Annotated in this window: 56 protein-coding genes (1 of these 56 cut by a window edge); 31 read left to right on the top strand and 25 right to left on the bottom strand. The window is 58.5% G+C overall.

Features of this window, described 5'->3' with window-relative positions:
- The 7 genes from QO005_RS09675 to QO005_RS09645 form a co-directional block, all read left to right on the top strand.
- On the top strand, positions 1–241 hold the final stretch of the coding sequence (locus QO005_RS09675) for a BMP family protein (RefSeq protein WP_307157812.1). 779 nt of this gene lie to the left of the window's left edge; 241 of the gene's 1,020 nt are visible here — the last part of the coding sequence; its start codon lies off the left edge, out of view; the stop codon is at positions 239–241.
- A gap of 171 nt (positions 242–412) precedes the next feature.
- A complete protein-coding gene (locus tag QO005_RS09670; protein WP_307157811.1) occupies positions 413–1,900 on the top strand; it encodes an ABC transporter ATP-binding protein in 1,488 nt (495 codons plus the stop codon).
- Positions 1,897–2,952, top strand: a complete 1,056-nt coding sequence (locus QO005_RS09665; protein WP_307157810.1) for an ABC transporter permease — start codon at positions 1,897–1,899, stop codon at positions 2,950–2,952. The genes QO005_RS09670 and QO005_RS09665 overlap by 4 nt, the downstream gene beginning before the upstream one ends.
- Positions 2,949–3,851, top strand: coding sequence for an ABC transporter permease (locus QO005_RS09660; protein WP_307157809.1), 903 nt, complete (start codon positions 2,949–2,951; stop codon positions 3,849–3,851). The genes QO005_RS09665 and QO005_RS09660 overlap by 4 nt, the downstream gene beginning before the upstream one ends.
- A gap of 22 nt (positions 3,852–3,873) precedes the next feature.
- A complete protein-coding gene (locus QO005_RS09655; RefSeq protein WP_307157808.1) occupies positions 3,874–5,223 on the top strand; it encodes an amidase in 1,350 nt (449 codons plus the stop codon).
- A 208-nt stretch (positions 5,224–5,431) separates the two neighbouring features.
- On the top strand, positions 5,432–6,475 hold the full coding sequence (locus QO005_RS09650; RefSeq protein WP_307157807.1) for a four-carbon acid sugar kinase family protein: 1,044 nt from the start codon (positions 5,432–5,434) through the stop codon (positions 6,473–6,475).
- Entirely contained in the window at positions 6,469–7,197 is a 729-nt protein-coding gene (locus tag QO005_RS09645) for a FadR/GntR family transcriptional regulator (RefSeq protein ID WP_307157806.1), read from the top strand. The genes QO005_RS09650 and QO005_RS09645 overlap by 7 nt, the downstream gene beginning before the upstream one ends.
- Positions 7,198–7,326: 129 nt before the next feature.
- On the opposite strand, the gene QO005_RS09640 is transcribed toward QO005_RS09645, so the two are convergent.
- Genes QO005_RS09640 through QO005_RS09630 form a run of 3 tightly spaced genes read right to left on the bottom strand, consistent with a single transcriptional unit; the run spans position 7,327 to position 10,594 of the window.
- On the bottom strand, positions 7,327–8,445 hold the full coding sequence (locus tag QO005_RS09640) for an iron-containing alcohol dehydrogenase (protein ID WP_370878039.1): 1,119 nt from the start codon (positions 8,443–8,445) through the stop codon (positions 7,327–7,329).
- Positions 8,446–8,450: 5 nt separating this feature from the next.
- Positions 8,451–9,401: a 4-hydroxythreonine-4-phosphate dehydrogenase PdxA gene (gene pdxA, locus QO005_RS09635; protein WP_307157804.1), complete on the bottom strand. Its 951-nt coding sequence runs from the start codon at positions 9,399–9,401 to the stop codon at positions 8,451–8,453.
- Positions 9,398–10,594 (bottom strand): sialidase family protein, encoded by a 1,197-nt coding sequence (locus tag QO005_RS09630; RefSeq protein WP_307157803.1) that lies wholly within the window; start codon positions 10,592–10,594, stop codon positions 9,398–9,400. Before QO005_RS09630 ends, pdxA begins: the two co-directional genes overlap by 4 nt.
- A gap of 317 nt (positions 10,595–10,911) precedes the next feature.
- Here QO005_RS09630 and QO005_RS09625 point away from each other — a divergent pair, with 317 nt between their 5' ends.
- From QO005_RS09625 to QO005_RS09605, 5 genes are read left to right on the top strand one after another with little or no spacing between them, the layout of a single operon-like run.
- On the top strand, positions 10,912–12,420 hold the full coding sequence (locus tag QO005_RS09625) for an ABC transporter substrate-binding protein (RefSeq protein WP_307157802.1): 1,509 nt from the start codon (positions 10,912–10,914) through the stop codon (positions 12,418–12,420).
- A 59-nt stretch (positions 12,421–12,479) separates the two neighbouring features.
- On the top strand, positions 12,480–13,394 hold the full coding sequence (locus QO005_RS09620) for an ABC transporter permease (RefSeq protein WP_307157801.1): 915 nt from the start codon (positions 12,480–12,482) through the stop codon (positions 13,392–13,394).
- Positions 13,395–13,408: 14 nt separating this feature from the next.
- Positions 13,409–14,335 carry an ABC transporter permease gene (locus QO005_RS09615; protein ID WP_307157800.1) on the top strand — a complete coding sequence of 309 codons (927 nt, stop codon included), beginning with the start codon at positions 13,409–13,411 and terminating at the stop codon, positions 14,333–14,335.
- Entirely contained in the window at positions 14,328–15,944 is a 1,617-nt protein-coding gene (locus tag QO005_RS09610; protein ID WP_307157799.1) for an ABC transporter ATP-binding protein, read from the top strand. Before QO005_RS09615 ends, QO005_RS09610 begins: the two co-directional genes overlap by 8 nt.
- 14 nt (positions 15,945–15,958) lie before the next feature.
- Complete coding sequence (locus QO005_RS09605) at positions 15,959–16,840, top strand: dihydrodipicolinate synthase family protein (protein ID WP_307157798.1); 882 nt, start codon at positions 15,959–15,961, stop codon at positions 16,838–16,840.
- Between the two features lie 57 nt (positions 16,841–16,897).
- On the opposite strand, the gene QO005_RS09600 is transcribed toward QO005_RS09605, so the two are convergent.
- Entirely contained in the window at positions 16,898–17,986 is a 1,089-nt protein-coding gene (locus QO005_RS09600; protein ID WP_307157797.1) for an RHE_PE00001 family protein, read from the bottom strand.
- A gap of 227 nt (positions 17,987–18,213) precedes the next feature.
- Entirely contained in the window at positions 18,214–18,522 is a 309-nt protein-coding gene (locus tag QO005_RS09595) for a hypothetical protein (protein WP_307157796.1), read from the bottom strand.
- 339 nt (positions 18,523–18,861) lie between these two features.
- On the opposite strand from QO005_RS09595, the gene QO005_RS09590 reads away from it, so the two are divergent.
- Both QO005_RS09590 and QO005_RS09585 read left to right on the top strand, forming a co-directional pair.
- Positions 18,862–19,473, top strand: a complete 612-nt coding sequence (locus tag QO005_RS09590) for a YitT family protein (protein WP_307157795.1) — start codon at positions 18,862–18,864, stop codon at positions 19,471–19,473.
- A gap of 2 nt (positions 19,474–19,475) precedes the next feature.
- Positions 19,476–20,141, top strand: coding sequence for a GntR family transcriptional regulator (locus tag QO005_RS09585; protein WP_307157794.1), 666 nt, complete (start codon positions 19,476–19,478; stop codon positions 20,139–20,141).
- Positions 20,142–20,258: 117 nt separating this feature from the next.
- On the opposite strand, the gene QO005_RS09580 is transcribed toward QO005_RS09585, so the two are convergent.
- From QO005_RS09580 to QO005_RS09565, 4 genes are all read right to left on the bottom strand, one after another.
- A complete protein-coding gene (locus QO005_RS09580) occupies positions 20,259–21,566 on the bottom strand; it encodes an NAD(P)/FAD-dependent oxidoreductase (RefSeq protein ID WP_307157793.1) in 1,308 nt (435 codons plus the stop codon).
- A 30-nt stretch (positions 21,567–21,596) separates the two neighbouring features.
- Positions 21,597–22,022, bottom strand: coding sequence for a response regulator (locus tag QO005_RS09575; protein WP_307157792.1), 426 nt, complete (start codon positions 22,020–22,022; stop codon positions 21,597–21,599).
- A 99-nt stretch (positions 22,023–22,121) separates the two neighbouring features.
- Entirely contained in the window at positions 22,122–23,246 is a 1,125-nt protein-coding gene (locus QO005_RS09570; protein ID WP_307157791.1) for a PAS domain-containing protein, read from the bottom strand.
- A 257-nt stretch (positions 23,247–23,503) separates the two neighbouring features.
- Entirely contained in the window at positions 23,504–26,392 is a 2,889-nt protein-coding gene (locus QO005_RS09565; RefSeq protein ID WP_307157790.1) for a hybrid sensor histidine kinase/response regulator, read from the bottom strand.
- 255 nt (positions 26,393–26,647) lie between these two features.
- Between QO005_RS09565 and QO005_RS09560 the strand changes: the two genes are divergently transcribed.
- Positions 26,648–27,250, top strand: a complete 603-nt coding sequence (locus tag QO005_RS09560) for a cysteine hydrolase family protein (protein WP_307157789.1) — start codon at positions 26,648–26,650, stop codon at positions 27,248–27,250.
- Positions 27,251–27,395: 145 nt separating this feature from the next.
- Here QO005_RS09560 and QO005_RS09555 read toward each other — a convergent pair whose 3' ends face one another.
- Complete coding sequence (locus tag QO005_RS09555) at positions 27,396–27,647, bottom strand: hypothetical protein (protein WP_307157788.1); 252 nt, start codon at positions 27,645–27,647, stop codon at positions 27,396–27,398.
- A gap of 105 nt (positions 27,648–27,752) precedes the next feature.
- Positions 27,753–28,520 carry a BON domain-containing protein gene (locus tag QO005_RS09550; protein WP_370878038.1) on the bottom strand — a complete coding sequence of 256 codons (768 nt, stop codon included), beginning with the start codon at positions 28,518–28,520 and terminating at the stop codon, positions 27,753–27,755.
- 426 nt (positions 28,521–28,946) lie between these two features.
- Between QO005_RS09550 and QO005_RS09545 the strand changes: the two genes are divergently transcribed.
- Together QO005_RS09545 and QO005_RS09540 are read left to right on the top strand one after the other, a co-directional pair.
- A complete protein-coding gene (locus QO005_RS09545) occupies positions 28,947–29,504 on the top strand; it encodes a DUF4142 domain-containing protein (protein WP_307157787.1) in 558 nt (185 codons plus the stop codon).
- Between the two features lie 134 nt (positions 29,505–29,638).
- Complete coding sequence (locus QO005_RS09540) at positions 29,639–30,142, top strand: YciE/YciF ferroxidase family protein (protein WP_307157786.1); 504 nt, start codon at positions 29,639–29,641, stop codon at positions 30,140–30,142.
- Positions 30,143–30,410: 268 nt separating this feature from the next.
- Here the strand turns inward: QO005_RS09540 and QO005_RS09535 are convergent, their stop codons facing one another.
- The 3 genes from QO005_RS09535 to QO005_RS09525 all read right to left on the bottom strand — a co-directional run bounded on the left by QO005_RS09535 (position 30,411) and on the right by QO005_RS09525 (position 32,996).
- Entirely contained in the window at positions 30,411–30,626 is a 216-nt protein-coding gene (locus QO005_RS09535) for a hypothetical protein (protein ID WP_307157785.1), read from the bottom strand.
- Between the two features lie 131 nt (positions 30,627–30,757).
- Positions 30,758–31,750: a bile acid:sodium symporter family protein gene (locus tag QO005_RS09530; RefSeq protein WP_307157784.1), complete on the bottom strand. Its 993-nt coding sequence runs from the start codon at positions 31,748–31,750 to the stop codon at positions 30,758–30,760.
- A gap of 178 nt (positions 31,751–31,928) precedes the next feature.
- On the bottom strand, positions 31,929–32,996 hold the full coding sequence (locus tag QO005_RS09525; RefSeq protein ID WP_307157783.1) for a DNA topoisomerase IB: 1,068 nt from the start codon (positions 32,994–32,996) through the stop codon (positions 31,929–31,931).
- A gap of 89 nt (positions 32,997–33,085) precedes the next feature.
- Between QO005_RS09525 and QO005_RS09520 the strand changes: the two genes are divergently transcribed.
- Positions 33,086–33,694 carry a DUF4334 domain-containing protein gene (locus tag QO005_RS09520; protein ID WP_307157782.1) on the top strand — a complete coding sequence of 203 codons (609 nt, stop codon included), beginning with the start codon at positions 33,086–33,088 and terminating at the stop codon, positions 33,692–33,694.
- A 249-nt stretch (positions 33,695–33,943) separates the two neighbouring features.
- A complete protein-coding gene (locus QO005_RS09515) occupies positions 33,944–34,912 on the top strand; it encodes a Gfo/Idh/MocA family protein (protein WP_307157781.1) in 969 nt (322 codons plus the stop codon).
- Between the two features lie 264 nt (positions 34,913–35,176).
- Here QO005_RS09515 and QO005_RS09510 read toward each other — a convergent pair whose 3' ends face one another.
- Complete coding sequence (locus tag QO005_RS09510) at positions 35,177–35,668, bottom strand: sigma-70 family RNA polymerase sigma factor (protein WP_307158067.1); 492 nt, start codon at positions 35,666–35,668, stop codon at positions 35,177–35,179.
- A gap of 393 nt (positions 35,669–36,061) precedes the next feature.
- Between QO005_RS09510 and QO005_RS09505 the strand changes: the two genes are divergently transcribed.
- The 7 genes from QO005_RS09505 (at position 36,062) to QO005_RS09475 (ending at position 41,762) form a co-directional block, all read left to right on the top strand.
- Positions 36,062–36,334, top strand: a complete 273-nt coding sequence (locus QO005_RS09505) for a DUF2934 domain-containing protein (protein ID WP_307157780.1) — start codon at positions 36,062–36,064, stop codon at positions 36,332–36,334.
- Positions 36,335–36,428: 94 nt separating this feature from the next.
- Complete coding sequence (glgA, locus tag QO005_RS09500; RefSeq protein ID WP_307157779.1) at positions 36,429–37,904, top strand: glycogen synthase GlgA; 1,476 nt, start codon at positions 36,429–36,431, stop codon at positions 37,902–37,904.
- Complete coding sequence (locus tag QO005_RS09495) at positions 37,901–38,176, top strand: hypothetical protein (RefSeq protein WP_307157778.1); 276 nt, start codon at positions 37,901–37,903, stop codon at positions 38,174–38,176. The genes glgA and QO005_RS09495 overlap by 4 nt, the downstream gene beginning before the upstream one ends.
- A 237-nt stretch (positions 38,177–38,413) precedes the next feature.
- Positions 38,414–38,587: a hypothetical protein gene (locus QO005_RS09490; protein WP_307157777.1), complete on the top strand. Its 174-nt coding sequence runs from the start codon at positions 38,414–38,416 to the stop codon at positions 38,585–38,587.
- Between the two features lie 704 nt (positions 38,588–39,291).
- Positions 39,292–39,696, top strand: a complete 405-nt coding sequence (locus QO005_RS09485; protein ID WP_307157776.1) for a BON domain-containing protein — start codon at positions 39,292–39,294, stop codon at positions 39,694–39,696.
- A gap of 282 nt (positions 39,697–39,978) precedes the next feature.
- Positions 39,979–40,137, top strand: a complete 159-nt coding sequence (locus tag QO005_RS09480; protein ID WP_307157775.1) for a hypothetical protein — start codon at positions 39,979–39,981, stop codon at positions 40,135–40,137.
- 179 nt (positions 40,138–40,316) lie between these two features.
- A complete protein-coding gene (locus QO005_RS09475; RefSeq protein ID WP_307157774.1) occupies positions 40,317–41,762 on the top strand; it encodes an amidohydrolase in 1,446 nt (481 codons plus the stop codon).
- 9 nt (positions 41,763–41,771) lie between these two features.
- Here QO005_RS09475 and QO005_RS09470 read toward each other — a convergent pair whose 3' ends face one another.
- From QO005_RS09470 to QO005_RS09450, 5 genes are all read right to left on the bottom strand, one after another.
- On the bottom strand, positions 41,772–42,683 hold the full coding sequence (locus QO005_RS09470; protein ID WP_307157773.1) for a homocysteine S-methyltransferase family protein: 912 nt from the start codon (positions 42,681–42,683) through the stop codon (positions 41,772–41,774).
- Between the two features lie 85 nt (positions 42,684–42,768).
- Complete coding sequence (locus QO005_RS09465) at positions 42,769–43,458, bottom strand: ABC transporter permease (protein WP_307157772.1); 690 nt, start codon at positions 43,456–43,458, stop codon at positions 42,769–42,771.
- A gap of 10 nt (positions 43,459–43,468) precedes the next feature.
- Complete coding sequence (locus QO005_RS09460; RefSeq protein WP_307157771.1) at positions 43,469–44,194, bottom strand: ABC transporter permease; 726 nt, start codon at positions 44,192–44,194, stop codon at positions 43,469–43,471.
- 12 nt (positions 44,195–44,206) lie between these two features.
- Complete coding sequence (locus QO005_RS09455; RefSeq protein ID WP_307157770.1) at positions 44,207–44,980, bottom strand: transporter substrate-binding domain-containing protein; 774 nt, start codon at positions 44,978–44,980, stop codon at positions 44,207–44,209.
- A gap of 282 nt (positions 44,981–45,262) precedes the next feature.
- On the bottom strand, positions 45,263–46,039 hold the full coding sequence (locus QO005_RS09450; protein WP_307157769.1) for an ABC transporter ATP-binding protein: 777 nt from the start codon (positions 46,037–46,039) through the stop codon (positions 45,263–45,265).
- Between the two features lie 380 nt (positions 46,040–46,419).
- Here QO005_RS09450 and QO005_RS09445 point away from each other — a divergent pair, with 380 nt between their 5' ends.
- Complete coding sequence (locus QO005_RS09445; RefSeq protein ID WP_307157768.1) at positions 46,420–46,890, top strand: Lrp/AsnC family transcriptional regulator; 471 nt, start codon at positions 46,420–46,422, stop codon at positions 46,888–46,890.
- A gap of 47 nt (positions 46,891–46,937) precedes the next feature.
- Here QO005_RS09445 and QO005_RS09440 read toward each other — a convergent pair whose 3' ends face one another.
- From QO005_RS09440 to QO005_RS09430, 3 genes are read right to left on the bottom strand one after another with little or no spacing between them, the layout of a single operon-like run.
- A complete protein-coding gene (locus tag QO005_RS09440) occupies positions 46,938–47,579 on the bottom strand; it encodes an exopolysaccharide biosynthesis protein (RefSeq protein WP_307157767.1) in 642 nt (213 codons plus the stop codon).
- A gap of 2 nt (positions 47,580–47,581) precedes the next feature.
- The gene (locus QO005_RS09435) at positions 47,582–47,914 is read right to left on the bottom strand and encodes an ATPase inhibitor subunit zeta (RefSeq protein ID WP_307157766.1); all 333 of its coding nucleotides are present in this window, start codon (positions 47,912–47,914) and stop codon (positions 47,582–47,584) included.
- A 25-nt stretch (positions 47,915–47,939) separates the two neighbouring features.
- Positions 47,940–48,245: a hypothetical protein gene (locus QO005_RS09430; RefSeq protein ID WP_307157765.1), complete on the bottom strand. Its 306-nt coding sequence runs from the start codon at positions 48,243–48,245 to the stop codon at positions 47,940–47,942.
- A 430-nt stretch (positions 48,246–48,675) separates the two neighbouring features.
- Between QO005_RS09430 and QO005_RS09425 the strand changes: the two genes are divergently transcribed.
- Complete coding sequence (locus QO005_RS09425) at positions 48,676–49,497, top strand: bifunctional allantoicase/(S)-ureidoglycine aminohydrolase (RefSeq protein ID WP_307157764.1); 822 nt, start codon at positions 48,676–48,678, stop codon at positions 49,495–49,497.
- Between the two features lie 140 nt (positions 49,498–49,637).
- On the opposite strand, the gene treY is transcribed toward QO005_RS09425, so the two are convergent.
- Positions 49,638–52,283: a malto-oligosyltrehalose synthase gene (gene treY, locus QO005_RS09420; protein WP_307157763.1), complete on the bottom strand. Its 2,646-nt coding sequence runs from the start codon at positions 52,281–52,283 to the stop codon at positions 49,638–49,640.
- 169 nt (positions 52,284–52,452) lie between these two features.
- Between treY and QO005_RS09415 the strand changes: the two genes are divergently transcribed.
- Entirely contained in the window at positions 52,453–53,934 is a 1,482-nt protein-coding gene (locus QO005_RS09415) for a phospholipase D-like domain-containing protein (RefSeq protein WP_307157762.1), read from the top strand.
- Positions 53,935–54,219: 285 nt separating this feature from the next.
- Here the strand turns inward: QO005_RS09415 and QO005_RS09410 are convergent, their stop codons facing one another.
- Positions 54,220–55,191, bottom strand: a complete 972-nt coding sequence (locus QO005_RS09410) for a putative bifunctional lysylphosphatidylglycerol flippase/synthetase (protein ID WP_307157761.1) — start codon at positions 55,189–55,191, stop codon at positions 54,220–54,222.
- 62 nt (positions 55,192–55,253) lie between these two features.
- Between QO005_RS09410 and QO005_RS09405 the strand changes: the two genes are divergently transcribed.
- Both QO005_RS09405 and QO005_RS09400 read left to right on the top strand, forming a co-directional pair.
- Entirely contained in the window at positions 55,254–56,021 is a 768-nt protein-coding gene (locus QO005_RS09405; RefSeq protein WP_307157760.1) for an endonuclease/exonuclease/phosphatase family protein, read from the top strand.
- Positions 56,022–56,145: 124 nt separating this feature from the next.
- Positions 56,146–56,308, top strand: a 163-nt coding sequence (locus tag QO005_RS09400) for a helix-turn-helix domain-containing protein (protein ID WP_307158066.1), incomplete at its 3' end; no start/stop codon positions are given.

The following is a 56,308-nucleotide window of genomic DNA, read 5'->3' as shown; positions in this document are numbered from 1 at the left end:
TTCGATGATCGGCAGCACGGCGGATCAGGTCAAGGCAGGCAAGCTCTTCGGCAGCTTCGTCCAATATGGCTATGACAGCGGCAAGACCACGGGCGCCTCCCTGAAATACAGCGCAGACAAAGCCTTTGGACCGGCCGTTCCCGAAGCGGTCGCCAAGGAGGTGGACGCCATGGCCGCAGATTTCGCCTCGGGCACGTTGAAGATCACCCCCACCGAACAGGATGCCCGTAGCGGTAGCTAGTTTAGAGCATAATCCGACCGGAGCGAAGCGAGGATCGATAAGATTATGCTAAAAAAACAGGATGTTAGAGCGCCGGTCTGATTCAATCAGATCGAAAAGCGCTCTAAACCCATCGTTAGAACGGAGGCGCGAGCCTGCTTCGCGCCTCCCCCTCCTAAATTCGAGGAATGAATGGCTGCTCTCCTGGAAATGCGCGGCATGGTGAAGGTCTATGGCAGCGTGCGCGCCAATGACGGTATCGACCTCGATGTATTCGCGGGCGAAATCGTCGGCCTGTTGGGCGAGAATGGATCGGGCAAGAGCACGCTGATGAAAGTCCTGTTCGGCATGGTCGAAGCGGATGGCGGCGGCATTGTCTTCCGGGGGCGTGAACTGTCTGGCCATCGTCCGGGCGAGGCGATGGCACTCGGTATTGCGATGATCCATCAGCATTTCATGCTGGTGGAAGCGATGACCGTTCTCGACAATGTCATGCTGGGCTGGCCTGCCGCGGGCAAGCTGCTGAAACGGCGGGAGATCGCCGAGAAAATCCGTGAAACCAGCCGCAGACTGGGTCTCGATCTTGATCCCGACGCCACGGTGGCGGACCTTCCCCTGGGCCGAAGACAGCGTATCGAAATCCTGAAAGCGGTGCTGCGCGATGCCGACCTGCTTATTCTCGATGAGCCCACCTCTAACCTGGCGCCTACGGAGGTGCGCGATCTGCTCGTCATCCTCAAGCGGCTGCGCGGCGAGGGCAAAGGCATCATCTTCATCACCCACAAGATGCCGGAGGTGATCGAGGTCTGCGACAAGGTCGTGGTCCTGCGCGCCGGCAGGGTCTCCGGCAAGGCGGTGGTCGCAGGGGCCGACAAGGCGCACCTTGCCGAAATGATGGTGGGCCGCGATGTGACGACCCCTTATGTGGTGAAGGAACAGGATGGAGGTGACATTCGCCTCAGCCTGCGCCAGCTGGCGGCCAAGGGTCTCGGGCCGCTTGATCTTGAGGTGCGGGGTGGCGAAATTCTCGCCATCGCAGGCGTCGATGGAAACGGCCAGCTGGAACTGGCGGAAACCCTGGCGGGACTGCGGCGGATACATCAGGGCTCTCTCACGCTCGACGCAGATGATGTGACCCACGCCACTCCCGCCAGCCGAACTGCAAAAGGCCTTGCCTATATGCCAGCGGACCGTTCGATGACCGCGCTCGTCAAGGGCATGACGATCATGGAAAACCTGATGCTGCGGGATGTCAAACGCCAGCCTTACAGCGCGCGTGGCCTCCTGAGCATGATGCCAGGGCGCCGAAAGGCAGAAACCCTGATGCGCCAGTTCGATATTCGCGCGCCCTCGCCTCTTGCCAAGGCCGGCAGCCTTTCGGGCGGGAACCAGCAGAAGATCGTCATTGCCCGCGAACTTGCGCGGCGGCCTGCCGTGCTGGTGGCCCATCAACCGACATGGGGGCTCGATCCCGGTGCAACCCGCTTTGTGCTGGAGCAGATCATCGCCCTGCGGGATGCAGGATCCGCCGTGATCTACATTTCCTCCGAACTGGAGGAGGTTCTGGCCGTGGGGGATCGTGTCGCGGTTCTGGCCAGCGGTCGTCTGGCCGGGATTGTCGCCCGGCAGGCAGTAGACCTGCCGCAGATCGGCTTGTGGATGTCGGAGCGTGCCGCATGAACAACAGTGTCACCACCAAGGGCGAGACCTCCCAACGGCTTTCGCTGCGCTTCAGGAAAGACGGTCTTCTTCCCCGGATTTTGCTGGCGCTTGCCCTGTCGCTTGCGGTCGCGGCACTTCTTATCCTGCTTGCACAGAAGAACCCGCTCGAAGCCTTCGCCGCCATGCTGGCGGGCGCCTTCGGTTCACCGCATCAGATCGGCGTCGCGCTCAACCGCACCTCGCCCTATCTGTTCGCGGGCGCAGGTCTTGCCCTCTGCTTTCGGGCAGGCGTCATCAATATGGGCTCCGATGGCCAGATTGCCATGGGCGGGATCGGCGCAACGGCCATCATTCTCGCCTGGCCGGGAACGCCCGGCGCGATGGCCGCCATCGCAGCGCTCATCGCCGCAGCCGTAACGGGCGGCCTATGGGCCGGGCTTGCCACGGCAATCCATCTTTATCGCCGTGTTCACGAGGTTCTTGCCACATTGCTTTTGAACTTCGTGGCACTGCTTCTGGTGCAATTGCTGCTGTCTGGAGCGCTCGGCCAGCCGGGGGCTGGCTTTTTGCAATCGCCGCTGATGCCGCGATCCGTCTGGTTGCCGCGCCTGCCCTCCTTCGATTTCCACATCGGCATCATTCTTGCGGTGATCGCCGCAGTCATCGTCTCCTTCCTTCTCTGGAAAACGACTTTCGGCTTTGCGGTTCGCGTTGCCGGGCGCTCGCGGCCAGCCGCCGCCTATGCCGGGTTTTCGATTGCCGCCATCACCTGGCAACTCATGCTGGGTGCGGGCGCCATGGCAGGCCTTGGCGGTGGCGTGGAAATTCTCGGACTGCAACACCGGCTGATCGAAGGCTTTTCCAGCGGCTTCGGCTTCAAGGCGGTCACGGTTGCCCTGCTCGGCGCACTGGAACCGGCGCTCACCATTCCCGCCGCACTCTTCGTTGGATTTCTCGAAACCGGGGCTCTTGCCATGCAGAGACAGATCGGCGTGCCCTCCTCTCTCGTCACCGTCATTGAGGCCGCAACCATGCTTTTCATTCTTGCCGCAACGGTGCGCCGGTCATGATCGATTTTCTTGCCGCCGCGATCCGTATCGCCACGCCGCTGATCTTTGCGGCCCTTGGCGGAATTCTGTCCGAGCGCGCGGGCGTCTTCGCGGTCGGGCTGGAGGGCATGATGCTGACGGGGGCCTTCGCCGCCGTTATCGGAAGCTGGCTCACCGGATTTTCCCTGGCGGGCCTGATCTTCGCGGCCATTGGCGGCGGGTTGATCGCCACGCTGGTTGCGATTGTCACCGTCCGGCACCGGGCGGACAATATGGTCACCGGGCTTACCTGCAATATCCTGGCCCTCGGGCTGACGACCTACATCATGCGCATCCTGTCGGGAGGCGGCAGTCCTGTTGCCATTCATCTGGAGCCTTTTTCATCCTTCGCCATTCCGGGCCTCTCGCAAATTCCCGTTCTCGGGCCGCTGCTCTTCATCCAGCCACCGCTCACCTACCTTGCGCTGATTGGCTGCGCGGCCCTCTCCTTCCTTCTCTACCGGACCCAGGCGGGCCTGATCCTCTGCGCGACAGGGGAAAATCCCGAGGCGGTTTTTGCTGCCGGCAGCGATCCGCTGAAAGTCCGGTTGTGCGCGGTGATCGGCTGCGGAGCCATTGCCGGCCTTGGCGGCGCGGTTCTCTCGCTCCAGCAGGTCGGAACCTTCACCGATGGCATGACGGGAGGACGCGGCTATCTGGCGCTTGCCTCCCTCATCGTCGGGCGATGGAACCCATGGGGTGCGGCGGTAGCCTGCCTTGTCTTCGGCGCCACGGAAGCGTTTGAACTTCGCCTGCAATCCATGAGCGTTCCCCTAAGCTCCTATGTCATGCAGATGGCGCCCTATGTCATCGCGCTGGCCGTATTGGCCGGGCTTGGACGCTCCAGCAAATTGCCTGCCGCCATCGGCAAGCCTCTTTGACATCACGAAAGGAAACCGCCCCATGCCGGAGGATATCAGCGGGCTGGCCGAAGCCTTGCGAAGCGGCGCCCTGACGGCCCAGTCACTGCTTGAACGATGCCTGGAACGCATCGAAACCCTGGATGGCAACCTCAACAGCTTTGTCGCTCTCGACCGCGCGGGAGCAGAGCAGGCTGCCCGCGAAAGCGACAGACGCCTGGCCTGCGGTGAAGCGCGATCGGCGCTGGAGGGCATTCCGCTTTCGATCAAGGATAATCTTCTGATGAAGGGCCTTCCGGCAAGCTGGGGCAGCCGCGCCTTGAAGGATTTCGTGCCTGAGCATGATGAACTGCCCGTCGCCCGGCTGCGGGCCGCGGGCGCTGTGCTGATCGGCAAGACCAATGTGCCGGAACTGACCCTGGAGGGCTATACCGGCAATGACCTTTTCGGCATCACGCGCAACCCCATCGATCCACGCCTGACGCCCGGCGGCTCCTCGGGCGGCGCAGCGGCGGGCGTTGCGGCTGGGCTGGTGCCTGCAGCCATCGGCACGGATGGCGGCGGCTCGATCCGGCGGCCCGCCTGTCATACCGGCTTGGTCGGCTGGAAGCCGTCGACCGGGCGCATTGCCCGTGGATCAGGCTTCCCCGCCATCCTTCTCGATTTCGAAGTGATCGGAACCGTGACGCGCACCGTTACCGACGCCATCCTTCTCGATGGCGTGCTCAAGGGCGCACATCCCATGGACCGGCGCTCCTTGCTTCGGGAAGCACCCTCTCTGGATATCGAACGGCCCCGTATTCTCTATATCCCGCAGTTCAATGACAGTCCGGTCGATCCTGAAGTCGCCGCCGCCATAGACGGCTTCGCCTGCGAACTCGCGCAGCAGGGGGCGGAGATTATAAAGGACGGTCTGGTTTTCGATCTCGATCTCGTCAACCGCGTCTGGCGTGTCATATCGCGCTCGGGCGTTGCCTATCTCATGCGCACCTATCCGGATCTGGTCTCTCTCGGCGGTGCTTCGGTTCAGGCCATGGCCGAAGATGGCCACAGGATCAGCGGCGCGGATTATATCGCGGCGCTGGAGGACGTTGCGGCACTGCGCGCCGCGCTGACAAGCCTGTTCCGCGACTATGATTTCATTCTCACACCCAGCGCCGCAGCCCTGCCATGGCCAGCCGATCAAGCCTATCCGGACGTGATCGACGGCAAACCCGCAGGGCCGCGAGACCACGCGGTCTTCACCGGTTGGGTGAATATCGCGGGCCTTCCGGCCATCAGTCTTCCCGTCGCCACCTCACGGGAGGGCCTGCCCATCGGCGCGCAGCTTGTCGGCGGTTTCGGAAGAGACGACACACTTCTGAATTTCGCCCATTCAAGGCGAGAGGTCTGATTTTGGAATGCCAGAAAGCCGTCATGACCAACCAACGGATCCCCTATCCTTCAGAGCGATCCGAACCGGTGAGATAAACGGCGGCATCATGACCGGCTATCATGACGCCCAGATCCATTTCAGGAGACATCTGTTACCATAACTATCTTATCCATTGACTTAAAAGGATTTTATGAAACTATAACCTAACAACTTTTAGGATGACGCCGTGCTTGCAATTCTTGCGGACGACTTGACCGGGGCCATAGATGCAGCCGCCCCCTTTGCCGGGCGGGGGCTTACCACGGATGTGCTGCCTTCGCCGGAGGGGCTTGAGGCGGCGCTTCAGGCCGCTGGCTCTGTCATCAGCATCAATCTCGGCTGCCGTGACGGCACGCCGGAGGAAGCCCGGCAGCTGACGGCGCAGGTGCTCTCCCGGCTGCCGCCGGACATAACACTTTTCAAGAAAATCGATTCCCGGCTCAAGGGGCATATCGCGGCCGAACTGGATGCCATCCCGTTTCGCCGCGCTCTGGTGCAGCCCGCCATTCCAGATTTCGGGCGCATCGTTCGCAATGGGTGCCTGCAAGGCTTCGGCGTCGAGACGCCGATTCCTGTCGCGGATCGGCTCGGTGTTCATGCCGGAAAGTGCCGGATCGAAGACGCCGCAAGTGAAGCGGAGATGGACAGGGCTTTGGCGACCGTGCAGGCAGAGGGTGCCGATCTTCTCATCGGCGCGCGTGGTCTGGCCGAGGCTTTGGCACGGAGCATGACGGCACGGCCTGCCAAACTGGTGCCTGTTCCTGAGGGAGCGGGCGTGTTCATCATCGGCTCGCGCGATCCGATCACGCTGGCGCAGATCGAATGTCTTGAAGCCGCGGGCACGATCGTTTCCATCGCGGCTCCCAATGGGGAAGTGCCTGCCACCACCCATGCGGATGCCCCGGTGGTGCTTGTGCAGGCGATACCGGGTAAGGGTGATGTTCCGCCGCATCTCGTTTCCGAGCGGCTGGCTGCGGGCACCGTGCCGATGCTGACCGAGAAGGCCAGGACATTGCTGCTGTCCGGCGGCGCGACGGCGGAAGCCGTGATGAGAACAATGGGCGTGACGCGGCTGCGGCTGATGGGAGAATGCCTGCCGGGTCTGGGCCTTGGCTGGGCAGGCGACCATTGCATCATTGCGAAGTCGGGCGGCTTTGGGCAAGTTGATACCTTGTGGAGGATCGCCCGGCAGATGTTGGGCGACGAGCAAGCCGGGCAACAGACATGCTGAAAAAATCCGACCAGACGGCGGTCCGAAAGAGTGCGGAGCGACGCGGGCTTCCCGACCTGATTTTCGAGCGTATGCATCGCGCCATCAAATCCGGCGCCTACAAGCCGGATGAGCGCTTGCCCACCGAACATGAACTGGCCACGGAATTCGAAGTCTCGCGGCCCGTTATTCGCGAAGCGCTGCGGCGGCTGCGGGAGCAGGGCTTCATCTATTCCCGGCGCGGATCCGGCAGCTATGTGCGGGCGCTAGGGTTAAAAGAGCCGCTGGGCTTTGGCCAGCTTGAGAATGTCGCCGATCTTTTGAACTGCTATGAGTTTCGCCTGACACTGGAACCTGCCGCGGCAGCAGCCGCCGCCGAACGCCATGATGAAGAGAGGCTTGCCGCCATTCGCAAGGCGCTGGAACTGATGCGCGATGCCACGAACCGCCAGTCCCACCGCGAGGATGCCGATTACCAGTTTCACCTTGCCATTGCCCGTGCGGCCCGTAACACCTATTTCTCCACGGCCATGGAAGCCTTGAAGGACCACATCGCCGTCGGCATGAAATTTCATGGCGCATCGGTGAAGCGGGAGGCCTCGGGCCTCATGCGCGTCTTTGCCGAACATGAAGCAATTGCCAAGGCCATTGCCGACCGCGACGGGCAAGCGGCGCGGCAACTGATGCATGATCATCTGCTGGGCTCGCGGGAACGGCTTTTCCAGCCATCCCAGCAGGATTGAAGCATTGTCCCGAGAAAAGTGGAAACTGGTTTTCCGTCCGGAAATGCGTAGAAACAAAGAGCTAAAGCGTTTCAATGTTTCCGTGAAACAGTGAAACGATCTAGCAGGATGTGCCGGGCAAGCCGCCCATCAGAATGCCTTGCGGTAGATTTCCCTTACATCGTCCAGCGTCATGTCGATGGGGTTGTTGTCCATCAGCCGGCGGATGGCATGGGCATCCGTGGCATAACGATCAAGATCGGCCTCCTTGGCGCCATGGGCGGCAAGCGACATCTCGATCCCGAGCTTGGCGCAGAATTCGGTGGCGGCCTTGCTCAGATCGGCTTGCGAGAGCGTCGCCCCCAGTCCCAGCGCCTCGGCCACTTCCGCTGTCTTGGCGGCAACGGCTGGCTGGTTGAAGGCGAGTACATGCGGAAAGACCAGAGCATTGGCAAGACCATGCGGCAGATGCAGCAGCGTACCGAGCGGATAGGCAATGGCGTGACCGGCGGCGGTGTTGACCGGCCCCAGGCAGATGCCACCGTAATAGGAGGCCAGCATCAGCCCTTCCCGGGCTTGCGTGTCTTCGCCATTCTTCACCGCCCGGGCAAGATATTGGCCCACCAGCGAAAAGCCCATACGGGCAAAGCCATCGATCATCGGATGCGCCTTGCGATTGGTGAAGGCTTCCACGCAATGGGCCATGGCATCGATACCGGTGGCTGCCGTGACGGCAGAGGGGACGGAATAAGTCAGTTCCGGATCCAGCACCGCAAAATCGGCAATCAGATGAGGGCTTTCGACGGCAATCTTGCTGCCCTTGGCGGGATCGGTGATCAGGGCGCGAATGCCAGCCTCCGAACCCGTCCCCGCCGTGGTGGCCACCTGCGCCAGCCTTGAATGGCGGCCCCTCACCTTGTTGGGACCGGCGACATCCTCAAGCTTTTCATCCGTATCCCACAAGGCGGCTACCAGCTTGGCCACATCCATGACCGAGCCGCCGCCAAGCCCGACGACCAGATCAGGCCTGGCCGCCTGGGCAGCGGCAAGTGCGGCATTCAGCGTTGCGGTATCCGGCTCGCCGGGGAGATCGGAAAACACCGTGACTTTGCCGGAAAGCTGCAGCCGATCCACGAATTTTGCCGTCAGCGGGCTTGCAATCACCAGCGTTGAAGCCACCGCGCCCGCCCAGCCGCCGACCTCGGAAATCGTACCCGCGCCCACCGCCAGACGGCGCGGCTGATGAAGGAGAATGGGTGCAATTGCCATGGATTTCATCCTTTCCGGCCAGAAACCAGCTTGCGCGCATAGGCGATCGCCGCATTCATGTTGCCGTGATTGGCAATGCCTTTGCCGGCAATGTCGAAGGCGGTGCCATGGTCAACCGAAGTCCGGTCGATCGGCAACTCCACCGAAACGTTGACGGCAGTGTCGAAGGCTACGAGCTTGATCGGGATATGGCCCTGATCGTGATATTGCGCGACGACCAGATCGAAAGCCCCGGAATAGGCGCGATGAAACACCGTATCCGCCGAAATCGGGCCGGAGACATGAATGCCTTCGGCCCGCGCCGCGGCGACGGCGGGCGCAATCTGGTCGTCGTCTTCACTGCCGAAAAGGCCGTTTTCACCGCAATGCGGATTGACACCCGCCACCGCGATACGAGGCTGATCGTAACCGATGCGCTTGAGATGCGCATGGCCCGCCCGGATCGTGTTCAGCACCCGCTCGGTGGTGGCGCGGCGGATGGCCTCCTGCAGGGAAACATGGGTCGAGACATGGATGACCTTCAGCCGCTCGGAAGCCAGCAGCATATAGGCAGCACTGGAACCGGTCAGGCTGCGCAGCATGCCGGTATGGCCATCATAATGATGACCGGCGAGATTGAGCGCCTCCTTGTTGATCGGCGCGGTGACGATGCAGCCGATCTTCCCTGACTGGGCATCCCGCACCGCCTTTTCGATGAAGCGGAAGGCGGCATCGCCCGCAACGGGTGACAGCGTACCCCAGGCAAGCGGCGCACCTTCCACCGGCAGATCGACCACATACGGGGCAAGATCGATATCCAGACCGAGTGCCTTACGGGCAGCTTCGAGCGTCGGCAGGTTGCCATAGATTTTCGTGGCCTGCCGTTCGGCCTCGGCCATCTCCGCCAGGGCGCGAACGGTAATTTCCGGGCCGACGCCGCAGGGGTCGCCCATGGTGATGCCGATGATGTTGCTCATGCAAGCCTCCCGTTGGCCATCGCGCTCCAACCTGGCGCGAGGCGCACATATTTGATGGCGCGGCGATGATAGGTATAGGTGATGTGAAGCGCCCCATCCGGCCCCTCAAGCAGCCAGGGATAGGACATTTCCTTGTTGCGTCCATCCGTCGAGTCATTGGAAAGGCAGGTGCCCGGCCCGTCTTCAACGATCAGTCTCGTCGGAAAGGTCAGGCCATCATCCGCCGACAGGCAAAGGCTGACCGGCGCGCGCGGCACACCCCAGACCGGCACGCAGCCGCCGGTCGGATCGGCGTCCGGCCGCTCGTCCTCCACGCCCAGTTCATCGTAGAGCGATTGCCGCCGCTCTTGTGACTGTGCGGCATTGACCGGATTGCATATCATGGCGATCCGCCCGTCTCTCAAACGAATGGCGGCAATGGACGAATTGTTGTTGGGAACGTCTGTGGCCTGCGGTTTTGACCAGCTTGCGCCGCCATCGCTGCTCTGCGTGCGATAAACGAAATCCGCCTGACGCCTGCGGAAGAAGCCGGAGAGGCCATTTCCCTTTCCCTGAACAGGGCTGAAATGGACGCAGCCGATGGATTGCGGCAGGTCTTGCAACTGCCATGTGTTGCCGCCATCGTAAGAAAGCCCGAGGGCGGCGGTATCATGACTGCCATTCCACTTCTGCCCGGGGCGCTGGATGCAGCGAAAGATCGGCATTGCCCATGCGCCATCCTCAAGGACGAGCAGCGGCGCGCGGATGAAGGAGCCGCGCGGCAGATCGAGAAAGCGCCCCTCCTCCGTCGCGAGCCTGTGCGGCTGGGCCGGATCGCTGAGGACGCGGGCCATGCGAATGCGGCATTCATCCTGATTGCCGGAGGGTTGCACGGTGTGAAACAACCAGACTGCGCCATCGGGGGCGGTAAAAAGCACCGGGTTCTGCTCGGAATGCGCGGGATCGCGGCTCAATTGCTGCGGCGGCCCCCATTGGCTGGCTCCCGGCAAAAGCACCGAGGCAAAAATGGAAATATCGGATTTTCCTTCAAGCGTTCCACCGAACCAGACGCAGACGAGGCTGTCATCCGCCAGCCGGTGCAGAAAGCTGGCATGGTTCTGGATCATCGGCGAAGGTAGAAAGGCCTCCTGCCGGCCTTCCGAAAGCGGTTTCAGCACGCCGTCCATGGCCTGGGCAATGTCGTCAGGGGTCATCGCAGTCTCCTCTTGCCATCACGGAAATTGCAAAAAACACAAGTTGTCAAGTTTTCATTTTTAAAATTTGGGCACAAGAAGAAGGGATTTCTCGTCATAAGTTACTGATTTTGATATCGTAAATTATAATCCATCATGCGCCGAGAACAGAGAAATGAAAATTAATTTGACAAAAACACCGAGAGTGTGAATGCTTTCTTCACGGCTAAGGCGGTCGCAGCCGGGACGGGTTGCCACGCCCTCAGGAGGTTGAAGCCCTGCGCACGCGTGCGAAAGGGCCTTGAAACGCCGCGTTTCTGATCTGGGAGGAGAAGGACATGAAAAAGAGAATGATGACGGGCGCCCTGGTTTTGGGGGCGGCCCTCTCGGGCGTCATACCCGCCCATGCGGCGTCGGGGCCGATCAAGATCGTGCTGGCGGAAGAGGCAGACCTGCTGGAGCCTTGCATGGCGACGCGCTCCAATATCGGTCGCATCATCATGGAAAATGTCAGCGAAACGCTGACGGAGCTGGATGTGCGCGGCAAGAAGGGCGTGATGCCACGGCTTGCCGAAAAATGGGAGCAGCAGGCCGATGGCAGCTGGCGTTTCCACCTGCGCCACGGCGTGAAATTTTCCGACGGCACCAGCTTTGACGCCAAGGATGTGAAGCACAGCTTCGAGCGCATCATGAGCGACAAGAATGCCTGCGAATCCCGCCGCTATTTCGGCGGCATGACGATCACTCCAACGGTGGTTGACGATTACACCATCGATTTCAAATCCTCGCCCGCCCAGCCCATCCTGCCGCTGCTGATGTCTCTGGTGACCATCGTGCCGGAAGAGACGAAGATGGAGTTTGTGCGCGAACCCGTCGGCACCGGCCCTTACAAGCTCAGCAACTGGACACCGGGCCAGAAGATCGTGCTGACAGCGCGGAATGATTACTGGGGCGCCAAGCCGCAGGTGACGGAAGCCACCTATCTGTTCCGCGCCGATCCGTCCGTCCGCGCCGCCATGGTGCAGACCGGCGAGGCTGATCTTGCGCCTTCGATTTCGCAGCTCGACGCCACCAATCCCAAAACCGATTTCTCCTATCTCGACAGTGAGACGGTCTATCTGCGGCTGGATCACAATATCGCGCCGCTCAACGATGTCCGCGTGCGCCGGGCGCTGAACCTTGCCATCGATCGCAAGGCTTTCCTCGGAACGCTGGTGCCGGAAAGCGCCGTGCTGGCAACGGCACTCGTACCGCCAACCACCTTGGGCTGGAACCCGGATGTGAAAGTCTTCCCTTACGATCCGGAGGCCGCAAAGAAGCTGCTGGCAGAGGCCAAGGCAGATGGCGTGAAGGTGGAGACGCCGATCACCATTATTGCCCGGACGGCAAACTTCCCGAATGTCACGGAAATCATGGAGGCCATCCAGGCACAATTGCAGGATGTGGGCTTCAAGGTGGAGCTGAAATTCGTGGAAGTCGCGGAGCACGAAACCTATTATTCCAAGCCGTTCAAGGAAGGCCGTGGCCCGCAGATCGTGGCCGCCATGCACGACAATTCCAAGGGCGACCCCTCCTTCACCATGTTCTTCAAATATGACTCGAAGGGAACGCAATCCGGCTTTTCCGACCCCAAGGTCGATGACCTGATCACGCGGGCCTCGGCAGCCGTGGGAGATGAACGCGCCAAGCTCTGGTCTGAGCTGATTGCCTATCTGCATGACGATGTGGTGGCCGATGTGTTGCTCTTCCACATGGTGGGCTTCTCCCGCGTCTCCGAGCGTCTGGACTTCAAGCCGACCATTGCCACCAACTCCATGCTGCAACTGTCGGAAATCGGCATCAAGTAATCTTGGACATGATCGACAGGCGGACCCGCTCCGCCTGTCGGTCTTCCTGGGAGGTGACCATGTTCAGCTTCATTCGCAAACGCTCCATCGCCAGCCTGATCTCGCTGATCGGGCTTGTGGTCATGGTCTTTTTCCTGTCTCGGCTGACCGGCGATCCGGCAGCACTTTTCCTGCCGGTGGAGGCCTCGGAAGAGCTGAAACAGCAATTCCGCGCCCTGCACGGCCTGAATGATCCGCTGATGGTGCAGTTCCTGCATTATGTCGCGGATGTCGCGACCGGCAATCTCGGTGAATCGCTGCGCAAGGCGCGCCCCGCGCTGGATGTGGTGCTGGAAGCCTTTGTCTGGACCCTCTGGCTGGCGGTGATCACCATGTCGCTGGTCACCGTGGCCGCCATTGTCGTCGGTTCGCTGGCAGCCTTCCGCTCCGGCGGATTTTTCGACCGCTTCGCCTCGATGATCTCGTTGATCGGCGCCTCTGTACCCGATTTCTGGCTGGCCATCGTCGCCATCGTCGTTTTCTCCGTCCATCTCGCCTGGCTGCCGACCTCCGGGACCGGGACGCTGGCGCATTGGATTCTGCCCATTGCCGTGTTGTTCGTGCGGCCCTTTGGTATTCTGGTGCAGGTGGTGCGGGGATCAATGATCTCGTCCCTCTCCTCCGCCTATGTGAAGACCGCCCGTGCCAAGGGCGTGAAATCCGGGCCGATCATCTTCATCCACGCGCTGCGCAATGCCATGCTGCCGGTGATCACGGTGATCGGCGATCAGGCCGCCAGCCTTTTGAACGGTGCGGTGGTGGTGGAAACCATCTTCGGCTTCCCGGGCGTTGGCAAGCTGATGATCGATTCCATTCTTCAGCGCGATTTCAACGTGGTGCTGGCCGCCATTCTGATAACCGCGCTTGCGATATTCCTCATGAACCTGCTGATCGATATTGCCTATTCGCTGCTCGATCCGCGTATTCGCCATTGAGAGGCTGACATATCATGAGCCTTTCCACCACGACCGAGACCACCCTTGCGGATGAACCCTCCTTTGTCCTGCGCATGATGCGCATGCTGTGGGCGGACAAGTTTGCGCTTATCGCCGTTCTCTTCCTGCTGATCATGCTGGTTCTTGCCCTGATCGGCCCTCAGTGGCTGGGAGACCTTGCGATCAAGCAGAACTTGCGAGGGCGCAATCTCGCGCCCTTCGACTGGCAACGGGAATGGGTTTTCTGGCTTGGCGCCGATGCGCTGGGCCGTCCTTTGCTGGCGCGGATCATCGCCGCCGCCCAGCATACGCTGATGATTGCCGCTGGCGCGGTGCTTCTGTCCTCTGTCGCGGGCACGGTGCTCGGGCTGCTGGCCGGCTTTGCCGCCCCGCGCATCGGGCAGATCATCATGCGGCTGGCCGATGTCATCATGTCCTTTCCCTCGCTGCTGATTGCGGTGATCGTGCTCTATCTTCTGGGCTCCTCCATTCTCAATCTCATGCTGGTGCTGTCGATTACCCGTATTCCGGTCTATATCCGCACGACACGGGCGGAGGTGCTGGAAGTGCGCGAGCGCATGTTCGTGCAGGCTGCGCGGGTGATGGGAGCCTCCAGCACGCGCATTCTCTTCCGCCACATCCTGCCGGTCGTGCTGCCGACACTGACCACGCTCGCCACGCTGGATTTCGCCTATGTCATGCTGGCGGAAAGCGCCCTCTCCTTCCTCGGCATCGGCATCCAGCCGCCGGATATCACCTGGGGCCTGATGATCTCGCAGGGACGGCAATATCTGACCAACGCATGGTGGCTGTCCTTCTGGCCGGGCCTTGCAATCATTCTCACCACCCTGTCGCTCAACCTTCTGTCCAACTGGCTGCGCGTCGCGCTCGATCCGGTGCAGCGCTGGCGGCTGGAAATGAAAGGCCACAAACATGGCTGAGCATCTCCTGGACGTGCGCAATCTTTCCGTGGAGTTTCATACCGCCAGCGGCACCGTACAGGCGGTCCGCAACATTTCCTATCATGTCGATCGCGGCGAAACTCTCGCCATTCTGGGGGAAAGCGGCTCCGGCAAGTCGGTGTCCTCCTCGGCAATCATGAACCTCATCGACATGCCGCCAGGGCGGATCGCCAGCGGTGAAATCCTGCTGGATGGCAAGGATCTTCTCACCCTGCCCGCCGACCAGCGGCGTGAGATCAATGGCCGGCGAATAGCCATGATCTTTCAGGACCCGCTGAGCCATCTCAATCCCGTTTACACGGTGGGCTGGCAGATCCGCGAGGCCATGACCACGCATGGCATGGACAGGGAGAAAGCCGAGAGCGAGGCGCAACGGCTCCTGGGCCGGGTTGGCATTCCTGAACCCGAACGGGCAATGAAGAAATATCCGCACGAATTTTCCGGTGGCCAACGGCAACGGGTGATGATCGCCATGGCGCTGGCCTTGCGTCCTGATCTCCTGATTGCCGACGAACCGACGACAGCGCTGGACGTAACCGTTCAGGCAGAGGTTCTCGCTCTGCTCAAGGAATTGCAGCAGGAAACCGGCATGGCGGTGATGATCATCACCCATGATCTCGGCGTGGTGGCCAAGATTGCCGACCGGGTAGTGGTGATGGAAAAGGGCGTGCTGGTGGAATCGGGCAGTGTGCGCGAGGTCTATCGCAATCCCCAGCATCCCTATACCCGCAAGCTCATCAATGCCGCGCCCGGCAAGGGTGAGATGCATCAGCCACCTGCCCCCCGGGAACCGATCCTCAGCGTTCGCGATGTGCGCAAGACCTATGGAGCCTTTACGGCCCTCAAGGGTATTTCCTTCGATCTGATGCCCGGCGAAACCATTGCAGTGGTGGGCGAAAGCGGCTCCGGAAAATCGACTCTGGCTCGCATATTGCTGCGGCTCGATGAACCGGATGGCGGCAGCGCCCTGTGGAAAGGCCGCGATCTTTTCACGCTGTCATCAGCCGAACTCTATGCCTTGCGGCGCGATCTGCAGATGGTGTTTCAGGATCCGACACAATCGCTCAATCCGCGCATGACGGTGTTTCAGCTCATTTCCGAAGCCTGGGTGATCCATCCTGAGATCCTGCCCAAGGCCAAATGGCGCGCGCGCGTGGAGGAACTTCTGGAGCAGGTGGGCCTTAAGCCCGAGCATATGCGGCGCTATCCGCATCAGTTTTCCGGCGGTCAGCGGCAACGCATCGCCATTGCCCGGGCCCTGGCGCTGGAGCCGCAACTGATCATCTGCGACGAGGCGGTTTCGGCGCTCGACGTCTCCGTTCAGGCGCAGGTGATCGCGCTTCTGGACCGGCTGAGGCGGGATATGGGCCTTTCCTTCATTTTCATAGCCCACGACCTGCCAGTGGTCAGGGATTTCGCCGATCACGTCATGGTCATGCAGAAGGGTGAACTGGTGGAATTCGGCACGGTCCGGCAGGTGTTCGAGGCCCCGCGCCAGCCTTATACCCGCGACCTTCTCGCCGCCAGCCTCGACCCCGACCCGGATGTCCAGGCCGAGCGGCAGCAGGTGAAACGCAGCGCTCTTTGAAAAGAGGATTTTCCATGACCAAACAGGCTTTCGTTGCCCTCGCCACCTGCTTCAACGAGGATGAAACCATCAATTATGAAGCAACGCGCGCACAGGTTCGCCGTCAGGTGGCGGCGGGAAACAACATCATGTGCGCTGGCACCAATGGCGACTTTACGGCGCTGACCCATGAGGAAAAAATCCGCCTGACGGAAGCGGTTGTCGATGAGGTGGCCGGTCGAGCCAAGGTGATCGTCAATGCCGGCATGCCCGCCACCTTCGAGACGTTGCAGCTGGCCAAGGCTTTTGACAGGATCGGCGTCGACGGCATTGCCGTCATCACCCCCTTCTTCATTGCTTGCACGCAGGACGGGCTGATCCGGCATTTTTCAACCATAGCAGATGCCGTGCAGACACCCCTCTATCTTTACGATATTCCTGCCAGGACCCAAAACCATATCGAGCCGGAAACGGCACGGACGCTGGCACGCCATGGCAACATCGCTGGCATCAAGGATTCCGGCGGAGCGCTTGAGACGCTGGAAGCCTATCTTCAAGTGGGACGGGAGGTTCCTGACTTTCAGGTCTATTCCGGCCCTGATCATCTGGTGCTGTGGGCGATGCAGAATGGCGCGGCAGGCTGCATATCCGGTCTCGGCAATGCCATGCCGGATGTGCTTGCAGCCATTGTTGCAGCTTTCAATCGCGGGGATGAAACGCGGGCAGAGCAGCAACAGGCACTCTTCACAGCTTTTAGAACGGAGCTTTACGCGCTGGGCTATGCACCGGCCATGGTCAAGCGGGCGCTTTATCTCCAGGATGCGTCGGTGGGCGCCAGCCGCCAGCCTGCTCTTCTGCCGGATGACGCACAGGATGCGGAAATCCTGACGCTTCTGAAGAAATTCGGTCTGGCTTGAGGGCGTAATACCAAGAGCCATTTTCAATGACCCTTGGTAGAAGTCGCCCATCTCCCGCTATAAAATACCCCAGGCCCTGAAGCGTCCCCGCCCCGTCAATTCACGCAGGTTCAACGCCTTGATCAGGATGAGCGCGCCTTGCGGCGTGATGGACAATTCCCGCGCCACCATGCGTGTGCTGACCATCGGCCGCGAGAGAACGAAATCTGCAAGCTGCGGCAGGCGGGAGTTCTCACGGCTGCTTTCAAAACGGCGCTCCAGACCCGCGCGCGCCAGTATCAGCCGATCATGTTCCTTCAGGCCGAACTCGGCGGACAATTGCAGCCCCTCCAAAATGGCAAGAAGCCGCACCGTGCGGCTGCGCGCATGACGGCGCTCTCTTGGCACGGCTTTCAGGCCGGTGCAAAAGGCGGGTAGATGATGCCGGGCAGTCCCCTCCCGCACCAGATAGGCCGCCGCCAGAAGACGCCCAAGCCAGGGGCTATGCTCGCTGACCGACAGAGTTTGCCAGGCATCGAGAACGACTGCAGCCGCAAGAACGGGGGGTAGAACCCGACAGCCGTTGACGACATCCAGCCATTCGGACAGACGCTCATCCTCGTTCCAATCCAGATCGTAGACGAGAGGATCCTTTGGCAGGGGAGAGCGGGTTTCCGACCATGCCTCCTGCACCACCTTGCCGGTGCGCTCCAGCAGCGCATCAAAGGCACGCAACTCCGCCTCGAAAGCATCGTCTGGTGCAGCGGTTGGCTCAGGCTGCTGGACTGCCGTCTCCACGCGCGTCGCCTCTTCGATTTGCCCCTGTCGGCCCCTCAGCCGTCGCAGACCCGCCTCTGAAAACGGCCAATCAGGGGGCTGGGCCGCAATATCCCTGCGCGTGCGCAGGATCAGATGCGCCAAGGTCAGTTCATGGGTCGGGCTGCGCAGGTCCATACGCGCATCATGAAAGACGAGGTCCTCCATATGCACCAACTCACCATCCAGCCACAGGCTGGCCACCGCATCCGCATAATCCCCCCTCGCCTTCAGTCCGGGCGCGATGGCTGAACGCGCGAGCCTTTCGTCCAGCCGCACGATCGTCTCCGCTGCCTTAGAAGCAGGCACAACAAGCTCTGCCAGCGGAAGAGTGTGAAAGGTGTAACGCATTGTTTTATGGATACCCGATTCGCCTAATGAAAGCGAATCAAGCCGTCACTTTCATCACTCCAACTGAAGGATGAGAGCGTTTTTCGGGCTTTTTGTCTGGGAATGCGATGAATATAACTCAGTTCATCCTGGAACGAAAGGAAAATCGCGGCATTGAGCCCTTAATTCGGCCCGGGCTGCGTCTACGCTAACAGGATCAGATACGGCGGGAACCCCGCCTCTGCCCCTTAACCGTTAGAAACCTCGGATTTGGCTTCCTCGGGCGCGCTATCCCCTTCCCCTTTCATCAGACCTGCGGCAGCGCGCACAAGACGCTCTGCTTCAGCAAGCAGATCAGAAAGACGGCCACGCAACTTAGCATAGGCCGCAACTTGCTGCTGATGAACGGGGTTGCGGCGCGGATTATAAAATTCAGAGACTGCAAATCCCATGTCGACGCGCAGGACTTCGAGATGCTGACGCAGAGCCGCGGCCTCATCTCTCACGGAAAAATACTCGGTCATGATGGAAAGAAGCGCAGTCTCGATATTCGGCAAGGTGGCATTCCCAAACTGAAAAACAGGCTTGGGCGCAGACACGATTCGTGTGGCATTGTCGAGGCAAATGAAAATGCGGTCAGGAAATAAGGTGGCGCATACGCAATACCCACCGCGCCAAAACCGTTATTGCAAATATTCGTAAAGAAGGTCTGAACAGGATCGAACGCGGATCGCTAGTGCAGATAAACTGCGATTCCCTCACGCCGATCCACATGTTGACAGCTGTCAACCGTCATCCGTTGACAGCTGTCAACAGGTCTTGCATGCCCTGCCCGCGACTGGCAAAGCTTGTCCCATAGAGTCCATTTCAACCCCGTGATTTTGAAAAGCCACCTCATGAACCAAGAAGCCGTACAGCGTCACCGCCTTTATGAAGATGTCATTGCGCTGTGCCTGGGCACACTGTTTGTCTCCCTTGGCACACTCATTTATGCCAATACCACCCTGCTGGTGGGAAGCACGGCCGGGCTCGCCTTGCTGCTCAGCTATATAACGGGCCTCGGATTCGGTCCCATCTTCTTCGTGGTGAACCTGCCATTTTACATTCTAGCCTATAAACGCATGGGGGCAGCCTTTACGATCCGCACCTTTCTTGCTTCCTCACTGGTAGCAGTCATTTCCCAGCTTCTCCCGCGCTGGATCAGCTTCTCCGCGCTCGACCCACTCTATGCGACCGTCATCGGCGGCGCCTTGATCGGAAATGGCCTGTTGATGCTCTTTCGCCACCGCACCGGGCTCGGCGGCGCCAACATCCTCGCCATGTATCTGCAGGACCATTTCAAGCTCAGGGCCGGATATGTCATGCTGGCCATTGATGCCGCAATCATGATTTCAGCCTTCTTCGTCATCCCGACAGATCGTCTGTTCCTTTCGCTGTTGGGAGCGGCCATCACAAATCTGATCATCGCCATCAATCACCGGCCGGGACGCTATCTGGCCTGGAGTTGATCTTGAGAACCAAAAACCTCACCGAGCGCAGCGGCAAAACCGTCGATCAACTGGTGGAGGCCCTGAGCGATCTGATCGTCAGCGGCCACATGATGCCGGGCGAAAGATTGGATGAGTTGTCGCTTGCCGCACGGTTCCAGGTGTCGCGGACCCCGGTGCGGGAGGCTCTGCGCCACCTCACCGCCCTTCGCCTGGTGGAGCAGTCGCCCAATCGTTCTGCGGTGGTGGCAAGCATCGGCCCAACAACACTCTCCTCCATGGTCGAAACCATGGCAGAACTGGAGCAAATCGCAGCCAGGCTTGCGGCTGAGCGCATGTCTGCGGAAGAACGCCATATGCTTGAGCGTCTGCACCGACGGTCAGCCCAGCTCGTTCACGACGGCAATGACCGGGATTATGCCGAGAGCAACAGTACCTTCCATGAGCGGCTTTATGTTGGCGCGCATAATGAACATCTTCACGACCTGATCGTTCAGACCCGCCAGCGGTTGATGCCTTTCCGCCGCCAGCAACCGCGTCACAAAATTCGGATGGCGCAGTCTTATCGCGAACATGATCACATCGTGATGGCAATCTTGCGCGGCGACTGCGTCGCTGCGGGCGAGGCGGCTTACAACCATATAAAATCGAATGGCGATGGTAGTTCCCTGCTCCCTCCCGTCACATAAGAATGACGGGAAACGGATGTAGCCGACCTCTACGAGGAGTCATTGAAAATGACTCTTCGTATTCCCCCTTTCGAATATCCCTTGGCGAGGACGCGATAGCATCCTCAAGCCTTGCTGTTAACGCAACGTCTCCTGGATATCCGTCGTCGCGGGAATATTTCGGGTATTCTCATCGATCAGCCGTGCGCCAATATTGTGGGTCAAATACCGCCACATCCATTGCAGACTGACGAGGATCCGCTTTTCGAAGTTCACCAGCAGCAAGACATGTACTACCGCCCAGAGAAACCAGGCCAATCGGCCCTTCATCTGCCACCTGCCGAAGTCGAAAACAGCAGCGTGCCGCCCGATAACCGCCGTATTGCCGCGATTGTGAAACCGAAACGGCTTTACCTCGGCCTCACCCGCCATACGCTTGAGAAGGCTCCGGCCGAGGTAGCGGCCTTGCTGCTTGGCCACCTGAGCAAGTGCAGGCACGGGTTTGCCGTGTTCATCAAGAAACTGACTTGTATCGCCCAAAGCATAGACATCGGGGCAATCAACAACCGAAAGATGCATATCAACAGGAATACGCCCTCTGGCCACAGTCTCCAAACCCAGCCATTGTGCAGCAGGGGAGGGGCGAATACCCGCAGCCCAGACAATGCAGCCCGCCCGCACACTCTTCTCGCCAATCTGTACGGCATTGGGTGAGATCTGGCTGACAGAGGCTCCTAGCCGAATCTGAACCCCCATATTTTCGAGGGTATTTTTTGCATAGTCGGTCAAGGTCTCCGGAAAGGCTGCGAGAAGCTTGGGACCGGCTTCCACCAGCAAGACCCGAAATAAGGAGGCATCGATTTGACGGAAATCCTGTTTTAAAACTGCCTGACCGAGCTCTGAAATAGCACCCGCCATTTCCACCCCGGTCGGGCCGCCACCGATGACAACACTGGTTAGCAGCGCTTTCTGCTCCTCGCGGTCGGTGCTTCGCTCCGCCTTCTCGAAAGCGAGCAACAGACGCTGGCGAAGAAGCCGCGCCTCGTGAATGGTCTTCAGCCCGGGTGCCAGCGGACGCCAGTCTTCATGCCCGAAATAATTATATTCGGAGCCAGTCGCGATCACGAGATAATCATAGGAAATCCATCTGCCACCGTCAAAGCTCACCGTGCGGCTGGCAGCATCAACACCATGCACTTCACCGAGCAAAACCTTCACATTCCGATAGCGACCCAGCGTGCGGCGAATGGGCTCGGCAATATCTGCAGGAGACAAGGCAGCTGTCGCCACCTGATAGAGCAGGGGCTGGAAGAGATTGTGGTTGCGACGATCAATCAGCGTCACATCCACATCGCGGTTACCAAGCTCCCTCGCACAGGCAAGGCCTCCGAACCCGCCACCAATGATGACCACATGCGATCTGCCTTGCCGGGTCTTGCCTGTCATGCACAGCTATCCTTCCGAAGGTATCACCCCTCAGGCAGACATGCTTTCCTGCAGAGCACGGGAAAGAATGAGACTTGGCGGGGCATCCTTGGGATGAACCTCTCCACGCATGAAGCGTTCCACGAAATTAACGGCGTTTTCCAGGCCGTTCATCGTATAGGGCTTTTCGATCGCGCCAATCGCTCCAACAAAATCATCCGGTAGCCGGCGAACATTTCCAGTTACAAAAACAAAGGGAATGGACCGTTCTGCGAGATAACGACCGACATCAAGCCCGGTGACACCGTCAAGCAGATGGACATCCACAAAAGCGAATTCCGGCCTTTCCGCATCAATCTTGGTGCGAGCCTCGTGGCTGGACATGGCATGCCCGACCACCTGATGGCCAACCGATTCCAACTCGCTTTCCAGCTCAAGCGCCAGAAGGGCCTCATCTTCAACAATCAGGATATTCAACGTAGAGGTCCTTCCAGGTGAGCTCCGGCAAAAGTGTAATAGGCCTTTATCCGGACGTTATTGAAAACAAGAGATCAGCGCATGTCCGGCGAAACTGCTTCACCGGGCATGCTCGGCATCTTCGACAGGCAATGTCAGACGCGTCAGGAAAAACCCGTCCAACTGCTCGCGTGTCAGCGTCGCGCGCAATTGTTTTGCGCAGGTATTCAAGATCAACTGGCTGAAAACCGCCTCCTCGTTTTCAGGCTCCTTCCCGTCGAGATCATCGCGAATTTCGATGATGAAATGACCGTTCGGACGTTTCACAGTCACCGAAATCAGGCCACCACCATCCTTCAGCCCCCGGCGAACGGTATTCCCAATCAACTCGTTCACGATCAGCGCCAACGGCGACGCCTTGATGGCCGGAACCAGTACCGAGGAAAGGTCCAGTTCAAGGCGGATATCGTCGCGTTTCAGCGCGTTGACCATATCCACCACCAGTTCCCGCGTGAATTCGGACACATCGAAGCGGGTCACGTCATCCGTGGTGAACAACATGCGCTGAACCGTACTCAGCGCCTCCACCCGGTCCAGCACCGAATGGAGGGTTTGCCTCACGGTTTGGTCGGAGGAATTGCGGGCCTGCAATTTCAAAAGCGAAGCAATGGTGAGCAGATTGTTCTTGACCCGGTGATCCACCTCATGAACCAGCACCGTCTTGGCATGCAAGGCCTGACGAAGATCGCGCGTACGATCCGCCACTTCGCGCTCGGCGGCAATCCGTGCCTCGGCCAAGGCGGTTTCATTATCTTTCACCGCTGTGAAATCAAGTTGAGAGGCAAAGAAGTAGATGATTTCGTCTGCCTCATTGCGGACCGGACTGATGAACAAGGCGTTCCAGAAGGTTGAGCCATCCTTGCGGTAGTTCATAATGTTTTCGGATACATTGATCCCAGCCTCGATACCTGCCCGGATCCGGTCAACCGCAGCTCTGTCCGTTTCCGGCCCCTGAAGCAGGCGGCAATTACGGCCAACCAGCTCTTCCGCATCGTAACCACTCAACTCGCAGAAGGCACGATTGGCAAAGATAATCGGATTATCCTTCTGGCGGGGATTGGTGATGATCATCGGCATCCGCGTTGCCTTGAAGGCTGCGGTAAAAGGATCCTCACGCACATGTTCCGCGAGCAGGCGAGCGCCCGCCTGTTGTGCTATTTCTTTTGAACTCTCGCCAGACGCCATTCTCTTTCGACACTCTTTGACTTCACGGAACCCTGAATGCAATTGCTTCAAAATTGTTCCAGGAGCCTTTTAAAAAATTATCCCGTACTCCAATTTCTTCACAACCCCATAATACCAAGGCTCGAAGATGCTCACGCATCCTCGCCTTGAAGAGATTTCGAATATCTCAATTGCGTTAGGGGCTTGAGATATTCGAAAAGGGAATACGGAGGGTCATCTTCAATGACCGTTCGTATAAGAACTCCCGAACCATGGCGTTATGAGGGACCAGCGCAGAGCTTGCGGATCATCGCTTCAAGGGCGGCATGCGAATAGGGTTTGGCCATGATTTCCGCGCCTTCGATCTCTCCTGCAGCGGATGACCGGCTATCGCCCGTCGCGAAGATAACGGGCAGGTCAGACCGCTTCTCGCGGAGAACCCGGGCCAGATCGGATCCGGATCCATCCGGCAGATGCAGATCCGTGACCAGAATGTCAGGGGAGGCCGTCTCCACAGCCGCAAGACTTTCGGCAATCGAGCCTGCCTCCAGCACCTGCATGCCGGCTTCCTCCAGAATTTCGGTGGTGCTCAGCCGGATCAGGAAATCGTCCTCGCAAAGCAGCACACAAAGCTGCCGTTTCTGAACCAAGGGAACAACAGGTGGGGGAGGGGAGGGGAGAATGGTTTGCAGCGCCGCTTTTTCCGCATCGATAATCTGGCGAACCTTCCGTGCCAGTTGATCGCGCGTATAGGGCTTGCTGAGAAACTGGATACCGGCATCCAGCTTGCCATCATGAACAATGGAGTTTTCGGTATAGCCGGAGGTAAACAGCACGCCGATCGCCGGTAACCGCTCTTTGGCACGACGGGCAAGCTCGGTGCTTTTCAGCGGTCCGGGCATGACGACATCGGTAAAGAGAAGATCGATGGCCACCCCGCTGTCGAGAACGACAAGGCCCGCCGCCGCGTCCCGTGCCTTCAAAACGGTATAGCCAAGATCCATCAACAGCGACACCGCCGTTTCCCGCACGGCCTCATCGTCCTCCACCACCAGCACGGTTTCCGAACCGCCGACGATAGCCAGCGGCGTGTTTTGAACCACATCCTCCTGCTCCAGCGAACGCGGCAGATAGAGCTTGACCGTGGTGCCGGAGCCCACCTCGCTGTAGATCCGCACATGGCCGCCAGACTGCTTGACAAAACCATAGACCATGGAAAGGCCGAGGCCAGTGCCCTTGCCTTCCGGCTTGGTGGTGAAGAAGGGGTCGAAGACCTTTTCGATAATATCCGCTGGAATGCCAGGGCCGGTATCCGTCACCGCCAGCATCACATATTGGCCGGGCCCCACATCCGGTGTGGAGCGCACATAATCGTCATCGAGATAGGCATTGCCGATCTCGATGGTCAGCTTGCCACGGCCTTCCATGGCATCGCGGGCATTGATCGCCAGATTGAGTACCGCCGTTTCCACATTGGTCGGGTCGACCAGCGTATTCCAGAGACCACCGCCCACGATCGTCTCGATTTCGATGGCTTCCCCCAGGCTGCGGCGCACCATGTGATCCATGTCGCGCACCAGCCGTCCGAGATTGATCACCTTTGGCGCCAGCGGCTGACGGCGGCTGAAGGACAGCAGCTGCGAGGCAAGCCTCGCTCCGCGCATGGTGGCCGTCAGCGCATTTTCCAGTTGCTGATTGGCCTTCACATTGCCAGCGACATGCCGGGCCAGCAATTGCAGATTGCCCGCCACCACCTGCAGGAGATTGTTGAAATCATGGGCGATACCGCCGGCCAGATTGCCGATGGCTTCCATTTTCTGGCTCTGTCGCAGCACTTCCTGGGTCTGCTCCAGTTCCTGCGTCCGCTCCTCAATGCGGTGCTCCAGCATTTCGGCCAGATATTCGAGTTGCTCTTCGGTCCTTTTCTGAACCTCGATATCGGTATTTGTGCCCACCCAGCGCACCAACCGGCCTTCATCATCAAAGAAGGGAATGGCCCGAGTGAGATGCCAGTGATAGATGCCATCATGTCGGCGGAACCGGAGTTCCGTCTCGATCAACTGGCCGGTGCGCTGGCCGCCAGCCCAGGCCGAGGCAAGGCGCTCCATATCCTCGGGATGAACGGATTGTCCGGGCGTGCGGCCGATCACCGTTTCCGGATCAAGGCCCGAATATTCGTAGAAGCGGTCATTGCACCATTCGATCTCGCCGTTCGGCGTCATCGACCAGGCATGGTTCGGCACGGTCTGGGCGAGCGAGCGAAAGCGCTCCTCATTCTCGCGTGCTGCATCTTCCGCCAGCTTCTGCTCCGTCACATCGTGACCTTGCACGAAGATACCGAAGGGTTCACCCGTTTCGGTCAGAATCGGCTGGAAAACGAAATCCAGGTAAAGCTCACGAACGGTCCCGTCAGGATCACCTTCCAGCATCACCTTCATGGCACGGGCCTGGAAAGGCTCGCCCGTCTGGTAAACCCGATCAAGCACCTCGATGAACCCCTGAAGCGCCACCTCCGGCAGGGCATCGGCCACGCGCTTTCCAGTCAGATTCTCCCGCTTCACCAGCGAACGATAGGCCGCGTTCGTCAGGTCGAAGACATGATCCGGCCCGCGCAACACCGCTGTAAAGCTCGGGGCCTGCTCCAGAAGCGAGCGAAAATAACCACGCTCCCGGTCCAACAAAAGATTGAGGCCACTCACTTCATGGGCGCGGCGGAGAATATCCACCTCCACCTTCATGTCGTTTTCAGCCCGCTGGCGAAGGCGCTGCACCTCCGTCACATCCACCGTATGCTGCAAAATGAGCTGAACCTGCCCCGTCTCGTCCAGAAGCGGCGTGTGCGTGGCGCTCCAGTAACGCTCTTCTATGCGTCCATCGGGCAAGGCGATCGGATAGGGAATGAGCGGCAGATGATCGACCTGGCCCGTTTCCAGAACCCGGTTCAAGGAGGAACGCAGCATCCTGTCCGAGACCGAACCTGCCTCACTGGGAAATGCTTCAAAAAGTTTCCGCCCCGAAAGCTCCGCCCGATCTCGCATGGTGACAGTGAGATAAGCGATGTTCATACCAACGATCACCAGCTCGCGGTCGATAATCAGATAAGGATTTGGCGAAAGATCAAAAAGGGTCTCGAGATCGACCTTGGTCAGGTGGGCATTACGGAACATGGGTGTCGAGAACCTGCGTCTGGAGCGATGAAAGGCATGGCAGCCGGGCAGTGATTGCCCAAAGTGCGATATTATCTAGGTCAGCGAGGCTGAGATTTAACGGCAATCGGCTTACATTTTGTGAATTGCTAACATTTATGCTTACCGAAAAGGAACAGAAATTTTCGGTGCAGGTTCGAAGAGCGAGGATGACGGCGGCAAAAACCGGTTCGGCATCGACTTTCGCAACCAGCTAGAATGATAATGACGTGAGCCATGACGGAAATCCATATTGAAGGTCAATGGCGCCACCTGTGCGTGGATATGCAGAGAATGTTTGCGGAAGATACGCCCTGGAGAGTGCCCTGGATGGAGAGGGCCATTCCCATCGTGGTACGCCTTGCGAGAGCCATCCCCGCCCACACCATTTTCACGCGCTTTCAACCTCCGGTCACTCCTGACGCGGCACAAGGAGCCTGGCAGGATTACTATCGGCATTGGTGGATGATGACGCGAAGCCATCTTGAGCCGGAACTGACCGATCTGATCCCTGAACTGGCGGAATTGACGCCACCCGCACGCCTTTTCGACAAAGCCACCTATTCTCCCTGGTTCCAGGGAGGACTTGCAAATATTCTTCGGGCGGAGGGCGTCACCACGCTCGTTCTCTCTGGCGGCGAAACGGATGTCTGCGTGATGGCCACAGGCCTCGGGGCTATCGATCTCGGCTTCAAGGTGGTTGTGGTCAAGGATGCTTTGTGCAGCGCAATCGACCTGACCCATGACGCATCGCTAACCTTGATGGGCACCCGTTTTTCCGCCCAGGTCCAGCTGACAACCTCCGAGGAGTTTCTGAACATTCAGGCCTCCCTGTCCTGAGCCGTTCAAGGCGGGCCCAACAGGAAGACAAGCGTTGCCCCCACCAGAACGAAGAGACCCATATAAGCCATGAAAAGGACCGTTCCTTTCGCGGTATCACCGCCAAAGGCCCGGTCCCATATCGGATTTTGCTGCGGGTCTCGCATCAGGGCTGCTCTCGCGTTCCTGGTGCTGCTGACCGCTGATCCTCATCTTCCAGATCGGATTTTACCAGAAAGACATCGCCGTGGGCGCGTTGCGCCTCACGGAGCGCCGCAAGCTTCGCACGCTCATCAGGATCAATCTCCTCCCGCCTACCGGTCTTCAACACCTCGTCGCTGTCTGGCAAAGAGGTGGTAGGAGGCTCGGAATTTCGGCCCTCGTTCAGGTTAGGGCCGCGCTGTTTGTCGGAATGCATGGTCGTCTCCAGGCTTGTCAGGGATTGCTAGAGTTTTGTTTTTTGCAGCATAATAGTGCCGACCCTCGTTTCACTCCGGTCGGATTAGGCTCTGAACTCCAGCCCTCAGCTAAAAGAGGTCGTCGAAGAGGCATCCGACGGCGAAGCACGACGCACCCGGATATTGTTCTGGACATTGTGGACGCCGGATACCGATTCAGCCACATCTTCCGCACGGCGCTTCTCGTAGCGCGAAGACACCTCCCCGGAAAGCGTGACCTCGCCGTCCGCCACCTGCACATCGATATCGGAGGCGTCCACGGCGGGATCATCGCTCAGGCGGTCATTGACATCTTCGAGGACGCGGGCATCCGTGCGCTTATAACCACGCGGACCCTTGCCACGGTGCTGGTCCAGATCCCGGCGGCGTTCTGCCTCGCGATCTCCAAACCAGGATGCCACCTCATCACTTGCCTTTTCCATAAAGCCGCGATCGCGGTGCCAGCCGTTTCCTGCTTCCCCGCGGCCATAGCCCCCGCGGTATTCAGGATGATCGGAGGGATAATATCCTTCAGAATCATACCTCTGGCGTGGCTGACTGCGGTCGCTGCCCGAACGGCGCAGACCATCGCCATAACCAAGATCGTCCGAACTCCAGTCTTCCCGGCCCATGCGCGGGTAGCGCGATGAGCCCATCCCGCCGCCATATCCACCGCTGTAGCCGAAGTCGCGCTGATGATCGGCGCCTTGATCGCCATAGCCGCCGCGATAATCGTCATAGCCCCGCACATAACCGCTCTCATGCGGGCCGTAGTCGCTGGAGTTACGCTCATAACGTTCAGGCCTCAGGCGGCGACGGTCATCAAAATTGCGGTAACGATCTTCATAAGCCATAACAGTCTCCTCTAGAGCATTTCCAAGAAAAGTGCAGTCGCGGTTTTCTGGCCGAAAATGCGAAAAATCAAAGACTTAGAGCATGTCCGGTGAACACGTGCTCACCGGACATGCTCTAAGAAACGGGCAGATCTGGCCTCGGCTCAGGTCTGCATGTCTCATCAATTGAACCTGCCGATTGCTTCCTTTGTTCCGCCTCAACAACAATTCCAGCAAAAGCACCGGCCAGCATTGCCTATGGACCTTTGTGAAAAAGAGGCCGGTTTTCATCCGATAAACTTCGCCTTCTCGATTCCAGACCAACCACACCCAATGACAGGAACATCGTTCCAACTCCCGGGTTAGAGGCCCATGCCGTCTGTCCCGACCCATGCCGCGACGGCCACCCATAGCTTACAAATCCCGACGTTTACGGATTGGATGCTCATGACCGTCAAACCGCTTCTCATCGCACCGCTCGCCCTCCTTTATGCTGCTTCGGTTTCGGCGCAGCAGGCCCCACAGATGCCGCCGCCAGCCGTGCAGACACCGCAACCGCCAACCCCGGCGAATAATCAGGCAAAAGCCCCAACGCCGCAGGAGTTTGCAGCCCAGGCAGCTGCGGCCAATCTCTTCGAAATCAAAGCCGCCGCCATCGCAGACCAAAAAGCGCAGAGCGAGGCCGTGAAGGCCTTCGCAAGGCAGTTGGCTCAGGACCACCGGCGTGCCCAGGCCGAACTGGTGGAAGCGGCAAAGTCGGAGAACATCCAGTTGAGCGAGACCCTGCCGGAAGAACAGCAAACCCGCCTTGAGGCCTTGGAGGCCGCCCCCGATCAATTCGACGCGGCCTTCTTGTCGGCCCAGGTCAATATGCATGAACAGGCAATGCGGCTGATGTCCGCCTATGCCGATCAAGGCAAGGCAGGCCCTCTCAAGACCTATGCTGCTTCGGAATTTGCGACCCTGCGCATGCATTTTCTCCGCGCCCAGAGTTTCAGTCAATAATATTGGCGAGGAACAAAGACGTAAAAACGGAGTTCGAGACCAGCAAGGAAGGACATGCAAGCGATTAATCATAAAAAAATCGCCAGAAACTGTCATTCTTAGTCTAATTATCTAAAACAACAAGGAGGCCTATCATGGCAGAGAAGACGCTTGAGGATCTTTTTTACGAGACCTTGAAAGATATTTACTACGCTGAACGCAAGATCTTGAAAGCCTTGCCCAAGATGGCACGCGGCGCTCAGGACCAGAAGCTGAAACAGGCTTTCGAGCAGCATCGGGATGAGACCGAAGGTCAGGTGGAGCGGTTGCAACAGGTCTTTGAACTGATCGGCAAACGTCCGCGTGCGAAAACCTGCCCGGCCATCGACGGCATCCTGGAGGAAGGTGAGGAAATTCTGGAGGAGTTCAAGGGTGCGCCCGCGCTCGATGCCGGCCTTCTGGCTGCCGCCCAGGCGGTGGAGCATTATGAAATCAGCCGTTACGGCACGCTTCGGACTTGGGCTTCGCAACTGGGCCTGAAGGAAGCGGTCACCCTGCTGGATCAAACCCTGGCGGAAGAATCGAAAACCGATGAAAGCCTGACGAAGCTGGCGGAAACCGCCGTCAACACCGCCGCCCAGAAGAAGAAGGCGGCCTGATATCGCACATGTCTTTTCCCCATCCCGCCCGAAAGGGCAGGGGTGGGGATTTCCTTATACCAATTCTTCATCAAAAAAAGCCGGCCCGCAGCGCGGGCCAGGTTTTCATCAACACTTCAGAGCATTTCCGTGAAACCCTGAAAGGCGCTACAGCGCCGTGCGCCATATATGGCGCACAAGGGTTCGCTGTAGCGATTTATATTTGCTGCATAATTTTATTCTTAAATCGATTCCGATTTAAGGAATTATGCAGTAGCTGTTTGTCATCTCAGTGAGCGACATGATCCTCGACAGCCACTTTCATCATACGGCCCAGGAGATCCTGCTTCCGCAGGATGACCCGGCCAAGCCGCTGGTGGCGTGCGTGGCTGCGGGCGGCCTCCATGGCCAGCCGGTCATTCGGATAGGTCGGCGAGGGGGTGCCGTTGACGATGAAAATCCAGCCGGTGGGCTCAGGCAGAATATCGCAAAACACTTCAGGCATGGGTGGGGCTCCTCCATTTATGAAGCCCTAACCCGTTATCGCCACCAAAGTTCCACATCTATGGCAAAAATAAAGCAGGTTCCTCTATCCTGCTCCGCAGCGTTCTCCACACCGCAAAGACAACCTTCTGTTTATGCCGAGATTGGTACTTCCGCAGCATGTTCCGCCTGCCGCTTGGCCGCGTAGCGCTGCGCGATGACCGCACAGGCCATCAGTTGGATCTGGTGAAACAGCATGATCGGCAGGACAATGGCGCCGATGCTTTGCCCGGCGAAAATGGCGCTGGCCATGGGAACCCCGGAAGCGAGACTCTTTTTGGATCCACAAAAGGTGATGGCAATTTCATCTTCCCGGGAGAAGCCAAGTGCGCGGCTGCCAAAAGTGGTGATGACCAGAACCAGAGTAAGAAGAACGATATTGATCGCCAGAACCATGGCGATATCCCCAAGATCGAAATTCAACCAGATGCCCTCGATCACCGCTTCACTGAAGGCGGAATAGACGACCATGAGAATGGAGCCCCGGTCGATCGGCGCCAGAAGCTTCTTGCGCGCCCGCACCCAATTGCCGATCCAGGGCTGCAGGAGCTGCCCGGCCAGGAAGGGCAGCAGCAATTGCACAAAAATCTGCGATACCGCATCCAGCGACACACCGCCATGACCACCCGCCGAGAGCAGGAGCCCGCAGAGCAGGGGGGTGAGAATCATGCCGAAAATATTGGAGGCAGAGGCGGCACAGATGGCGGCAGGCACGTTTCCGCCAGCCATGGAGGTAAAGGCAATGGACGACTGCACGGTAGACGGCAGCACGCAGATATAGAGAATGCCGAGGTAAAGCGGTCCGGGCAGAAGATCGTGAAAGAGAAAGCCCAGGCCGAGGCCCAGGAGCGGGAAAATCGCGAATGTGGTGGCCAGAATGACCAGATGCAGCCGCCAATGCAGAAGCCCCGCCAGCACCACATCCCGAGACAGCCGCGCCCCATGCAGGAAAAACAGGGCCGCGATGGCAAGTTTCGTCGCAAAGGCAAAATAGTGGGCCGGCTGGCCGCTGACGGGCAATACGGAGGCAAGCGCAACTGTGCAGACAAGCAGAATGGTGAAAGTATCGGGAAGAAAGCGTTTCATAGGAAAACCAGCCGATTCCGCGGCCTGTCCGATCGTGCGGGTTGTCGGATCAGCCTGAAGTTCTTGTTCTCATGCATGTTCCGGGAAAAACCGCAGGCAGAATTTCTGGAAATGCTCTTGGCTGGCCGAACCTAGGGCAAACTGCCGCAGCATGCAATTTCTCTCTTGCGCAGGTCAGTCATGCAGGAATGTCAAGCAATTGCGTCGCATCCGCCAGATAAAGGGCAAGCCTTGCCTCATCGGCTTTCTGCTCCGACTTTGGCTTCACGGCCTCAAGGTGCTCCACCACTGCCCGCCTTTTGTCCGCATCCTTGACCTCCGACAGCGCCAGCACATGCGGGTGAACATAGCTTGTTCTACAGATGGCCGGCGTGTTGTGCAGCGCTTCGGCAGCTGCGGTGCAGATATCTTTGATGGTGGGCACACGCTCCTGCCGTAGGGCAGAAAATGCCGCGCGGAAACCGGCAAGCGTGCCACCCCAGGTCCGAAAGGTTTTGGCCGACACAGGCTGGCCGGCAATATCACCGAGATAGGCATTCAAGCGGCCAGAGTCGATCCGGTGCAGGGCGCCATGCTCATCGACATAGGAGAAGAGTTCGCGTCCCGGCAAATCGGCAATTTCCTCCAGGATTCGCTGAAGCTTGGGATGTTTCAGCCGGCGGTGCACCTTCTTGCCGCCTTTTGCCGTAAACTTCAGGAGTATCCCATCTTCACCGAAGCTCAGGTGCCGTTTGAGAAGCGTCGTTGCGCCATAGGTCTGATTTTCACGCGCATAGGACTGATTGCCGACACGGATATGGCTGGCATCGAGCAGCGCAGCCAGGGCTGCGAGAAGAAAGGTAGGATCATCCTTCGGGTCTGCGAGATCCCGGTCAATCTGACGACGCATCCGGGGCAGGACTTCCGCAAAGGCGGCAAGATCCTGAAATTTCAGCTGGGAGCGCCAGTTCTGCCAATCCGGATGATAACGATATTGCTTGCGCCCTCTCTGATCAAAGCCGGTCGCCTGAAGATGACCGCGCGGATCGAGGCAGATCCAGACATCGCGATAGGCCGGGGGCAGACCGAGCGAAGTGATACGTTTCAGCATCTCCGGATTCTTGAGAAGAACGCCGTCAGGAAGCTTGTAGCAGAAGCCGCGCCCCCGCCTGATCCGGCGAATGCCCGGTTCGCCGTCACTGACATAGACCAGGCCTACCAGGTCCAGTTCTTCGAGAAGGGGAGACATCGCAGATACTATTGTCATGGCGGGAGTAACCCGCTCAACCGCAGCCGGTTCCCAGGCCGGGAACAAATGCTGCCCCTTGCCGTTGTCTGCCAGGATATAGCAGCATCTTGAGAAGGGAGCGCAAGACGCCGCCGATGGATGTGAAGATCACCCGTGACGCCGACCCATGGCTGATAGATTGGCAGGATCATGGTCTTGCTGCGGAAGCTGCTATTTCCCGCTTTCTCAGCCTTCCCGCCATGGAAGTGGAGGATATGGTTGGCCGATGGTCCGGCAGCGAGTTGACGACCTCTCATCCCCTGGATGGCATGCTGCCGAAATTCGGCTGGTACGGAAAATGGTTTCTGTCCGCCGAGGAAGGTCATCCGCTGATGATGAAAGACGTCTTCGGCTTTTATCCTCTCAATCCGTTTTTCATTCCCCTGCGATTGATCGCCGCCCAGCGTTGGTTGTTCGACCATGCCCCGGGTCATTGGCTGGTCCGCAATGGCGGCAGGCTGTTTGCGGCTTCCCGCCCGAAGGCCCGTTTGCGGCCGGTAGCACTGGGTGGCACCGTTAGCGCGGCGATGATCTATGATGAGAAGCCGATCGTCGATCACTTTCGCCGGATCGACGGGCGACGCTGTCTGGGACTGATGGATTATCGGGATTTTGATCGGCCTTTTTTCTTTCTTCTGACACGGGAAGACGAAATTGCCGAAAACACCGGGAACTAATCGCCTTTCCCCGAGTTAACCGGCGCTGGGTCGCGCCGCCGATCCCTTGAAGGAGCCCGAAGAGCAATGTTCCATTCCCATCCCTTTCCTTCACACCAAGGCAAATACGCCAGGTGACTCCATCCTGCCGCTTTTGCCGGTCATGCTGACCCGGTCGAAAGGGCCGCAACAGTTAAAAAGCCTTTGCCGCTGGAACGCTGGAAACCAATCCACGCCTGTACTTTCTTGTGAAATGCTCAAGGATCTTCGATGAATATGACGGTTATCAATGGGCGCGCCGCGCTTGCGCTCGAAGCGGACAGCCGGCTGCGCCTTGGCATGCTGGGCGCAGGCCGTGCAGCCCGGGAATGCATGACGGCCTTGTCACGGACGGATTTTCTCGAAATCTCTGCAATCGGCGAGACTGAACCCGCTCGCGCGCAGGCGGCGCTCGCCCTGGCACCTGAGGCGGAGCGGACGCTCGATCTTTCCGGGCTCCTCGCCCGGGAACTGGATGCCGTGGTCATCGGCAGCAACAGCGTCAGCAATGCCGAACATAGTCTTCTGGCACTGGCGCGATTTCTGCCAGTATTTTGCCTGCGTCCCATCGGTCGCTGCGCTGATGAGGTGCAGGCTGTTGTCGATGCTGCCCGCTCCCTCGACAGGTGCCTGCAGGTGGATTTCGCCTATCGCGACAACGACCGAGCGGCGGGCCTGCGCCAACAGTTCAGGCAGGGATCCCTGGGCGCCGTCAACCGCATCCGTATCGATGCGCATCTTGCCACACCGTTAGAGGATGCCGAGGCCCGTCATGTGAGGCTTGCCGAATTCTGGCATCATCTCATCGATCTGCCGCTCTGGCTTCTGGACCATCCGGCAGTGACGTCCTTGACCGTTGGCGAGCCGAGCCCCGAGCGGATAGAGGTGCAGATGGAACTCGAGGGTGGAGTGCGTCTCGATATCGTCAGCCATATCCATCAAAGCCGGGAGGAGGGGGAGTTTCTCAGCCTTGCACTTGGCACGTCGCGGGAAGATCAAAGGTTGTGCCTTTCGCGTGGCCGGATCAATGCGCTTCTCGGCATCCTGCCCCCGGGGGCTGCATGGCCGCAAACCCTGCCACCCGCCCAGGCGGCTACGCGCTGGGCCCGGAGATTGCTGTTGGAGCAGGGCTTCATCGGTGAAAGTGAAATGATGATCTCGGTCGCCAAACTGGTCGATCAGGTGATCGGCCCCCGTTAAAACGTTTCACGCCCTAACTCTTTGTTTTTGGGAATTTCCAGACGAAAATCGGATTCCACTTCTCCCAGAAATACAAAAAAAGCCGGGGCAAAGCCCCGGCGCGTCCGCTGCTCTCGACAACGTCAGGCGATAAGAACACCACGGCTCGAAGATGCCAACGCATCCTCGCCTTGAAAGAATTTCGAATATCTCAAATGCATCAAGGGCTTGAGATATTCGAAAGGGGAATACGAACGGTCATCTTCAATGACCGTTCGTATAACATCAGAAATCGTCTTCGTCGGCCACGCCCAATTCCTGGCGCAACTGCTGCCTCGCGCGGTTCAGGCGGCTCTTGACCGTGCCAATAGGGCAACCGCAAATTGCTGCAGCATCTTCATATCGTTCACCCAGCATGACCACCAGAATGACAACCTCCCGATGATGAAGCGGTAGCCGGTTCAGCGCCCGCCTCACCTCATCCGACTGAACCGACCATTCCTGATTGGCCTGCGTGGTGAGGCTGTCGGAAAGCACGTCGTCAATTCCCACCGTTTCCCGGCTGCTTTTCTTGGCCCGCGTGCAGAAGGTGTTTCGCATAATGGTAAAGAGCCAGGATTTCAGCCTTGTGCCGGGCTCAAACTTGTCGAGATTGGCCAGAGCCTTGGCCAGCGTTTCCTGAACAAGATCATCGGCGTCCTCTTGCCGTCGGCAAAAGGTGCGCGCAAAAGCGCGCAGGGCTGGGATCAATTCCACTACGGCATCAGGATCAGTCATATCCGCGGCACGCTTCGGCAAGCCTGCTGTCCTTCCAGTTTCATGGTATCGCCAAGGTGTTTCCAGGAAAAGTGCGAACCGGTTTTCCCCCGGAAACATGGAAACACACTCAGGGCATCCTCAACACCCGCGTTAAACGCGAGCAGCTTGCGGGAGTTCCCGCGTGTTACAAAAAAAGCTGGATGGCAAAGTCTGCAGGATGGTTGACAGGTGTCAACGCTGTCAACTTTTCAGGAGAGTGACTGCATGATCACTTTTTCATGAGCTTTATTAATTGAAAATAAATCAATTTTAAATTGCTTTTGCGTTGCACAAAACGCAAAATATGCCGACCCCCGAACGGAACACTTATCGCCAATCCTGCGTTCTAGAGCGCATAACGGGAGACAGGAAATGAAGCCATTCGACAAGGAGTGGGTAGAAAAAAGGGCCTACGCGCTTTGGGAAGAAGAGGGCCGCCCACATGGCCGCGACGCGATCCATTGGGATCAGGCCTATCAGGAATATCAAGCCCTCTCGCAGTCTGCGGCGAAAACCAAGGCCGGTACGCGCCGCCGCGTCCAGAATGCCGCTGACGTGCGCCAGAGCCCGGAGGCAGAAATGGCCGATGTCCCGCAGGATCCCGTTCCTGTAACAAAGCCGAAGCGTAGCAGAAAGGGTTCGTAGAATGAGGCCGCTCAGCCATTGCGAAAACGCTGAAGAAACCGGGCCCAAACTGCGTTACATGCCGGGCCGCAATGGCCGAAATCAGGAACCGCCCATGCAGGTTCTTTCCGTAACATCGGAAATTTTTCCCCTCATCAAAACCGGTGGTCTGGCAGACGTAACAGGCGCCTTACCCAAGGCGCTGACACGGTTTGGCATTTCCACCCGTACTCTTGTCCCCGCCTATCGCCCACTTCGGGCGTTGATCAGAGATTGCCCGCCACTGATCGAATTCGAGGATCTGCTTGGCGAAACGGCGTCACTGTATGCGGTGGAAATCGAAGGCCTGGAGCTTTTTCTTCTGGACGCTCCTGCACTCTTCGATCGCCCCGGCGGACCTTACATCGCCGATAACGGTCATGATCACCCCGACAACTGGCGGCGCTTTGCCGTCCTGTGCCTTGCGGCGGCTGAGATTGCCGCCGGTAGCTTGCCTGGCTGGCAGCCAGACCTCGTTCACACCCATGATTGGCAAACCGCCCTGACCTCCGTCTACATGCGGGAGATGGATTGCAAGGTGCCCGTGGTGCTCACCATTCACAACCTTGCCTTTCAAGGACAGTTTTCCTCGTCTCTCCTGTCGTCCATCGGCCTGCCACCTTCGGTCTTCAGCACCGAGTGCCTCGAATATTATGGCGATATCTGCTATCTCAAGGGCGGATTGATGACCGCAGACATCATAACGGCCGTCAGCCCCACCTATGCTCGAGAAATCCTCACCGCACGCTTCGGCATGGGCCTGGAAGGCGTCCTTGCTGCCCGGCGCAGCAAGCTGTGGGGGATCGTCAACGGCATCGATACCGAGATCTGGGATCCGTTGCAGGATCCGCATCTCTTTGCCCGTTTCGATCAGAAAACCATCAGCCTCAAGCGCCTGAACAAAATGGAGCTGCAAAACAGCTTCGGCCTGAACAATGACGATGGCCCGCTTTTTGCCGCCGTGACACGCCTGACCTGGCAGAAGGGCATGGATATGCTGGCGGAAGCCGCTGATGAAATCATTCATGGCGGCGGCAAGCTCATCATCCTTGGCCAGGGTGATCACGAGATTGAAGAACAGTTGAAGGCGGTTGCCGATCGCTATCCGGGCCGGATGGCGGTCCAGATCGGCTATGATGAGGAAACAGCGCATCGGCTTCACGGCGGCGCTGATTCTGTCATCCAGCCATCGCGTTTCGAACCTTGCGGCCTCACCCAGCTATATGCCCTGCGATATGGCTGCGTGCCCGTGGTGGCCCGCACCGGCGGACTGGCGGAAACCATTATCGATGCCAATGACGCGGCTCTCTCCGCCAAGGCGGCCACCGGCTTCCAGTTTCACCCCGTGACCACGGAGGGCTTGCGTCATGCGCTCCGGCGCGCCCTGCATGCCTATGCCTCACCAAAGGAATGGCGGCGCCTGCAAATTCAGGCCATGCGTGCCAATTACAGTTGGGAGCGCAGCGCCGAGCAATATGCAAATCTTTACGGCAATCTCGTCAAGCAACCGGTTGTGCGGAAGAATCCACCCGCCCGAAGGCTACTGTCATGACAGACAAGGAAGATACCTCGTTCGACCTTCAAGGCCGTATGAATGCCCATCGGGAATTGCTGATTGGGCTCCTGACGGCCGGATTGCAGGGGCAAGGGGCATTTGAGCGCCTTGTTCAGCAGCTGGAAGCCGACAGTGTCTTCCGGGACGGTCAGGAGGATCCGGGAGCCGTCCCCAATCGTGCTTTTCGAGAAGCAGGCAGTGCTGCCGCGGAACTCAAAATAATTGTCTACGCCGCCAAAGTCAGGGTGAACGCTTCACCCATGGAATAATAGCCGGCCGCCGCATCAGTTAAAACTCGCAGAAAAGTGCGTCGAGCAGCGTGTTTGAGCATAAAACGCGCGTTGTTTCGTTATCATTGCCGTAAAAAAGCTTTGCCTTTTGATCAGATGAAGCGTGCGGGCTGATGGCGCGCCGATAATTTTGTGACATCGGTGTGATCCAGACCCTGAAGGGCCGCGTATTGGATATAATGAGTCAAACCACAACGGCGTGGCAAAGAGACACCTATGACGGATAAGACAAAGGACATTAAAGTGTCATCCGGCGGCCAGTTGGACCTGGACAGCAAACTCCAGACCCTGTTGCATGAGTTGGAAAGCGCGACCGTTCCGCCCCGAATCCTGGAATTGGCCAAGGAATTGCAGGCAGCCCTCGACGCGAAGAAGAACCCGGTCACCTAGAGCATTTCCAGGAAAAGTGTAGTTGCGGTTTTTCGTCCGGAAATGCGTAAAAACAAAAGCCTAGAGCACGTCCGGTGAACCCGTGTTCACCGGACGTGCTCTAGTATATTCGCAGCATGGGCATGGTGCGGCCCTAGGGTCAAAACTCAATCAGGATGGGTGTTCTGTTGAACGGGATGGGATTGAATGGCCGCGAACAAGCGCAAGGCAAGGCCCTGAGGCCTTGTCGAGCATTGTTCGCAATCAGTCGGCCCATCCCGCTCAACCCTTCGGGCAAGGCGTATTTTGCGCCTGCGGGTGTCGGAAAGGTTTAAAAATGATCGGCATTTCCTGCACCTTTCCTCCTACTCAGACACAAAATACGCCTTGCAGAACACCCATCCTGATTGAGTTTTGACCCTAGAGCGCTTTTCGATCTGATAGAATCAGATCGGCGCTCCAGGGTTTTCTTTTTGAAGCATAATCTGATCGATCCTCGTTTCACTCCGGTCGGATTATGCTCTAACGGGCGGCTTGGCTGCTCGTCTGGCGGAATTTTATCATCGTCTTTTCATTTTCCTTGAAAGCGCCAAAGTCCCTCCTCCTTTTGGTTGTGGTTTTGGGAACATTGCACTTGCATCCCGGTTAAGGCTTCCAAAGCAGCGTGAGAAAATACGGTTGATGTCCAACCGTATGCGCTCAGCGTCTGCGTGGAGGAAACGATCATGAAACATCAACAACCAACGCCCGGCCGTCCCGGGGAAACGTCGCAATGGCCACGCTGGGAAGGCCCGGATGAAAACAAACCCTCAGGCTATTTGCAGGGAGAAGCTGATATTTTCTCCGACCAGCACGACCACCGGGGGAAAGGTCCTCGCAATTACCGTCGCAGCGACGATCGGCTGATCGAAGAATTAAACGAGCGGCTGACGGAAGCGACCCGCCTCGACGCGACCCATGTGTCCGCGGTTGTTGAAAATGGCGTGGCAACTCTTGAGGGACAAGTGGAAAGCCGGGCCGCCAAGCGGGAGGCAGAAGATATTGCCCTCTCCATCCGCGGTATTGAAGATTGCATGAACCGGCTCAAGGTTCAGCCAGCGGGAGACCAAGAGCCCTCTCGCTCGTCGTAAAGATGCCGAGATCGATGAAAAGCAACTCCAGCAGGCCCGGAGACGGCGGTTTGATGAAAGCCGTGAGCGCGCCTTTGCCGGAAATGGCTACTGCATAATTCCTTAAATCGGAATCGATTTAAGGATGAAATTATGCAGCAGATTTAGAGTGTTACAGCGTCCTTTGTGCGTTTGATAAAACGCACAAAGGACGCTGTAGAACATTTCATTGTTACTAAGCATTTCCTGACGGAAAACCGGTTCCCACTTTTCCTGGAAATGCTCTACAGCAAGGAGCATCCCATGGCAGATATCATCTGGTTCGTCGCGGTGGCAATCGGTCCGCTCATGCTGGGGGGCGCTATTGCCTATGGCTTGTTGAGCCGTCGGGACCTGAGCAAAGACGAACGGAAGCAACAGCGCCGCAGCATTCGCGATCTCTACAACAAAAAGGGATCCTGAGCTCAAGCATCCTTCACCGACGGATTATCATCGACGGCGTGGCGTCTGAAACCCAGAAGCTCTGGCGCCAGGATCTATAGACAGGAAAGAGTTTTTCTCTGCAGGGGTTGTTCGATGAGCGCTCGGCGTTAAGGTGCAGGTTGTAGCCTGCCTGTTCCTTGTGTCTCTGGAAACGCCCCATGACCTTTTCCCGCAATGATTCTTCCGCACTGTGGTCGCTTGTCGATGCACACGCTTCAGCCTTTATCGCGCTCAGCGACCGCGTGTGGGACACCCCGGAAACCTGCTATATGGAAGAGGCCTCCGTGGCCGAACATGTGGCGATGCTGCGGGAACAAGGTTTTCGTGTTACGGAAGCCGTGGCCGGTATTCCGACGGCGGTCATGGGCGAGGCAGGGGAGGGCGGTCCCGTGATTGCCATCCTGGGGGAATATGATGCGCTGTCCGGGCTCTCGCAGGAGGCGGGCGTAGCCGAACATAAGCCGATTGTCGCGGGCGGCAACGGCCATGGCTGCGGCCATAACCTTCTGGGCTCGGGTGCGCTTCTGGCTGCAACCGCCCTCAAGGACTGGCTGAAACAGCAAGGCCTGCCGGGCCGGGTGCGCTATTACGGCTGCCCTGCGGAAGAGGGTGGGGCGGCAAAAGCCTTCATGGTGCGCCAGGGTGCTTTTGACGACGTGGATGCTGCCATCAGTTGGCATCCGAGTTCCTTCGCTGGTGTGCAGCGCTGTACCTCCCTTGCCAATATGCGTCTCGACTTTTCCTTCCATGGCCGTGCCGCCCATGCCGGTGCACATCCGGAGCTCGGCCGCAGCGCATTGGATGCCGTGGAACTGATGAGCGTCGGCGTCAATTACATGCGCGAACACATGCCCTCGGATTGCCGGGTCCATGCCGCCATTCTCGACACGGGCGGTATTTCCCCCAATGTCGTGCAGGCCTTCGCCAAGGTCCGTTATCTTATCCGTGCCCCGGAACTGGAAGGCCTGCGCACTCTCGTTCAACGCGTTCGCAAGATCGCTGACGGTGCGGCCTTGATGACGGAGACCCACGTCGAAGCGCAGGTGATCAGCGCCGTCTCCAATGTGCTGCCAAATGGGCCGCTGATGGATGTGATGCAGGCCGCCTGGGAGGAGCTTGGCCCGCCGCCCTTCGATGCCGAGGATCATGCTTTTGCCGAAAGCATCCGCGCCGTGCTGACCGCAGAGGAAAAATCTGCCCCATGGGCGTTTGAAGGCATTGCCGAACGGGATGTGCCGCTTGCCGATTTCATTCTTCCCGCCCATGATCGGACACCGCTGCTCACGGGCTCCACCGATGTCGGCGATGTGAGCTGGGTGGTGCCCACCGTACAGGCAGACGGCGCGACCTGCGCCATCGGCACGCCCTTCCACACCTGGCAATTGGTTGCCCAGGGGAAAAGTCCCCTGGCCCATAAGGGCATGGTGGCGACGGCTAAAGTCATGGCGGCCACCGCCCGTGCCCTGTTTGAAAGCGACCATCTGCGCGAGGCAGCCTTGGCCGACCTCGTTCGCCGCCGCAAGGGCAAGCCCTATGAAAGTCCGCTTCCGGCAGATGCCAAGCCCCCAATTGCAGAAATGGGGGGCAGGGTGCCCAGCGCCTGAACCTGGACTTCAGGCCCGGCGAAGCGCTTTCGCAACACGGTGGATATGTTCCGCGCCAATGCCGCAGCAACCGCCGATGATCGTGGCGCCTGCGTCCGCCCATGAGCAGGCAAAGTCGGAATAGGCGTCGCCGGTCAGATCTTGCCGGGTTTCGTGCAGGCCTTCATTGGCCGCACTTTCGCCCTGCTCGCCTTCAAAGGCATTGGCATACACGCCGATATCGATAGCACTGCCCCTGTCACGGAAAACGGCGGCGGCAACTTCAACGGCATTACGCATGATCTCGGGCTTGCTGCAATTGAAAAGCAGGGCTTCCACACCCGCCTCCGCAGCCCAGGCCGCCGCATCGGCCACCCGCTCACCGGAGCGCAGCTTCGGCACGCCATCCGAAAGCTTGGCTGCCTCATCCTCCAGCGTGAAAGAAATCCAGACCGGCTTGCCCGTTTGCGCCACGGCAACCCGCACGGCCTCTCCTTCGGCGATCAGGCTCAGCGTTTCCCCCAGCCAGACATCGGTGAAGGGATAGAGATTGCCCACCAGCACAGAAAGATAGTCCTGAACGGTCGCGGGATTGAAGTTCTGCGGCTCGTAGGAACCAAAAATCGGGGGCAGGGAGCCTGCCACCTTGATTTTGCGATCCGTCACAGCATCCGCCGCCGCGCGAGCAAGTTCTCCGGCAAGCCGGATCAACGCCGGCCCCTGCTGCTGAAAGCGCTCTTCTCCAATATGGAAGGGCACGAGTGCGTAGCTGTTGGTCGTCACGATATCCGCACCGGCGGCAATAAATTCGTCATGCACCTGCCGAACGATCTGCGGCGCATTCATCAGTGCCAGCGCCGACCACTCCGGCTGCTTCAATTCGGCCCCAAGACGCAAAAGCTCCCGGCTCATGCCACCATCGAGAATACGCAAGCCTGTCATTTCCATTCTCCCGAAAGCCTGCGGGCCTTCCCCAGCACGGCGTTCCATTACAAATTCCACTCATAAAGTCGCAGTCACAGGCGCCTCACCGCCGAAGAGGCACCTGCGCTTCCATCAGCCGGAAGGCACGGGCGATCAACGCGGTCAGCGCCAGATAGAAAACCGTGACGACGAGCAGCGGCTCATAGACCAGCAGCGTGTCCTGCCGGACCTTGAAGGCCACCGCATAGAGATCCATCACCGTCACAGTGAAGGCGAGGGGGGTCGCCTTCAACTGCATGACGACCTCGCCCGCGATGGTGGGCAGCGCCATGCGGATCGCCCGAGGCAGCCAGATACGGCGGATGAGGGTGAAGCGGCTCATGCCGAAAGCACGGCCCGCCTCCAGTTCTCCCTTCGGTACACCGAGAAGCGCACCGCGCAGCACCTCGGCCTCATAGGCCGCATAATTGAGGGTGAAGCTTACCGCCGCGAAGAAAAATCCTTCCCGAAGGATTGGCCAGAATAGGCTCTGGCGGAGCCCGGGTATCATCGGCAGCAGAGAGCCCACCCCGTAATACAACAGCCAGAGCTGAATAAGCAGCGGCGTGCCCCGGAAAAAGGTGCAATAGGCCCGCGCCAGAAGCCGCACCGCCGGGCCACCGGAAACCTGCGCGAAGGCAAGCGCAATAGCCAGCAGAAAGCCGAATCCGACGGAAATCACCAGCAGCAGCAGCGTTTGTCTTGCGCCGCTCAAGAGCAGAGGCCAGTAGGAGAAAATCCATGAAAATTCCATGGCTTACCCCTCAGGCCAGCGCCGGCTGGCCGCGCCGGACCCGCCGTTCGATCAGCGTGAACACCGCGTTCGAGACCAGTGTAATCAGCAGATAGAGCATGGCGGAGGCGAGGAAGAAGATGAAGTAATGCTTGGTTCCGGCACCTGCGAGGCGTGTCGCCAGCGCCAGTTCCTGATAGCCGACGACAGCCACAAGCGCGCTGTCCTTGGTGATGGACATCCAGAGATTGGCGAGACCCGGCAGGGCATTGGGCAAAAGCGCCGGAAGAATGACACGCCGGAACCGCAGGACAGGGCCCATGCCAAAGGCCTTTGCCGCTTCGATCTGCCCCACGGGTATGGCCAGAATGGCGCCGCGCAGCACCTCCGTCATATAGGCGCCCTGCACAAAGCCGAGAACGGCCACTGCCGCCAGAAAACCGTTAACCTCCACCTGCGGCAGACCGAGCGCCGTCAGCAGACGGTTCAGCCCATCGGTCCCGGCGTAATAGAGGCCAACGATCAGGATCAGTTCCGGCACGGCGCGGATTGCGGTGGTGTAGCCATTGAGGCAGAAGGTTACCAACTTGCCACCGGACAGTTTGCCGAGCGCGCCAGCAAGCCCGAGCAGAAGGCCGATGGCAAAGGCGCCACCGGAAATGGCAAGGGTCGCCGCGGCTCCGGTCAGCAGTACGCCACCCCATCCCGGAGGATAGGGTGACAGAAGCTCGAAAATGCCTTGGGGAACACTTGCCATGAGAGAACCGGCTTACTTCGCGCCGTAAATGTCGAAGCTGAAATATTTCCGGGTGATCTCGTCATATTTGCCGCTGGCGCGAACGGCCGCGATCGCCGCATTCAACTTTTCCTTCAGCGCCTGATCGTCCTTGCGCAGACCACCGGATACGCCCGCACCCAGAATTTCCGGGTCATCGGCAACGTCACCCATCTTCGCGCAGCAATCCTTGCCGGCATCGCTCTTTAAGAAAGCATCAAGCGCCAGCGAATCGCCGAAGACATAATCGATGCGCCCGGCGGAAAGATCCTGAAAGGCTTCATCCAGCGTCTGGTAGGTCTTTTCTTCGGCAACCTTGGAGAAGTACTTCTTATAGTAATCGGACTGGATGGTCGAAACCTGAATGCCGATGGTCTTGCCCTTCACATCCTCGGCGGTGGCACCCGGCTTCTGGTCCTTGGGACCGATCAGCGTGCTCGGCGTATTATAATATTTATTGGTGAAGTCGATCACCTTGCGGCGTTCGTCGGTGGCGGACATGGAAGACCAGATGACATCGAACTTTTTGCTCTGCAAGGCCGGGATCAGACCATCCCAGGACAGCTCTACGATCGAGCATTTTTCCTTCATCTCGGCGCAGACCGCCTCCATGAGGTCGATCTCCCAGCCCTGCCATTTGCCAGAGGCATCCTTGGCAAAGAACGGCGGATAGGACTCGTTCATGATGCCAAATCGAACATCGGCATGGGCGGACAAGGCCGAGAGCGACAGCATGGCGCTGGTGAGCACGGCGGAGAGGAGTTTCATTCGCTATCTTCCTTTTCGAACAGCATTGGCGACGACTGATCCGGTTCTTCGTCCCGAAGCGCCGCATGGAGCGATTAAAATGAGAGCGCTATTCGATCTGATTGTATCAGATCGGCGCTCTAACGTTTTTTCTGAAGCATAATTTTATCGATCCTCGTTTCACTCCGGTCGAATTATGCTCTAGAGCGTTTCATTCTTTCACGGAAACATTGAAACGCTCCAACTCTTTGTTTTTACGTATTTCCGGACGGAAAACCGGTTCCCACTTCTCCTGGAGATGCTCTAATGAACGAGCCCGCCGGTAAACTCCCGGCAACGCGCACTCAGCGCCTGTCCGAAGATCTGCGCCGGCGGACCTTCTTCCTCAACCCGGCCCTGATGCAAGAACAGGACATGGCTGGAAACATCACGGGCAAAACGCATTTCATGCGTCACCAGCAGCATGGTGCGCCCCTCCTCGGCCAGATCGCGGATAACCTTCAGCACCTCGCCGACCAGTTCAGGATCGAGCGCGGAGGTCGGCTCATCGAACAACATCACCTGCGGCTCGATGCAAAGCGCTCTGGCAATGGCTGCACGCTGCTGCTGGCCACCGGAGAGAAAGGCCGGATAGGCATGGCGCTTATCATAGAGCCCAACCTTGTTGAGAAGCGCTTCCGCCCGCTCCATTGCCTCCGCGCGCGGGACGCCCAGCACATGGACCGGTGCCTCGATGACATTTTCAATCACGGTACGGTGCGCCCAGAGATTGAAACTCTGAAACACCATTCCAAGACCGGTCCGCAGGCGTTCCACCTGGCGCCGGTCGGCTGGCTCCGTCCGGCCCCGCCGGATGCGGGTCCCGATCTCCTCACCATTGATGCTGACGCGGCCCTGATCCGGTATCTCCAGAAAGTTGAGGCAGCGCAGGAAGGTACTTTTACCGGAACCGGAGGAACCGATAATCGAGATGACATCTCCCTTCGCGGCCCGCACAGACACCCCCTTCAGGACCTCCTGCTCGCCGAAGCGCTTGTGAATGTCATTCGCCTCAAGGGCGAAAGGGGTTTTTCCTGTCATAAAGGATACCGGGCTCCAACGTCTCGCGGACAATAATAGCCATTTTCTGCATAATGTATGCGCATAAATGCTCTTTACGCGCCAATAACCGCGAAAAAACGTCTCTCGCGCGGTTTTATCGCAGAAAGGCTTTTCGCTATCTTGTCAGACAGCTTGACAACGTGCACATTCAGCCCGCGCATCCGGCAGTGCAAGGATGTGGCCTGATCAAAAAACGGGAATACGGGTTCGTCAATAAAGGGGAAGCGTTCCGGTCCGGAATGCATAAAAGTCAAAGGCATGCACGAAAAATTGCAACCGGAAAGAGATTGCCATTATCTCCCGGCTCTCCATGTCCTTTGAATAGAATAACGACAGAACATACGGGAAGGTGGGGATCGATGGAACGCTTTGACCGGTTTGACCGGGAAATCATCGAAATGGTACAGCGCAACTGCCAATTGAAAGCGGAAGCCATTGCCGAGCAGGTGGGACTTTCCACCTCTGCGGTACAGCGACGGCTGAAGCGGCTGCGCGAGGAAGGGATCATCCGGTCCGAAATCGCCGTGATCGACCGCAAGGCAACGGGTCATCCCATGGTGTTCATTGTGGGTATGGAGATCGAGCGGGACAATTACGATGCCCTGGCGAAATTCAGGATCTGGGCGGAAAAGCAGGATCACATCCAGCAGGTCTATTATGTTACGGGACAAGTAGATCTGATAGCAATCGTGACGGCCCGGGACGTCGAACATTACGATGACATCGCCGCCCTGATCATGGCGGAAAATCCGCAAATCAGGCGCATGCACACCAATGTCGTTCTTCGCGACGTCAAACTCGGCCTCTTCATCCCGATTGCCGAGGAATGAGGACGGTGATCCGAGAGGGTTCAGACGCCCCTGGGAGAGTCACATCCTCAAAATGCCATGGTCAGCGCCTGCCCGGCTGCCGTCACCAGATAATAGGAGAGGATACAGGCCGCCACGGCCACCAGCAGCGCCAGCATCACCACCAGGCCATCGCGCTCGGCAAGGGAAATGGCAATCAGGATGACAGCCAGCGCCGGCACGGTGTTGCCGAAGGGGATGGGCAGGGCGATCAACACCGCCAGCAGCATGATCGGCAGGCTGAGCACCATCCGTGCCGTCTTGCCGGTCAGAAGACCGAAACGTCCGGCTTCCAGCCAGCCTTCCGCTTTCATCACCCAGGGATGACCGATCCGCACCATGGCTTCAATCACCTTGAGCGGCAGCTTGCGCCTGCCGATAAAGCCGGGAAAGCGCAGTCTCTCCGCCCCAAACAGCATTTGCAATGCAACGAGCACCATACAGGAGCCGAAGACCATGCCGAAAGGTCCGGGCAGGGGGATAATCGTCGGCAGCGCCAGCATCAACAAGGTGAATGCCACGCCGATGCGGCCGCGATGACCGATGATTTCTCCGATTTCGATACCGTCCTTGCGCCGGGCCCGCTCAAGAATTTCAAGCAGAAAATCCGAACCGCGCAGACCGGGCTCCTCGGAGGCCTCCCGGCCTGAACCATGAGATGAATGCGCCATGATCAATCCGTGCAGCCGCTTTCACGCAGCGCCTGTTGGTGAAGAGACCGCAACAGGCGTACCGCATCGTCCTGGCTGATCATCAGGTTCAATGCCTGAAAATCCTGCTGGATCTTCACGATCAGATCCTGGTCGCCTTTGACAATGTAATCAGCAAGATGCATCTGCCGGGCGTAGCGCGTCAGCGCCGCTCCGGAAAGCCCCATGCGCTCGCCGGCCCAATAGCCGAAGAGAATGTTGCGCCGCGCGCGGATGGCATCCGGCGCATCGTCGGCTGCCCAGTCGGCCTCCGCCATCTCCGCCTCAATCCCATGGGCCGTGACTTGCATGGTCATCTCTCCGATTTTCCTTTCAACAGAATCAAGCATTGTCTTGTTCCCCATCCGCACTCAAACGCTGAATTGCATCACGGCAGGCCGGATCAGTTTCGCCAGCAAGCGTCAGCGGATCGGTCCAGCCAATCGTCATGGACAGGGAGGTTCGCACCGCCCAGAGCGGTTCCGCCACTGCTTTTTCGAGCAGAGCTGGTGTGGCCTGCCTGATACAAAGGCTTGCCTGCTCCACAACGGCCGCTGAACCTGCAAAGCTCTCGGCACGGCTGCGAAACTCAGCCTGCACAGGATCGATGATGAAGACGCTCATGAGGGCCGCAATCCACTCAGCCATGGTCGCCTCCGCGGAAGCACGGGGCGCCAGGAATGGAAAAGGGCAGGGGAGGAATAGCGAGTGTGGTCAAGACAAAGTCCTTCGCCGGCACCATCTGTCGACAAAGGTCCGACATCGCAGAAGCGCCGGCGGCTGCTGCCAGAGGGGCCCGGACCACGGGATGGCTGCAAGATGGGAGGCAATCCCGGCTGTTTCAAGGCTGGCCCATGGAATTTTCGGCGCCTTTGCAAGGCATTGCTGCGGCAGATGATCAGGAGGTGGCAAAACATCACCAAGCATCTGAAACGCTCCGCCTTTGCGGCCCATGGAACGGCCGTCTCATTTTCTCCTCAAACCGATTCCGATTTCTCGAATTATGCAGTAGGCAAGGGAAGGGTGACGCAAGTGATCGCGCCCCACATTCGACTTGCCTGACCTGGAGCCGACGCCAATGCCTGACAACAGCTATTTCACTGCCCTGGGTGGACTTCCACCCCAGACCCAGACCCTTTCGGGCAAGGCCGTGTTCAAGACCGCCTATGCCGTGATCCCCAAGGGCGTGATGAGTGACATCGTCACCAGTTTCCTGCCGTATTGGCACAAGGCTCGCGCCTGGATCATCGCCCGTCCCATGACGGGTTTCGCCGAGACCTTTTCACAATATATCATGGAGGTCGCGCCCGGCGGCGGCAGTGACAGGCCCGAGGACGATGCACGCGCCCAAGGCGCAATCTTTGTGGTTGAAGGTAAGATTACCATCACCCTCAAGGGCGAGCGTCATGAACTGGTGCCTGGCTCATTTGCCTTTCTGCCTGCCAATTCCGGCTGGGGCCTCAGGAACGACAGTGAGACCTCGGCGAAATTCCACTGGATTCGCAAAGCCTTTCAGCCGGTCGACGGATTGGAGCCACCTCCGGCTTTCTTTACCCACGAGAGTGACCACCCGATCTCGATGATGCCGGATACCAATGGCGCCTGGGGAACGACACGCTTCATCGATCCCAATGATCTGCGTTATGATTTCCACGTCACCATTGTTACCTTCGAGCCCGGCGGCATCATTCCCTTTATGGAAACCCATGTGATGGAGCACGGGCTCTATGTTCTCGAAGGCAAGGCCGTCTATCGTCTGAATGACGACTGGGTAGAAGTAGAGGCCGGGGACTTCATGTGGCTCCGCGCCTTCTGCCCCCAGGCCTGCTATGCGGGCGGCCCCGGTCGCTTCCGCTATCTGCTCTACAAGGATGTGAACCGCCACGCTCGTTTGTGGTAAGCGGGCCTCGCCCCTTATTTCAAGGCTCGAAGATGCTCACGCATCCTCGTCTTGAAGGAATTTCGAATATCTCAAATGCATCAGGGGCTTGAGATATTCGAAAAGGGAATACGAACTGCCATCTTCAATGACTCTTCGTATTACACACCGCTGACCAGCAACGAGAGGGGATGGGCCTGCAGAAGTTTCCCCAACGCAATATCCTGCCCGGAAACCCGCTCGCCGGACAGGATATCCCGGAACGCGCAGCTCGCAATGCGCGACGGCAGACGCAGTCGGCTTTCAGCCAAGATAGTTTGATCCAGTAGCAATTCCTCGCCCGTCAACAGCTTCAAGACTGAGCGGGGCGCCAGCGTGATGGCGATCGCGCCGCCACTTTCCCGCATGAAGGCAATGAGATGCTGTGCGGCAGGGCCTTCCACTGAAACCGGCTCATAGTCACCTTCCGTAAAGAGAGACTGCGGAGCCTCGGCCCGAAGATGCAGGCAGGTAGCGATGAGCCATGCCTTATAATCTTCAAAACCCGCGATATCGCGTTTGGGGGCACCAGACGGCGGCAAACGGAAATCCACCACTCTGCGATTATCCGGATCGACCAGCGAAAAATCCGAATGTTCACTTCCCTGATAGATATCGGGAACACCCGGAGCCGTCAGCTTTACCAATGTCTGGGAGAGCGAATTCAACAGCCCAGCCCGGATGAATGGCAGCGACGTAGAATGGAAATCTGCGATGAACGCCTGATTGCCACGATCGAAGAAGCATGCCGCATAGGCCTGAACGGCCTGCTCATAGGCCTGATTTTCCGCTCCCCAGTTGGTGCGAAGCTTTGCTTCCCGCAGGGCTTTGGTGAGATACTGCGAAAATCGCTTGGGTAATTCGCCCGGAAAATCTGGCGCATCCGGCCCCTTCAGTGGCCACACACCGAGCAGCGCCTGATAGAGCATCCACTCCATTTCCGGCTCCGGCGCCACCCCGTCAGGAAGATGCTGAAGCCGGCCCTTGTTGATCTCGCGCCACCGTTCTACCCCCGCGATCCACATTTCAGGCGCTTCAGCAAGCGCATAAAGGCGCGCCCGCGCATCCTCGCCGCGTTTCGTGTCATGGGTGGAAGTCGCCAGCAGGGCAAAGGGCGCAAACCGACGCCGCTCCTTCATAGTGGCATGGAAAACCTCCAATCCGCCGACATGGCTCGGATCGCCTCCGACTTCATTCAGTCCCAGAAGCACGTTCAGCCGATAGAAAAGGGTGTCTTCCAGCGATTTTGCCATGATCGGCCCGCCCAACTGCTGAAACCGCGCCCGGAACCGGCGAAGCATGGCCGCGTTTTTAACGGGCAGGGGACCCTGCATAAGGCCGCATAAATAATCGATAGCCGGAATAAGCGCTGGCGGCGAGGCCTGCCTTGCCCGCTCGGCCGTCTGGGCGAGAAGAGCCTGATCCTCAACCGTCAGGCCCTTTTCATCGGCATAGGTCCGGTAGACGGGCAGTTCCAGCACAAGCGCACGGATCGCCGCCTCAAGATCCTCAGGGGAGGGGCTCGCGCAATCTTCCGCGTTGCAGTTGGCGGCAATGGCTGCCAGAAACCGCACTTCGCCGGCAAAGTTCACCGTCAACATCTGGCTCTTTGCGGCTTCAAGTTGGGTGCGGTAGGGGCGGCTATCGCCGCTCATCCCTTGATAAGCCGCTTGCAGGCGCGCCAACCCGTCTTCCGGGACAAGCGCATCAGCCATGCTGGATATGAACTCATAGCCCGTGGTCCCCTCCACCGGCCAGTTTGGGGGCAAGCGTTCATCTTTCTCGAGAATTTTTTCGACAAGCAGATAGACATCAGGACCAACGGCCTCGCGAAGCCGGTGGAGATAGCCGGTCGGGTCTGCCAAGCCATCGATGTGGTCGACGCGCAGTCCCTGGACAAGCCCGTCCCGAACCAGATCGAGAACCAGCCTGTGACTGTGCGCAAAGACCTTTTCATCCTCGACCCGCAGCCCCACCAGTTCCGCGACTTCGAAAAACCGCCGATATGTCAGATGATCCTTCGCCTGGCGCCAATCGACCAATCTGTAAGGCTGCATCTCATGCAGCGCTGTGAGAAAGCCGGGCTGCTTTCCCTTGGCCGCAAGCACAGTGTCGAGAGCCTTTTGATCTTCTGAGGACACGCTCAAGGCCTCGCGCGCTTCCTCCCAAAGATCTGGCGAGCCAGCGGCTGCACAATCCCGCAAATCCCGCGCGAGCGAAAGATCACAGCCCTCCAGGACAAAAGCCCAGCTTGCAGGCGTCAGGGGATAAAACAACTCGTAAACCTGAAACCCGAGGCGCCTGCGGCTCCTATCAAAAACAACGGTGACTTCACCCGAAGCTGCAAGGCTATCGAATGACGTACCAAGAAAGGGCAGGGTCAGCGGCTCCGACCAGTCAACATCGAAGTAATCAGCAAAAGGACTCTGCGTCCCCCACTCGATAATGCTGAACCACCAGTTGTTGCTCAAGCTTGACGCCATGTGGTTCGGAACGATGTCGAGCACCAGTCCCAGCCCCGCAGCGCGAAGCGCCTCCGCCAACCGCCGAAAACCGGCAATGCCCCCGAGACTGGGGTCTATTTCATTGAAATCCGTAACGTCGTAGCCATGCCCCGACCCATCAGTCGCCGTGAATACGGGGGAAGCATACAGGTGACTGATCCCTAACGCCTGAAGGTGCGGGATGAGCCTTTCCGCCTCATGGAACGTCATGCCATTGCGAAACTGTAAACGGTAGGTTGCACGGGGGAGGGTAGAGGGAGCCATGGACGATCCTCATCGGTTGGAGGCAGCCCGAGAACGAACCGGTTCAAGTCTTTGTTCCTTTTGATGTCATGGAACAAATTTCCGTGACGCCCGTTTCGCAAGCGCGAAGTGGTGCGGCATGCTGCCGGGGGATTTTATGGACGTGATGGGTAAAGCCGAGAAAACGCGTTTGAGCAGGGCCGAAAAAATCATTGTTCCCGGGCGCAATGCCTGGCGCAGCGGTGCGGCAGACAAGGCAGGCTTTCTGGTGGATGGCGCCGAATATTTTGCAGCACTGGAAGAAAGCCTGTCCCAGGCCGTCGAGCAGGTTTTTATCGTTGGCTGGGATTTCAATCCCGATATCAAGCTGCGGCCCGACGATCCGCAGGCGCCGACCCTGGGCGAGCACCTGCTGGCGCTGGTCGAACGCAAGCCAGACCTTAACATTCACATTCTCGTCTGGTCCATGGGACCGCTTTATTCCGGTAAATCCTTCAAGATCCTCAAACGTCGCCGCTGGAATGCCCATCCTCGGATTCGGTTCCGGCTGGATACGCGTCATGCCGTTCGCGGCTCTCACCATCAGAAATTGGTGGTTATTGACGATGCGCTGGCCTTCGTTGGCGGCATCGACCTGACGGCCAAACGTTGGGACACCGCAGATCACCGGGCGGACGACCCCTTGCGCATCACACCGAAACAGGAGCCCTATGAACCCGTCCATGACCTGCAGATGGCCATGACGGGAGAGGCCGCCGAAATCGCTGCAGATGCCGCAAGGCGGCGGTGGTGGCAGGCAACCGGGGAAGATGTGATCCGCCCGCGCTGCCATAGCCTGCCACTGCCCCGGCAAGCCCGTCACATCTTTTCAGACACTGAAGTGGCGTTTTCCCGAACCGAGCCACGCATCCGCAACAGCGAAGGCTTCCGGGAAAGCTACCGGCTGACGCTGGATTGCCTGGCGAGCGCCAGACACCGGATCTATATCGAAAGTCAGTATTTCGCCTCCGCCGAAATCGCAAAGATTCTCGAAGGGCATCTATCGCGACCGGATGGACCTGAAATCGTCGTCATCACCACCCGCACCTCCCATGGCTGGCTGGAGAGGGTCGTGCTGGGCGAAAACCGCGACCGCATGATCCGTAAGCTCAAGCAGGCCGATCATTACGGTCGCTTCCGGGCTTTCTATCCGGTTGTCCCGGCTGGATCGAAAGGACATCAGGAAGTACTGATCCATGCGAAGCTGCTGATGATCGATGATTGCTTCATCCGCATTGGCTCCTCCAATCTCAACCAGCGCTCCATCGGCCTCGACACGGAGCTCGACGTAGCCCTAGAGGCCAGTGATGAACGGGAGACCTTCGTTCTGGAAGGCTTGCGTCACCGTTTGCTCGCAGAACATCTGGGCCAGTCCGCCACCATGATCGAGAAAACGTTCCGCCAGACGGGTTCACTGGTGCGCACCATCGATCAGTTGAATATCGGCACAAGAGGCCTCCGACCTTTTCCGGGCACGAACGCGCCGGGCAAGACGGCCCTGCATTTTGCTACGGGTTTGGTGGATCCGCGCGCACCGTGGTGGCCGCTCCAGTCCTTTCGCCCCTTGGAAAGACTGAAAACACTGCAACCGCCGCATCTTTCCGACCAGCCATCCGGCGAAAAAGCTCGGTAAGATTGAACTTACAGTTTTAGAAAGTAAGAGCGCCGATCTGATTGAAAAGGTCGGCGCTTTTACGTTGATCCCCGCACTTTTTAAAGCAATCCCAGCAAAAGTGCAGCCTCGGTTTCGCGTCCGGAATTGCCTAAAAGCAAAAGGTTGGAGCATTTCCAGAGGGAAATCTGGATTTCATTTTTGCTAGAGCGTTTCATTGTTTCACGGAAACAATGAAACGCTCTAAATCTTTGTTTCTACGCATTTCCGGACGGAAAACCGGTTCCCACTTTTCCTGGAAATGCTCTAAACTCCGGCTCGCTCCAGACGCGCATCATCCGACCGTGCGTGATGCGCATCGGCGGACTGTTTTTCGTTTGCTGTCGCGGCCTTCCACTCACTCCAGGCCAGAACTGCAGCGCCTAGGGGCAGAGGAATGAAAAAGTAAACCACGCGAAAGGCAATGAGCGCGCCAATCGAAGCGTCTTTCCCCATCAGGAATGAAATCGTTGCTTCCATCACCCCCAGGCCGCCAGGAACATGGGCGACCAGCGCAGACAAATTTGCCATGACATAGGCAGTGGTGGTTTCAAAATAGCCAGCCTGAGCGCGCGTCAACCAATGCAGACATGCGGCCACACTTGCAAAGTTGGCGATACCGACCAGCACCTGCAAAACGGCCAGGCGTGCATCCGGCAGAGTAAACTGCCACTTGAAAAGCTTGACGGTGCCCCGCAGCCACCAACAGCAGACGAGGTAAAGAGCGATCAGTGCCAGGCAGCCAATTCCAATCCACCGAGCGATCGTTGCACCCATCCCGCCGAGCTTTGCGGCACTTTCCGGCAGCAGCACCAGACAAATCCCACCGAGAGCAATCAGACCAATGCCGACGGTGGCTCCGCAAAACAGGATCACCTTGGCAATTTCCTCGGTACGCAAACCCCATCGCGAATAATATCGGTAGCGAACGGCTCCACTCGAAAGAGCAGCCAGTCCAATGTTATGGCCAATAGCCAAACTTGTGAAAGACGCCTTTGCCGCCTTGCGCCAAGGCAAGCGCCGTCCGGCATAGATCAAGCCGAGATAATCAAAGCCCGTGAGGCAAAGATAGGAAAGCGCGCAAAAGAAAAGAGACAAAAGAAAGCCGGAGAGCGGAATGGCAAGAAGTGACTTTTCAATGTCAGCAAGCGTGAACTGGCTCAGCGCCCGATATGTCAGCCATAGCGCGACAGCAGTGGCTGCCAGCATCAAACCATTCAAAGCAATTTTCTTACCCATGAAATTCGCAAGCTCCCGTGTTCCGCATCGGGAACGTTTTGCGACTTCAAGGGTTCCCTGATATGACTTTAAAGCTCGATTTACCACCGCCTTCTTTTCGTCTTTTGACATACAATGTGCATAGTTGCCTGGGCACAGATCGGCGCCGTGATCCTGAACGGATCGCTCAAGTAATTGCCGAAGCCCGCCCCGATATCGTCTGCCTGCAGGAACTGGACGTCGGGCGAAAGCGCTCATCGCATCGGGATCAGGCTCAGGAGATCGCCGCCCATCTTTCAATGAACTCCTATTTCCACCCAGCGCTGCATATCGAAGGCGAGGAATATGGTGATGCTATTCTCACTGCGCTGCCCAGCAGATTGGTCAAAGCGGGCGGCCTGCCTTCGATCGGAGAACCACGGGGCGCAATTTGGGTCGAAGTCATGGTTGAGGGCAGACCTGTCCACATTATCAATACGCATCTTGGCCTGCGCGGCGGCGAACGCGTTGCTCAGGCTGAAACGCTTCTCGGCTCCGATTGGCTCGGAGCGAAAGCGCTGGAGGAGGGTAATGTCGTCCTCGCCGGAGATCTCAATGCTGTAAGACGTTCGGCGGCGTTTCGAATTCTGAATACCGAACTTTCGGATGCCACGAGCTTTAACAATGCGGGAGGGAAAGCGCGGCCGCAGCCGACCTTTCCCTCCCGCTTTCCTGTCTTGCGGATCGATCATATTCTTCTCGGAAAAAGCGTAGCGGCACAGTCGACACGGGTGGCCAGCAATCCGCTGACTCGCAAAGCGTCTGACCATTTGCCGTTGCTTGCGGAACTGCGATTGCTGGACCTGGAATAATCCGCCCCACAAGGTCAGTTCCATAACGCGTCTTACCGAACTTTGAACTCACAGGGGGTGGGTTCAAGGATGAAGTGCGACTTGCGAATGATACCAATGGGTTGTCACTCGCAAGGAGAATGCAATGGAACGCACCTACTCCCACATTGACCTCGATGAACGTCGCAAGATTGCTCGCTGGAGAACGGCTGGCCTCAGTGTCGAGGTGATCGCCGAGAAACTTGGTCGACATCGCTCTACGATCTTTCGAGAGCTCAAGCGCAACATGTTCGTCGACAAGGTCGTCC

This window comes from Allorhizobium paknamense (genome assembly GCF_030815125.1).
Lineage (GTDB): Bacteria > Pseudomonadota > Alphaproteobacteria > Rhizobiales > Rhizobiaceae > Allorhizobium > Allorhizobium paknamense.
Note: the sequence above shows the minus strand (reverse complement) of the source record. Positions and strands in the feature narration are given on the sequence as shown.

Excerpts from the sequence above, each read along its gene's own strand:
- QO005_RS09485 (WP_307157776.1), top strand. The coding sequence starts at position 39,292 with ATGAAACATCAACAACCAACGCCCGGCCGTCCCGGGGAAACGTCGCAA.
- QO005_RS09640 (WP_370878039.1), bottom strand. The coding sequence starts at position 8,445 with ATGGCAATTGCACCCATTCTCCTTCATCAGCCGCGCCGTCTGGCGGTG.
- QO005_RS09665 (WP_307157810.1), top strand. The coding sequence starts at position 1,897 with ATGAACAACAGTGTCACCACCAAGGGCGAGACCTCCCAACGGCTTTCG.
- QO005_RS09590 (WP_307157795.1), top strand. The coding sequence starts at position 18,862 with ATGAACCAAGAAGCCGTACAGCGTCACCGCCTTTATGAAGATGTCATT.
- QO005_RS09535 (WP_307157785.1), bottom strand. The coding sequence starts at position 30,626 with ATGCCTGAAGTGTTTTGCGATATTCTGCCTGAGCCCACCGGCTGGATT.
- QO005_RS09480 (WP_307157775.1), top strand. The coding sequence starts at position 39,979 with ATGGCAGATATCATCTGGTTCGTCGCGGTGGCAATCGGTCCGCTCATG.
- QO005_RS09505 (WP_307157780.1), top strand. The coding sequence starts at position 36,062 with ATGAAGCCATTCGACAAGGAGTGGGTAGAAAAAAGGGCCTACGCGCTT.
- QO005_RS09605 (WP_307157798.1), top strand. The coding sequence starts at position 15,959 with ATGACCAAACAGGCTTTCGTTGCCCTCGCCACCTGCTTCAACGAGGAT.
- QO005_RS09405 (WP_307157760.1), top strand. The coding sequence starts at position 55,254 with ATGACTTTAAAGCTCGATTTACCACCGCCTTCTTTTCGTCTTTTGACA.
- QO005_RS09545 (WP_307157787.1), top strand. The coding sequence starts at position 28,947 with ATGACCGTCAAACCGCTTCTCATCGCACCGCTCGCCCTCCTTTATGCT.
- QO005_RS09470 (WP_307157773.1), bottom strand. The coding sequence starts at position 42,683 with ATGACAGGCTTGCGTATTCTCGATGGTGGCATGAGCCGGGAGCTTTTG.
- QO005_RS09445 (WP_307157768.1), top strand. The coding sequence starts at position 46,420 with ATGGAACGCTTTGACCGGTTTGACCGGGAAATCATCGAAATGGTACAG.
- QO005_RS09610 (WP_307157799.1), top strand. The coding sequence starts at position 14,328 with ATGGCTGAGCATCTCCTGGACGTGCGCAATCTTTCCGTGGAGTTTCAT.
- QO005_RS09550 (WP_370878038.1), bottom strand. The coding sequence starts at position 28,520 with ATGGCTTATGAAGATCGTTACCGCAATTTTGATGACCGTCGCCGCCTG.
- QO005_RS09455 (WP_307157770.1), bottom strand. The coding sequence starts at position 44,980 with ATGAAACTCCTCTCCGCCGTGCTCACCAGCGCCATGCTGTCGCTCTCG.
- QO005_RS09555 (WP_307157788.1), bottom strand. The coding sequence starts at position 27,647 with ATGCATTCCGACAAACAGCGCGGCCCTAACCTGAACGAGGGCCGAAAT.
- pdxA (WP_307157804.1), bottom strand. The coding sequence starts at position 9,401 with ATGAGCAACATCATCGGCATCACCATGGGCGACCCCTGCGGCGTCGGC.
- QO005_RS09615 (WP_307157800.1), top strand. The coding sequence starts at position 13,409 with ATGAGCCTTTCCACCACGACCGAGACCACCCTTGCGGATGAACCCTCC.
- QO005_RS09625 (WP_307157802.1), top strand. The coding sequence starts at position 10,912 with ATGAAAAAGAGAATGATGACGGGCGCCCTGGTTTTGGGGGCGGCCCTC.
- QO005_RS09565 (WP_307157790.1), bottom strand. The coding sequence starts at position 26,392 with ATGTTCCGTAATGCCCACCTGACCAAGGTCGATCTCGAGACCCTTTTT.
- QO005_RS09670 (WP_307157811.1), top strand. The coding sequence starts at position 413 with ATGGCTGCTCTCCTGGAAATGCGCGGCATGGTGAAGGTCTATGGCAGC.
- QO005_RS09525 (WP_307157783.1), bottom strand. The coding sequence starts at position 32,996 with ATGACAATAGTATCTGCGATGTCTCCCCTTCTCGAAGAACTGGACCTG.
- glgA (WP_307157779.1), top strand. The coding sequence starts at position 36,429 with ATGCAGGTTCTTTCCGTAACATCGGAAATTTTTCCCCTCATCAAAACC.
- QO005_RS09660 (WP_307157809.1), top strand. The coding sequence starts at position 2,949 with ATGATCGATTTTCTTGCCGCCGCGATCCGTATCGCCACGCCGCTGATC.
- QO005_RS09450 (WP_307157769.1), bottom strand. The coding sequence starts at position 46,039 with ATGACAGGAAAAACCCCTTTCGCCCTTGAGGCGAATGACATTCACAAG.
- QO005_RS09490 (WP_307157777.1), top strand. The coding sequence starts at position 38,414 with ATGACGGATAAGACAAAGGACATTAAAGTGTCATCCGGCGGCCAGTTG.
- QO005_RS09600 (WP_307157797.1), bottom strand. The coding sequence starts at position 17,986 with ATGCGTTACACCTTTCACACTCTTCCGCTGGCAGAGCTTGTTGTGCCT.
- QO005_RS09475 (WP_307157774.1), top strand. The coding sequence starts at position 40,317 with ATGACCTTTTCCCGCAATGATTCTTCCGCACTGTGGTCGCTTGTCGAT.
- QO005_RS09645 (WP_307157806.1), top strand. The coding sequence starts at position 6,469 with ATGCTGAAAAAATCCGACCAGACGGCGGTCCGAAAGAGTGCGGAGCGA.
- QO005_RS09465 (WP_307157772.1), bottom strand. The coding sequence starts at position 43,458 with ATGGAATTTTCATGGATTTTCTCCTACTGGCCTCTGCTCTTGAGCGGC.
- QO005_RS09540 (WP_307157786.1), top strand. The coding sequence starts at position 29,639 with ATGGCAGAGAAGACGCTTGAGGATCTTTTTTACGAGACCTTGAAAGAT.
- QO005_RS09655 (WP_307157808.1), top strand. The coding sequence starts at position 3,874 with ATGCCGGAGGATATCAGCGGGCTGGCCGAAGCCTTGCGAAGCGGCGCC.
- QO005_RS09435 (WP_307157766.1), bottom strand. The coding sequence starts at position 47,914 with ATGACCATGCAAGTCACGGCCCATGGGATTGAGGCGGAGATGGCGGAG.
- QO005_RS09430 (WP_307157765.1), bottom strand. The coding sequence starts at position 48,245 with ATGGCTGAGTGGATTGCGGCCCTCATGAGCGTCTTCATCATCGATCCT.
- QO005_RS09570 (WP_307157791.1), bottom strand. The coding sequence starts at position 23,246 with ATGGCGTCTGGCGAGAGTTCAAAAGAAATAGCACAACAGGCGGGCGCT.
- QO005_RS09410 (WP_307157761.1), bottom strand. The coding sequence starts at position 55,191 with ATGGGTAAGAAAATTGCTTTGAATGGTTTGATGCTGGCAGCCACTGCT.
- QO005_RS09515 (WP_307157781.1), top strand. The coding sequence starts at position 33,944 with ATGAATATGACGGTTATCAATGGGCGCGCCGCGCTTGCGCTCGAAGCG.
- QO005_RS09510 (WP_307158067.1), bottom strand. The coding sequence starts at position 35,668 with ATGACTGATCCTGATGCCGTAGTGGAATTGATCCCAGCCCTGCGCGCT.
- QO005_RS09425 (WP_307157764.1), top strand. The coding sequence starts at position 48,676 with ATGCCTGACAACAGCTATTTCACTGCCCTGGGTGGACTTCCACCCCAG.
- QO005_RS09495 (WP_307157778.1), top strand. The coding sequence starts at position 37,901 with ATGACAGACAAGGAAGATACCTCGTTCGACCTTCAAGGCCGTATGAAT.
- QO005_RS09460 (WP_307157771.1), bottom strand. The coding sequence starts at position 44,194 with ATGGCAAGTGTTCCCCAAGGCATTTTCGAGCTTCTGTCACCCTATCCT.
- QO005_RS09620 (WP_307157801.1), top strand. The coding sequence starts at position 12,480 with ATGTTCAGCTTCATTCGCAAACGCTCCATCGCCAGCCTGATCTCGCTG.
- QO005_RS09580 (WP_307157793.1), bottom strand. The coding sequence starts at position 21,566 with ATGACAGGCAAGACCCGGCAAGGCAGATCGCATGTGGTCATCATTGGT.
- treY (WP_307157763.1), bottom strand. The coding sequence starts at position 52,283 with ATGGCTCCCTCTACCCTCCCCCGTGCAACCTACCGTTTACAGTTTCGC.
- QO005_RS09530 (WP_307157784.1), bottom strand. The coding sequence starts at position 31,750 with ATGAAACGCTTTCTTCCCGATACTTTCACCATTCTGCTTGTCTGCACA.
- QO005_RS09560 (WP_307157789.1), top strand. The coding sequence starts at position 26,648 with ATGACGGAAATCCATATTGAAGGTCAATGGCGCCACCTGTGCGTGGAT.
- QO005_RS09630 (WP_307157803.1), bottom strand. The coding sequence starts at position 10,594 with ATGACCCCTGACGACATTGCCCAGGCCATGGACGGCGTGCTGAAACCG.
- QO005_RS09440 (WP_307157767.1), bottom strand. The coding sequence starts at position 47,579 with ATGGCGCATTCATCTCATGGTTCAGGCCGGGAGGCCTCCGAGGAGCCC.